The following is a 48,084-nucleotide window of genomic DNA, read 5'->3' on the forward strand; positions in this document are numbered from 1 at the left end:
CGCCGCGGACCGCACCCGGTCCCCACCGCCACACCCAGACCCGCTCTCCCGGGTCTCAGCGGCTCGTGCCCTCCCGCCCGAATCCGCGCCTCTCCTCCATTCGCCCGCCGCGGCCGTCGTTCCCGATCCCGGAACGCCGCCCTGCCGGACAGCCGATCACCCCGTGCTCCGCGCCCGGGGCGATCGTGCTGTCACGCGCCTCGCCCGCGCAGGCCGGCCCGGTTCGTACAGAAAGTCGCCCGACCTCCTCATGACTCGTGACCTGAACTCCTCGAACGGCATCGGCTCCCTGCTCACCGGCAAGGCCCGCACCGTGGCCGCCGTGGCGGCCTTCTCCGGCCTGGCCCTCGCCACCACCGTCTCGGTGCAGGCCGCCCCGGCCCAGGACGCCCCCGCGGACGCCCCGCTGTCGGCCGTCGCCGCCGCCACCCCGGCCGCCACCCCCACCGTGTCCCTCGAGCCGGTCGCCCACGTGACCAAGGCCGAGAAGCCGGAGCCCCGGAAGGCCGAGCCGAAGAAGGCCGAGCCGAAGGCCGAGAGGATTCAGACCCCGGTCGTCGCGGCCCCCGCCGTGGCGGCTCCGCAGCCGGTCGTGCAGGCCGCTCCGGCCCCGGTGGTCGCGGCTCCCGCGGTGGCGGCTCCGCAGCCGGCCGCTCCGGCCCCGGTGGTCGCCGCCCCGGCCGTGGCGGCTCCGCAGCCGGTCGTGCAGGCCGCTCCGGCGCCGAAGCAGGCCGCCCCGGCCCCGAAGCCGGTCGTGCAGGCCGCTCCGGCCGCGGAGCGCAGCGTCACCACCCAGAGCTCCGCCTCCGGAAAGGGCGCGACCATCTCCTCCGCGGCCATGGGGCAGCTCGGCGTCGGCCAGGACTGCACCGCGCTGGTGAGCAACGCCCTGCGCGCCGCCGGCATCAACCACCGCGGCTGGCCGGCCTCCTACCTCGGCCTCGGCACGCAGGTCTCCGCGGGCCAGGCGCAGCCCGGCGACATCGTCTACTACGCCGACGGCGGCATGGGGACGGCCCACATCGGCATCTACATCGGTGGCGGCAAGGCCGTGCACGGCGGCTGGAACGGCGGCACGACCGTCATCGACAGCGTCAACGTGGGCTCCGGGCCCGTCTACGTCCGCGTGCGCTGACCGCACGCGAGAGCACCGTTCCCGGGTGCGTGCTTCCTGGTCGGCCAGACAGGAAGCGCGCACCCGCTGTCGTCCCCCGGCCACCGGCCCGGCACCCCNCCCCGACGGGGTGCCGGGCCGGTGGCCGATAGACTGGGGCCATGTCCGCCGACTTCAGCCGCAACGCCCGCACGAGCCTCGACCGTGAGTACGCCTACATGGCCTACGGCATGATCGCGGGGGCCGTCCCGGGCATCGTGGCCGGGTTCGTGGTGGCGGCGTTCGTGGGCCACGCCGCGATGTGGCTGTCCGTGTTCGGCGGCATCGGGATCGTCCTCGGGCTGGTCACCGGGATCCTGCTCCACCGGAGGCGGCACGCCCCGGGCGTGACCGAGGGACCCCGGGAGCGCGGCGCAGCGCCGGAATGACGTGCTCCCGCAGCAGGGGGGCCAGGTCCGCGGGGAGCGCGGCGGCGGAGGCGTCGTCGAGCGGCTGCCAGCGCAGCTCCTCGATCTCCGCGAGCGGGGCGGGCCGCCCCGCCAGGGGTGCCGTGTAGACCGTGCAGCGCACCCACGTGCCCGACTCGTTGGCGGCCGGCGCCTCGAACTCCCCGAGGAGCCGCAGCTGAGCGGTCTCCAGCCGCAGCCCGACCTCCTCGGCCGCCTCGCGCACGGCGGCGGCCGCGGGCGACTCTCCCGGATCGAGCTTCCCGCCCACCAGCATGAAGCGCTCCGTGCCGCGCTTGCGCACGGTCAGCAGCGCACCGTCGTCGTCCTGCAGGCACACGGCGGTGATGGTCAGCACCTCGACGTCGGCCGGGGGACCGCCGGAGGAGCCGTCGACGGGCGCCGTGCGGGCGGCGCGCAGCCGCCCGATCTCACGGTCCAGGTTCCGGGCGGCCGCGGCACCCCACAGCCGCTGGGCCTCGGGGGTCCGGAACAGCGGCTGCCGGCGCCGCAGGTCCTCCAGCACGCGCAGCCGCGCCCCGGCGAAGACCGGCTCCGGGACGTGGGCGTACTCCTTCCGCACGCCCGCCGCGTAGGTCGCGTAGCCGGCCGGGTCCGCCCCGAGCACCGAGAGGTCGGCATCGAGGAGCACACCTCCGACGGTGTCGTCGTCCGCGACCCGGTGGTCGACGGTGAGCAGGACCAGCCGCTCGACCTCCGCGGCCAGCGGCTCCGGGAGGCCCGCGGCACCCAGCCGCGCGCGGGCGAGGTCCGCCGACTCCCGCTCGTCGGTCCCCGGACGGCCCCGGTAGACCGCGTCGTGGAACCAGACGGCCAGGACCAGCGCCTCGAGCCGGGCCGGGTCGAGCCCGGCCCGCAGCCTGTCGACGGCCTCGAGCACTGCGAGCAGGTGCGCGGGACCGTGGTAGTGCCGGTGCGGCTCGGCCCAGCGGTCCACGAGCTCCCGGCCCAGTGCGGGGTGCGCCGGGAACCGCTCGGCCCACCGCCGCACGAGCACGCGCGCGATCCGTTCCGGCCGGGCCCGCGCCGGAACGCGCAGCCCGCTGCGCACGAGCACGCGCGTGAGCTGCCGCCCGTCGACCGGGACGGCGCCCGCGGCCACCGCCTCCCGGTACAGGCTCTCGCGCACGTCGTAGTGGTCCCGGTCGAACGCGCGCCGGGGAACCCCCAGTCCGTCCGCGAACGCGTGCAGCTCCTCGTAGGACGTGTCGGAGACGAGGTGCGAGAAGCGCGTCCCGTGGGCGGGCCACAGCGGCGGATCGATGTAGACGGGCATGCGACCGATCCTAGTGGGGCCGCGCCGGCCGTCCTCCGACGGGTTAGCGGGGGTCCAGCGGACCCCCTAGACTGTTCGCGTCGCCCTCGTAGCTCAGGGGATAGAGCACGGCTCTCCTAAAGCCGGTGTCGTTGGTTCGAATCCAATCGGGGGCACGCCCGGACGGGCCGGGGCGGCTCAGCCGGGCGGCGGGCCGGCCGCGGTCCTCGCCCGGCGCCGCAGCGCCTCCACCGCCACGGTCACGGTCACGGCGAGCAGGAGCACGAGCAGCACCCACCGCGCGATCACGAGCACGGACGCCGTGGCCACGGCGGTGCCGTCCCCGGGGTCCGCGAGGGCGGCGTCGATGGCCGCGTTGCCCGCCAGGGAGACCGCTGCGAAGCCGAGCACCACGGCCGAGCGCAGCCACCGCCGGGCGCGGGAGGCCGTGTTCACGGCCACGAACAGCAGCCACGCGAGCCCCACGAACAAGGGGGCCAGCAGCCCGGAGGAGCGGTGGACGGCCTCGTACTGCGCCAGCCCCTCCTCGCCCAGGGCCGCGGCGAGGCGCCGGGCGTGCTCCTGGCCGAATCCTCCGACCATCCACTCGGGCAGGGCCAGCCCGCCGGCCGCGGCGGCGCCGAACTGGGGGAGGACCAGGGCGTGCACGTACAGCCACAGGACCGCGGAGACGGACATGGCCACGCCCACCACGAGGCCGGAGCTCGACCTCGCGGGCTGGGGCCGGAGCTCGCCGGGCCCCGCCTCGTAGAGCCGCGTTCCCCTCGCCGGACCCGGGGACGCCGTGCTGCCGCCGTGCTTGCGTGCCTTCTGTGCGCGTGTCAGTCCCATGGCCCCATTATCCGGTCGCGCGGCCTCCGCCGAACGCCAGGGCCCAGGAGTAGGCTGGGGCCACCCGGAGCGGTCCTCGGACCGGACGGGAACGGCCCGGCCGAGGACGACCGGGCGGTCGACGAGGACGACACGGAGGTGCCCGTCATGGAACTGTCCATCGGTCTCCCGGACGGCCTGCTCATGCGGCTGTCCGAGGGCGACGTGCTGACGCTGTTCGAGAAGGACCACGAGACGGTGCGCCGCACGGTGGACTGCTCGGTCCTCGGCGGGGCCCCCGTCGCGGACATGGTGTGGTCGCACAAGCTCTCGGCCGTGATCGTCGCGGTGCCCTCCCTGCACCGGCTGTTCCGCTGGGACCCGTACACCGACGTGCTGTACGAGTTCGCGGGCACGGGGGAGCCCGGTCGCCGGGACGGCAAGGCGGCGCAGGCGAAGTTCGCCGCCACCGTCTCCATCACCGAGGACGGCAACGGCACCCTGTGGCTCATCGACCGGGACTCCTCGTCCCTGCGCTGCATCGAGATCGACACCGACAAGCCCGACGGCGCGCCGCAGGTCTGCACCGTGGTCGGCAGGGCGGGCGCGGGCTTCGCGGACGGCCCCGCGGACGTGGCCCAGCTGGACCACCCCGAGGACCTGCAGATCCTCTACGACGGCTCCGTCGTGATCGCCGACACCGGCAACGACGCCATCCGCCACCTCGACCCCGCCACCCGTGAGCTCGACACCGTGTACGGCGGAGGGGACGCAGGGGCCGTGGACTTCGACGACGACATCGACCTGCAGCGCCCCTACCGGGTCACGGTGGCCGACTCGGAGCTGTGGGTCGAGGACGACAACGGCCGGCACCGGCTCGAGCTGCACTTCGTCTGAGGGCCGCCCCCGTCCCGCCCGGCCGTCCCCGGGCCTCGGTAGACTGGGGCCACGATGGACTACCTCTTCGACAACCCGCTCCTGCCCTCCGCCTCCGTGGCGCGCCCCGACACCACGACCCCGCCGCGGCGTGGCGCCGCCTCCGCGGACGCCCTCGTGGAGGGTCTCAACGACCCGCAGCGGGCCGCGGTCGAGCACGCCGGCTCACCGCTGCTGATCGTGGCCGGCGCCGGGTCGGGCAAGACCCGTGTGCTGACCCACCGGATCGCCCACCTCCTGGCCACCGGACGGGCGCACCAGGGCGAGATCCTGGCGATCACGTTCACCAACAAGGCGGCCGCGGAGATGCGCGAGCGCGTGGTCGAGCTGGTGGGGGACTCCGCGAAGTCGATGTCGATCTCCACCTTCCACTCCTTCTGCGTCCGGGTGCTGCGGCGGGAGGCCGCGAGCGTGGGGCTGAAGCCCACCTTCTCGATCTACGACTCCGCCGACTCCCTGCGGCTCATCACCCTCGTGGCCAAGCAGCACGACCTGGACCCCAAGCGCTTCACGCCGAAGAGCATCCAGCACCGGATCTCCGCGCTGAAGAACGAGCTCGTCGACGACGAGACGCACCTGTCCCGGGTCTCCGAGACGGATCCCTTCGAGAGCGCGGTGGCCCAGGTCTACCGCGGCTACACCGAGCGGCTGCGCGCGGCCAACGCCATGGACTTCGACGACCTCATCGCGCAGACCGTGCACATGCTCCGGGCGTTCCCACAGGTCGCCGGCTACTACCGGCGCCGGTACCGGCACGTGCTCATCGACGAGTACCAGGACACCAACCACGCGCAGTACGCGCTGGTCCGCGAGCTCGTCGGGACCGCCGCGGAGTCCGGGCCCGGGCCGGGGGCGGACCCCGTGCCGCCCGCCGAGCTGACCGTCGTGGGCGACTCCGACCAGTCGATCTACGCGTTCCGCGGGGCCGACATCCGCAACATCGTCGACTTCGAGCAGGACTACCCCCAGGCGCGGACCATCCTGCTGGAGCAGAACTACCGGTCCACGCAGAACATCCTCACCGCGGCCAACGCGGTGATCGCCAAGAACACGGGGCGCCGGGACAAGCGGCTGTGGACGGCCTCCGGCAGCGGCGAGAAGATCACCGGCTACGCCGCCGAGAACGAGCACGAGGAGGCGCGCTTCATCGCCGAGGAGATCGACCGTCTCCAGGACGAGGACGGCTACCGCCCGGGTGACGTCGCCGTGTTCTACCGCACCAACGCGCAGTCGCGCTCCCTCGAGGAGATCCTCATGCGCGTGGGCCTGCCCTACAAGGTGGTGGGCGGCACCCGCTTCTACGAGCGCAAGGAGATCAAGGACGCCCTGTCCTACCTGCGCTCCATCGTGAACCCGGACGACGACATCAACGTGCGCCGGATCGTGAACGAGCCGAAGCGCGGCATCGGCGACCGTGCCGAGGGCGCCGCCGCGGCCCTCGCCGAGCGGGAGCGCATCTCGTTCATGGACGCCCTGCGCCGCGCCGGCGAGGCGCCCGGCATGGCCACCCGGTCGCTGAACGCGGTGAAGGCGTTCGTCCAGCTCATGGACGACCTCGCCTCGGTCGCCGAGGGGTCCGGGGCGGCCACCGTGCTCGAGGCCGTCCTGGAGCAGTCCGGGTACCTCGCGGGACTGCGCAACTCGCAGGACCCCCAGGACGAGTCCCGGGTGGAGAACCTCGCGGAGCTCGTGGCCGTGGTCCGGGAGTTCGAGCGGGACCGTCCGGACGCCGGGCTGCCCGAGTTCCTCGAGCACGTCTCCCTCGTGGCCGATGCGGACCAGATCCCGAACCGGCCGGCGGCCGCTTCCGAGGGCGGACCGAGCGCCGAGCAGATCGCGGCCGAGGTGGCCGAGGCCCGGGCCCAGGGGGTGGTCACCCTGATGACCCTGCACACGGCCAAGGGGCTCGAGTTCCCGGTGGTCTTCCTGACCGGCATGGAGCACGGGCTGTTCCCGCACCAGCGCTCCCTCACGGACGAGAAGGAGATGGAGGAGGAGCGGCGCCTGGCCTACGTGGGACTGACCCGGGCCCGCGAACGCCTCTACCTGACCCGGTCCGAGTTCCGCTCCATGTGGGGGCAGTCGCAGTACAACCCGGCCAGTCCGTTCCTCGACGAGATCCCCTCCGAGCTCCTCGACTGGAAGCGCGAGGGGTCCGCGGCACCGGCGTCCTGGGGTTCCTCGCTGCACTCCGGCGGCCCCGGGCAGCGGGACGCGATGCGCGGTTCGTACTGGGGTGCCGCGGCGTCGTCGAACGCGGCCTTCGAGCGGATGGCGCCGTCCCGGGCGACCACGGCGGGACGGGTCCAGCCGAACAAGGAGATCCCCAGCCTCTCCGTCGGCGACACCGTGGACCACACGGCGTTCGGCCGGGGCACGGTGGTCTCCGTCGAGGGCGCCGGCGACAAGACCGTGGCGAAGGTCCGTTTCGGGGCCGAGGAGAAGCGGCTGCTGCTGCGCTACGCCCCCCTCACCCGCGTGGGGTGATCCGCCGAGGTCCTGGCGGGTCCGGGACCGGGTGCACCGCGCCGACCCCGCACCCCGCGGGACTGCTCCGGCGGGACGGGACAGAGCCTCCGGGTGGGTGCGGTCCGTCGACGGACCACACCCACCCGGAGGCTCTTCCCGTGCCACGGCGTCCCCGCCGGGGCCGTTCTGCTGGCCGTCGGCCGCTCAGGAGTTCGGCGCCTTGATCTGGTAGATCGCCCCGGTGGAGACGTCCTCCTCGAGCGCCTCGAGCGTCCGGCCGCGGGTCTCCGGGACCTGCGTGTAGACGAAGACCAGCGCCAGCACGCCGACCCCGGCGAAGAGGAAGAACGTGCCGGTGATCCCGACCGCGTCGACCAGGGACGGGAAGTAGAGCGAGAGGACGCCGTTGGCCACCCACAGCGCGAAGACGGACACGCCGATCCCGAAGCCGCGCATGTGCAGGGGGAACACCTCGGAGAGGTACACCCACACGGCGACGTTCAGGAAGGTCTGCATGGAGCCGACGAAGGCCACCACGAGGGCCAGGATCACCCAGGGCCGCAGCGGGTTGCCCTCCTCGAGCGTCAGCGCGGAGACCCCGATCAGCAGGTGGAAGGTGGTCGTGAGGCTCAGGCCGATCATGAAGGTCTTCCGCCGGTCGAGCCGGTCCATCAGGTACAGCGCGATGAGGCCGCCGATCACGGCGATCACGCCGGGGGCGATGTTGGCGATCAGGGCCGCACTCGCGCTGAAGCCCGACTCGATGAGCACGATCTGCCCGTAGTACATGATCGAGTTGATGCCGGTGAGCTGCTGGGCCACGCCGAGGCCGATGCCCACGAGCATGATGCGGACCAGGTGCTTGTTGGTGAGGATCGTGCCCAGCCCGATCCGGTTCTCGGCGCGCTCCTCCTCGGTGATGTGCTCGACCTCGCCGAGCTCGGCGATCGCCCGGTCCTCGGAGCGCACCGTCCTGAGCACCGCGAGGGCGTCCTCGTGCCGGCCCTTCTCGACGAGCCAGCGCGGGGACTCCGGCATCCGGAGCATGCCGATGAACAGCGCCACGGCCGGCAGCGCGGAGACCGCGAACATGATCCGCCAGACGCCGGTGACGTCGCTGAAGACGTTGCCGATGATCGCGTTGATCACGAACGCCGAGAGCTGGCCGATCACGATGGCCACCTCGTTGCGGCCCGCGATCGAGCCGCGGATCTCGTAGGGGGCCAGCTCCGCGAGGAAGACGGGCACCACCGCCGAGGCCCCGCCGACGGCCAGGCCCAGGCAGATGCGCCCGACCACGAGGATCTCGACGTTCGGGGTGAACACGACGACCATCGTGCCGACGAAGAACAGGACGGCCAGCAGGAGGATGGTGCTCCGGCGCCCCCACGCGTCGGAGATGCGCCCCCCGCTCAGCGCGCCGACCGCGGCCGCGAAGACGAGCGAGCTGGTGACCACGCCCTCGGTGAGCGGGGTGAGGCCGAGCTCGGCCGACATCGGGCGCAGCGCACCGTTGATGACACCGGTGTCGTAGCCGAAGAGCAGACCGCCGAAGCAGGCGACGATGGAGATCAGGCCGAGCCGCTTGCGGTGCGGTCCGGACGTGAGCGGAGGCAGCGCGGCAGCTGCTTCCCGTGGTGACGATGTGGCCATCGAGGGTTCCTTCGTTCATGCGCAGCCGTGGGGGCGCTCTGCACAGTGCGGGTTCAGCGGATCGACGGACCACGCGGTGCGTGACGCACGTCTCACTGGTCCTGATGTCATGATGTCAGGACATTTAAACGGGGCAGGAAACCCCGCGCGGGAACTTTCCGTGCTCCCCGCACCCTCCGGGCTCCGGTCGGGAGGCGCGGAGGACGGGTGTCGGGGCACGGGAGCGGCGCGCGGACCGGGCGCCGGACGGGTGCGCGTCCACGCGTGCCGCCGTGGTCACGACGACGAGGCCGGCCGGGCACCGCTAGACGAACAGCAGGACCACCACCGCCGCGGGGGCGGTCCAGCGCAGGGACCTGCCGGTGAGGTTGTGCACCACGCCGAGCAAGGTGCAGCAGACCACGGCCGTGGCCACGGAGGCCCACCCGCCGAGGACCAGCCCGGGCAGCGCGAGCAGCAGCCCGAGGGCGAGCCCGCCCACCGGCGCCACGCGCGTCCAGCGGAGCGGCCGGCGCAGCTCCACGGCCCGCTGCACGCACGTCAGGACCAGGGCGAGGAGCAGGGAACGGCCCACGTGGTAGGCCGCGAAGCCCACCATGCCCAGCCACGCGCCTCCGCCGTAGACGGCATAGAGGTCGAGGTAGAGCTGGATCGGCTGGACGCGCCACTCGCCCACGAGGAACACGGGCAGGATCACCCCGAGCAGGACGGCCAGCACGAACAGCACCAGGGCGGTGGTCGTGCGGTGGTGGTCGACCGCCGGGGAGGGGTCGGGGGCCGAGGGCGGCGGGACCCCGGGGTCCGCCGCCCGGTGGCGCAGCCACGACACGAGGCCGCGGTGGATCCCGAACCACGCCGCGCCCAGGCAGAGCCAGGCGACGACCTGCCAGCCCAGCGGGTAGACGCCGGGGATCTCGCCCGTGAAGGTGAGCACCGTGCCGTCGACCACGGCCTCCAGTCCCAGGGCCACGAACGCGAAGGTCGCGATCGAGACGAGGAAGCCGGGATCGGCGGGGGCGAACGCCCGGTTCTCGGGGGGGTCGAGGGAGCTCATGGGGTCAGTCAATCAAGAAACGCCGGGGTGCACGTGCGCGTCCCCGGTTGTGGCCGCCGATTCGGCATGGACTACAGTCTCAGAGAAGGGAGTGCTCCGGTTCGTCCCGCGCCCGGAACGGCTCCGCGGCACGGCCCGGACGCGTCCGCCGGGCCCCGGCCGGGAGGACGCGCAGTGCTCCGTTCACCATCAGGTCGGACGACGACCCGAGTTCTGCCCGGGCCGACGCCGACCCATGACTTCGACGAAGAAGGGCAAAAACCGTGGACCTGTTCGAATACCAGGCACGCGACCTGTTCGAGAAGCACGGCGTCCCCGTGCTCCAGGGCATCGTTGCGACCACCCCCGAGGAAGCAAGGGCCGCCGCCGAGAAGATCGGCGGGGTCACCGTCGTGAAGGCGCAGGTCAAGGTCGGAGGCCGCGGCAAGGCCGGCGGTGTCAAGGTCGCCAAGAACGCCGACGAGGCCTACGAGCACGCGCAGCAGATCCTCGGCATGGACATCAAGGGCCACACCGTCCACCGGGTCATGATCGCCCAGGGCGCGGACATCGCCGAGGAGTACTACTTCTCGATCCTGCTGGACCGCGCCAACCGGTCGTACCTCGCCATGTGCTCCGTCGAGGGCGGCGTGGAGATCGAGCAGCTCGCCGTCGAGCGGCCCGAGGCCCTCGCCCGCGTGGAGGTCGTGCCGACCGAGGGCATCACCGAGGCCAAGGCCCAGGAGATCGTGCGCGAGGCCGAGTTCGACGACGAGACCGCCGCGAAGGTGGTCCCCGCGCTCGTGAAGCTGTGGGACGTGTTCAAGAACGAGGACGCCACCCTCGTCGAGGTCAACCCGCTGGTGAAGACCGGCGACGGCGAGGTCATCGCCCTGGACGGCAAGGTCACCCTCGACGAGAACGCGGAGTTCCGCCAGGCGGAGCACGCCGAGCTCGCCGACAAGTCCAGCGCCGATCCGCTCGAGGAGAAGGCCAAGGAGCACGACCTCAACTACGTCAAGCTCGACGGAGAGGTCGGCATCATCGGCAACGGTGCGGGCCTCGTCATGTCCACCCTGGACGTCGTCGCCTACGCCGGCGAGAAGCACGGCAACGTCAAGCCGGCCAACTTCCTGGACATCGGTGGCGGTGCGTCCGCCGAGGTCATGGCCGCCGGCCTGAACGTGATCCTCAACGACCCCCAGGTGAAGTCCGTGTTCGTCAACGTCTTCGGCGGCATCACCGCGTGCGACGCCGTGGCCAACGGCATCGTGCAGGCCCTCGAGATCCTCGGCGACAAGGAGGACAAGCCGCTCGTGGTCCGCCTGGACGGCAACAACGTCGAGGAGGGCCGCAGCATCCTCGCCGGCGCCAACCACCCCCTGGTCACGCTCGCCGAGACCATGGACGAGGGCGCGGACAAGGCCGCCGAGCTGGCCCAGGCCGCCAAGTAACCCGCCGACCGGACGAACACCACGAAGGAACGAGAGCAATGTCAATCTTTTTGAACAAGGACTCCAAGGTCATCGTTCAGGGCATCACCGGCGGCGAGGGCACCAAGCACACCGGTCGCATGCTCGCGGCGGGCACCCAGGTCATGGGCGGCGTCAACGCCCGCAAGGCCGGCACCACCGTGTCCCACCAGGACAAGGACGGCAACAGCGTCGAGCTGCCCGTCTTCGGGACCGTCGCCGAGGCCGTCGAGAAGACCGGGGCCGACGTGTCGATCGTCTTCGTCCCGCCGGCCTTCACCAAGGACGCCGTGATCGAGGCCGTCGACGCCGAGGTCCCGCTGGTGGTCGTCATCACCGAGGGCATCCCGGTGCAGGACTCCGCGGAGTTCTGGGCCTACGCGAAGTCGAGGACCGGCGCGGACGGCAAGCAGACCACCCGCATCATCGGCCCGAACTGCCCCGGCATCATCACCCCGGGCGAGTCGCTGGTGGGCATCACCCCGGCGAACATCACGGGCAAGGGCAAGATCGGCCTGGTCTCCAAGTCCGGCACCCTGACCTACCAGATGATGTACGAGCTGCGCGACATCGGGTTCACCACCGCGATCGGCATCGGCGGCGACCCGGTCATCGGCACCACCCACATCGACGCGCTCGAGGCGTTCGAGGCGGACCCCGAGACCGAGGCCATCGTGATGATCGGCGAGATCGGCGGCGACGCCGAGGAGCGTGCCGCGGACTTCATCAAGGAGCACGTGACCAAGCCGGTCGTCGGCTACGTCGCGGGCTTCACCGCTCCCGAGGGCAAGACCATGGGCCACGCCGGCGCCATCGTCTCCGGCTCCTCGGGCACGGCGCAGGCCAAGAAGGAGGCCCTCGAGGCCGCGGGCGTCAAGGTCGGCAAGACGCCGTCCGAGACCGCCCAGCTCATGCGGGAGATCTTCGAGGGCAGGTGATCCGGCGGGCTCCGGCCCGCCGATCCGGCACGCGGGAGGCCCCGTCCACGACGTCCGTGGGCGGGGCCTCCGCATGTCCACGCCCCGGCTCGGCCGGCGTCCCCGACCGCGGTGCCGCCGGGTCCGTCCGGTGCGGACGAACGCCGGCTCGCACTTAGACGTTATGTCTTTACAAACTGACCTGATGTCGTATTCTAGTTGTGATCCGGACCACTGATCGGCCGGTCGCACGGCTCACCCACCGTGACACCGGTCCAGCACCAGAAAGCAGGTCACCATGGCGCAGCAGAACGCGACCACCGCGACCGCCGGCGCGGCGGCACAGCAGCAGAACCCCGTGCTCATCGGCACGGCCCCGGACTCGTGGGGCGTGTGGTTCCCCGACGACCCCCGGCAGACGCCGTGGGAGCGCTTCCTCGACGAGGTCGCCGAGGCCGGGTACTCCTGGATCGAGCTCGGGCCCTACGGCTACCTGCCGACCGATCCCGCCCGGCTCGCCCAAGAGCTCGCCCAGCGGAACCTGAAGGTCTCGGCGGGCACCGTCTTCACCGCCTTCCACCGCGGGGCCGACCAGTGGGAGGAGGCGTGGGAGCCCGCGCGCAAGGTCGCGGAGCTGACCGCCGCCATGGGCGGCGAGCACATCGTGGTCATCCCGGCCATGTGGCGCGACGACGTGACGGGCGAGGCGCTCGAGAACGAGCACCTGAGCACCGAGCAGTGGACCGCCCTGTGCGAGGGCCACGACCGGCTGGGGAAGGTGCTGCGCGAGGACTTCGGCCTGCAGCAGCAGTTCCACTCCCACGCGGACTCCCACGTGTGCGGCCAGCCCGACATCGAGACCTTCCTGCACCGCACCGACCCCGAGCTGGTCACCCTGTGCCTGGACACCGGGCACGCCGAGTACGGCGGCGCGTCCTCCGTGGACCTCATCCGCAGGTACCCCGAGCGGATCGGCTACCTGCACCTGAAGCAGATCGACCCCGTGGTCATCGAGCGCGTGCGCCGGGAGAACCTCACCTGGGCCGCGGCCAACCTCGCCGGGGTCATGGTCGAGCCGCCCGCCGGCCTGCCGGACCTCGCGGAGGTCCTCGCGGAGGTCGAGAAGCTGGACCGGCCGATCTTCGGCATCGTCGAGCAGGACATGTACCCGGTCTCCTCCTTCGACGTGCCGCTGCCCATCGCCACCCGCACCCGCTCCTACCTGCTGGGCTGCGGATCGCGCACGAGCGTCCGCTGATCCGCACCGGCCCCACCCACCTGGAGAACCGTCCATGAAGATCGCTCTCGATCCCACCCCGTTCCACCACTCCCACTCCCTGCTCGAGTTCCCCGCCCTCGCCGCCGAGCTCGGCTACGAGTACCTGCAGCTGACGCCCCACGCGGACTTCCTGCCCTTCTTCAACCATCCGAAGGCCGACGACCAGCTCGTCGCGGACCTGCGCCGTGCCTGCCGCGACGCCGGCGTCGGGATCGCCTCCGTGCTGCCGGTGCTGCGCTGGTCGTCCCCGGACCCGGACGCCCGGGAGGCCGCGGTGCGGTACTGGAAGCGCGCCGTCCGGATGACCGTGGACCTCGGCGTGCAGCAGATGAACACCGAGTTCCAGGGCCGCCCCGAGCGGGCCGAGGAGTCGGAGCGGGCGTTCTACCGCTCGATGGAGGAGCTGCTGCCCCTCGTCGAGCGCGAGGGCGTGCACATCGCGATCGACCCGCACCCCGACGACTTCGTGGAGCAGGGCCTGGCCGCCTGGCGGGTGATCCGGGGCGTGAACTCGCAGCACCTCGGCTTCGCCTACGTCGCCCCGCACACCTTCCACTTGGAGGACGCACCGCTGGAGATCATGGCCGCGGTGGGGGACCGGCTGCGCGTGGTCCACGTGGCCGACACCATGGACCACCACCGCTCGCACGGGCTGCGCTACATCACCAACCCGCCGGGCAGCCCCGCCCGGGTGCACCAGCACCTGAGGATCGGCGACGGCGACGTCGACTGGGACGAGTTCTTCGGCGGGCTCGCCGGCAACGGCTTCCTCGACCGCGAGGACACCGTGATGGTCTCCTCGGTGTTCGCCGAGAACGAGAACGCCCTAGAAGTCTCCCGCTACCAGCTGGAGCAGATGCGCGAGCGCTCGGCCGCCGCGCGGAAGGTGGAGGTGCAGGCATGAGCTACGACGTCGTGACCATCGGACGCATCAGCGTCGACATCTATCCCGACGACATCGGCGTGGGCCTGGAGGACGTCACCAGCTTCGGCAAGTACCTCGGCGGCTCGCCCGCCAACGTGGCGGTCGCCGCGGCCCGCCACGGGGAGTCCACCGCGCTGATCACCCGGACCGGCGACGACCCGTTCGGCACCTACCTGCACCGCGAGCTCACCCGCTACGGCGTGGACGACCGGTTCGTGCGCCCCGTGCCGGGGTTGCAGACCCCCGCCACGTTCTGCGCGATCCGGCCGCCGGAGGACTTCCCGCTGTACTTCTACGGACGCTTCCCCACGGCGCCGGACCTGCAGATCCGGCCGGAGGAGATCGACGCGGAGGTCGTGCGCGAGGCGCGGATCCTGTGGTCCACCGTCACGGGCCTGTGCCAGGAGCCGTCTCGCTCCGCCCACCTCGCCGCCCACGAGGCCCGTCCTCGCGAGCAGCTGCGGGCCGACCAGCACACGGTCCTCGACCTCGACTACCGGCCCATGTTCTGGGAGTCCGAGGAGGACGCCCGTGCGCAGGTCCACGAGCTGCTCCGGCACGTGAGCATCGCGATCGGCAACGACAAGGAGTGCGCCGTGGCCGTGGGGGAGGGCACCCCCGACGAGCAGGCCGACCGGCTGCTCGAGGCCGGTGTGCGCATCGCCGTGGTCAAGCTCGGCCCGGAGGGCGTGATGGCGAAGACCCGCGACGAGCGCGTGGTCTCGGCCCCCGTTCCCGTGGAGACCGTCAACGGCCTCGGCGCCGGGGACTCCTTCGGCGGAGCCTTCTGCCACGGCATCAACCAGGGCTGGAGCCTCGAGCAGGTCCTCGACTACGCCAACGCCTCCGGTGCGATCGTGGCCTCGAGGATCTCGTGCTCCGACGCCATGCCCTCGCCCGACGAGGTCTTCCAGCTGCTGCGCGAGCGCGGCCGCGCCGTTCCCGAAGGAGTCACTCCATGACCACGACGTCCCCCCTCGAGATCGACACCGCGGATCCGCGCCGCTACGAGCACCTCACCCGGGTCCGGCTCGAGGACCCCCGCTCGGTCCAGCGCGCCGCCGACTCCCGCCGCCGCCACCCGGGACCGGTGCACGGACGGCAGAACTTCGTCGTCGCCGCGGACCACCCGGCCCGCGGTGCGCTGCGGGTGCGCGGCGAGACCGACGCCATGGCCGACCGGCGCGGCCTGCTCGACCGCCTGCAGATCGCCCTGGCGGACCCCAAGGTCGACGGCGTGCTCGCCTCCCCGGACGTGCTGGACGACCTGCTGCTGCTCGGGGCGCTCGAGGGCAAGCTCGTCTTCGGCTCGATGAACCGCGGCGGCCTGCCCGGCCTCGTCAACGAGATCGACGACCGCTTCACGGGCCACACCGCCCAGGCACTGGACCGGATCGGCGCCGACGGCGGCAAGATGCTCACCCGCATCTGCTTCGAGGACCCGCACACCACCTCCGTGCTGGAGAACACCGCCAAGGCGGTGGACTCCCTGGCCGCCCTGGGTCTCATCGCGATGGTCGAGCCGTTCATCTCCCGGATCGTCGACGGGGGCGTCGTCAACGACCTCTCGGCCGACGCCGTGATCCGCTCCGTGGCCATCGCCCAGGGCCTCGGCGGCAGCTCCGCGCACACGTGGATGAAGCTGCCCGTGGTCGAGGACATGGAGCGCGTCATGGCGGCCACCACGCTGCCCACGGTCCTGCTGGGCGGCGACCCCAGCGGCCGGCCCGACGAGGTCTTCGCGACCTGGGAGGCGGCGCTCGCGCTGCCCGGCGTCCAGGGCCTGACCGTCGGCCGCACCCTGCTCTACCCCGAGGACGGGGACGTCGCCGCCGCTGTGTCCACCGCCGCGTCCCTGCTCAAGGGGCACCCCGTCCAGGAAGGAGCCGCCCGATGAGCACCCGCACCCTCTCCGTCTCCCAGGCGCTCGTGGAGTTCCTGGCCAACCAGTGGACCGTGGACCGGATCGGCGCCGAGGAGTACCGTGAGCGCACGATCCCGGGCATGTTCGGCATCTTCGGCCACGGCAACGTGGCCGGGGTGGGCCAGGCGCTCAAGCAGTACCAGGCCCAGGACCCCGCCCTGATGCCCTACTACCAGGGCCGCAACGAGCAGGCCCAGGTGCACCAGGCCGTCGGCTACGCCCGGCACACCCGGCGCCGGGCCACCTTCGCGGTGAGCACGTCGATCGGTCCCGGGGCCACGAACATGGTCACCGGTGCGGCGCTGGCCACCACGAACCGGCTGCCCGCGCTGCTGTTCCCCTCGGACCAGTTCGCCTCCCGGCGGCCGGACCCGGTGCTCCAGCAGCTCGAGCGCCCCGACGCCAACGACATCACCGTCAACGACGTCTTCCGCCCGGTCAGCCGCTACTTCGACCGGGTCTGGCGGCCCGAGCAGCTCTTCTCGGCGCTGCTCAACGGCATGCGGGTGCTCACGGACCCGGCCGAGACCGGTGCGGTGACCATCGCGCTGCCGCAGGACGTGCAGGCCGAGCCGCTCGAGGTGCCCGAGGAGTTCCTCGCGCCCCGGGAGTGGCGGATCCGCCGCCCGGCTCCCGAGGAGGAGGACGTCCGCGCGGCCGTCGCGGCGATCCGCGCGGCCGAGCGGCCGGTGGTCATCGCCGGCGGTGGGGTGCACTACGCCTTCGCCACCGAGGCGCTGCGCGAGTTCGCGGAGGCCACCGGCATCCCCGTGGCCTACACCCAGGCGGGCGTGGGGGTCATGGACTGGGACCACCCGCTGTGCCTGGGAGCGGTCGGGTCCACCGGCTCCACCGCGTCCAACGCGGTGGTCGCTGATGCCGATCTGGTCATCGGCATCGGCACCCGCTACGAGGACTTCACCACGGCGTCCCAGACCGCGTTCCAGCACCCGGACGTGCGCTTCGTCAACGTCAACGTCGCGGCCTTCGACGCCTACAAGCAGGGCACCGCCGTGCCGGTCGTCGCCGACGCCCGCAAGACCCTCGTCGAGCTGACGAGGGCGCTCGGCGGGTACCGGGTCGGCGCGGACCTCGCCGCGACGGTCGAGGCCGAGAAGCAGCGCTGGGACGCGACCGTGGACGCCGCCTTCGGCGAGCGGCACCTCCCGCTGCCCAGCCAGAACGAGATCATCGGGGCCGTCAACGAGGCCATGGACGACCGCGACGTCGTCGTGTGCGCCGCGGGCTCGCTGCCCGGGGACCTGCACAAGATGTGGCGGGTCAAGGACGCGTACGGCTACCACGTCGAGTACGCCTTCTCCTGCATGGGGTACGAGATCGCCGGCGGGCTCGGGGTCAAGCGGGCCGCCGTGGCCGAGGCGGAGCGCACCGGGACCCCCGGGGACGCGCGCGACGTCGTCGTCATGGTCGGGGACGGCTCGTACCTGATGATGCACACCGAGCTCGTGACGGCCGTGGCCGAGGGGCTCAAGCTCGTGGTGGTGCTCATCCAGAACCACGGCTACGCCTCGATCGGCGCCCTGTCGGAGCAGCTGGGGTCCCAGCGTTTCGGCACGAAGTACCGCTACCTCGACGAGGATCGGCACAGCTTCGACGAGGGCTCGACGCTGCCGATCGATCTCGCCGCCAACGCCGAGTCCCTCGGCGTGCGGGTGCTGCGGGTCGGGCCCGGCGACGGCGTCATCGACCGGCTGAAGGAGGCGGTGGCGCGGGCGAAGGCCGTGCCGGAGGGCTCGGGTCCCGTGCTCGTGCACGTGGAGTCGGACCCGCTGATCGACGCACCCAGCTCCGAGTCCTGGTGGGACGTGCCCGTCACGGGCACCGCCACCCTCGGGTCCACGAACGAGGCCTACGCGGTCTACCAGCAGCACAAGGCCCGGCAGCGTCCGCTGCTCGGGAACTGAAGGAGGAGTTCCATGACACAGCAGACCCAGCAGCAGATCCGGCACGTCGAGCACTTCATCGACGGCGAGCGCACCCGCGGCACCGGGGACCGGACCCAGGAGATCTACAACCCCGCCACCGGCGAGGTGTCCGGCATCCTGCACCTGGCCACCGACGAGGACCTGCAGGCCGTCGTCGCCGCCGCACGGAAGGCCGCGGACTCGTGGGGCGACATGTCCATCGCCCGGCGCACCGCCGTGCTGTTCACGTTCCGGGAGCTCGTGGCCGCCCACACGGACGACCTCGCCGCCCTGATCACCGCCGAGCACGGCAAGGTGCTCTCCGACGCCAAGGGCGAGGTGGGCCGCGGTCTCGAGGTCGTCGAGTTCGCCTGCGGGATCGCCGAGCAGCTCAAGGGGGAGTTCTCCGACCAGTTCTCCACCGGCATCGACGTCTACTCCTTCCGCCAGCCGCTCGGTGTGGTCGCCGGGATCACCCCGTTCAACTTCCCGGTCATGGTGCCGCTGTGGATGGCCCCGGTCGCGATCGCCACCGGCAACGCGTTCATCCTCAAGCCCTCCGAGCGGGACCCCTCACCGTCCCTGCTGATCGCCGAGCTGTGGCAGCGGGCCGGCCTGCCGGACGGGGTGTTCCAGGTCCTGCACGGCGGCAAGGAGGCCGTGGACGGGCTGCTGACCCACCCGGACGTGGACGGCATCTCGTTCGTGGGCTCCACCCCGATCGCGCAGTACGTGCACGAGACCGCGACGAAGCACGGCAAGCGCGTCCAGGCCCTGGGCGGGGCGAAGAACCACGCGATCGTGCTGCCGGACGCGGACATGGACTCGGCCGCGGACAACCTCACGGCGGCCGCCTTCGGCTCCGCCGGGGAGCGCTGCATGGCCGTGTCCGTGGCCGTGGCCGTGGGCGAGGCCGCGGACCTGCTCGTGGACAAGCTGGCCGAACGGGCCCAGGACATCACCGTGGGCAACGGCATGGACGCCTCCTCCGACATGGGCCCGGTCATCACCCCGGCCTCGCGGGACCGTGTGCGCCGGATCGTCACTTCCGCCGAGGAGGCCGGCGCGGCCGTCGTCGTGGACGGGCGGGACCTGATCGTGGCCGACCACGAGGACGGCTTCTTCGTGGGCCCCACGGTCCTCGACAAGGTCCGGAAGGACATGGAGGCCTACGAGGAGGAGATCTTCGGGCCGGTCCTCGTGGTGCTGCGCGTGGACACCCTCGACGAGGGCATCGAGATCATCAACGCCAACCCGTACGGCAACGGCACCGCGATCTTCACCTCCTCGGGCGCCTACGCCCGCCAGTTCAAGCGCCGCGTGACCGTGGGCATGATCGGGGTCAACGTCCCGATCCCCGTGCCCGTCGCCTGGCACTCCTTCGGCGGCTGGAAGGCCTCGCTGTTCGGCGACCACCACATCTACGGACCCGACGGCGTGCGCTTCTACACCCGCGGCAAGGCCGTCACCGAGCGGTGGCCCGAGCCGCACCACGCGTCCGGGGCGTCCTTCGCCTTCCCGTCCTCGTCCGACCACTGAGTCCAGCCCGTCCCGGGCACCGCGGCTCCCAGCCGCTGTGCCCGGACCTCGGGTTCCGTCCCCGCCCGTCCGCGAGGGCGTAGCGGGGACGGAGGCGACGCAGCTTTCACCACCATCCGGACCGACCGGGTCCACACGCCCCCAGCGGGCGGAAGGAGATTCATCATGACCAAGACTCTGCGCGTAGCCGTTGTCGGAGCAGGCCGCATGGGCGCCGACCACATCGAGCGCATCCACCGCCGGATCAACGGCGCCGAGATCGCCGCCGTCGTCGACATCGACGGGGCCCGGGCCGAGGCCGCCGTCGCCCACATCCCCGGCGCGGTCGCCCACACGGACTTCCAGGAGGTGCTGGATCGGGACGACATCGACGCCGCCCTGATCGCCACCCCGGGGTTCCTGCACGAGCAGGTGCTGCTCTCCGCGATCGAGCACGGCCTGCCCACTCTGTGCGAGAAGCCGCTGACCCCGGACGCCCAGTCCTCCTGGCGCGTGGTCGAGGCAGAGGTCGCCGCCGGCCGGCAGCTGATCCAGGTCGGCTTCATGCGCCGCTTCGACGCGGGCTACCTCGCCCTGCGCCGGATGATCGAGGAGAAGGCCTACGGGGAGCTGCTGACCCTGCACCACCAGCACCGCAACCCGACGACCCCGCCCGGGTTCACCAATGAGATGATCATCAACGACTCCGTGGTCCACGAGTTCGACGCCGTGCGATTCTTCACGGGGGAGGAGATCACCTCGGTCCAGGTCCGGATCGGGCGGTCGACCCGCAACGCCCCGGGGGGTCAGCGGGACCCCCAGCTGGTGCTCATGGAGACCGAGTCCGGGGTCCTCGCCCAGGTCGAGGCCTACGTCAACGCGCAGTTCGGTTACCAGGTCGCCACGCAGGCCTCCTTCGAGACGGGCGTCGTGGGCATCGGCGGCGACACCGAGCCCTATGTCCGCACGGCCGGCACGTGGGGCGGCAGCGTCTCCCCGGGCTTCGAGGAGCGCTTCGTCGAGGCCTACGACCGGGAGGTCCAGGCGTGGGTCGACGCCGCGGCCCGCGGACAGATCGGCGGGCCCTCGGCGTGGGACGGCTACGCCACGGCCGCCTGCTGCGAGGCCGGCGTCCAGGCCCAGGCGAGCGGGGAGATCGTGCCCGTGCGGATGCAGTCCAAGCCGGATCTCTACGGCACGGCGCAGGTGTCCGCCCTCGTCTGAGCAGCAGCGGCGGGTCGGCGTCAGGGCGCGGCGGGGCGACGGTCCCGCCGCGCCCTGACGCGTCCTCCCGACGGGGTGACGGGTCGCTCCACGGAGTCCTCCGTCACGCGGTCGAGCGGGGTGCCGCCGTGGACCCGCGGATGACCAGCTCCGGCTCGAGCAGGACCGCAGCCCCCGTGCCCGCGCTCCCGCCGATCCGGGCCACCAGCCGCTCGGCGGCCGCTTCGCCGATCTCGGCGTTGCGGCTGTCGACCGTGGTCAGCCGCAGGAGGTGGGTGGAGGCGATGGGGGAGTCGTCGTAGCCGACCACGGAGAGGTCCTGCGGCACGCGCAGCCCGCGCTCGCCGGCCGCCGCAAGCGCTCCCATGGCCATGGTGTCGTTGGCGGCGAAGACCGCCGTGGTCTCCGGTGCGCTGTCGAGCAGGCGCACCGCGGCGGCGTATCCGTCCTCCTCCGTGGTGGCGCCTCCCCCCGGAACGGCGCGCGGCTGGAGACCGGCCGCGGCCATCGCCTCCGCGAAGCCCTCCGCCCGCAGCCAGGCCGCTCCACCACCGCCCGTGAGATGGCCGATCCCGCGGTGGCCGAGTCCGGTCAGGTGCTCCGTCGCCAGGCGCGCGCCGAGCCGGTCGTCGTTCGCGACGACCTCGGCACCCGGCACCACGCCCTCCCGGTGGCCGGCCACCACGACGGGCAGTCCCTCGGGCACGCGCATGGCCCCGGTCGGCTCGGTGGCGATCACCAGCCCGTCGACGCGCATCGACAGGAAGCCGTCCAGCGGGTGCGCCTCCACGTGCGCGTTGAGCGTGTGGTCCGCGACCGCGATCCGCAGCCCGTGCGGCGCCAGGCCCTCCTGCAGACCGCGCAGCAGCTCCATGAACCACAGGTTCCGCCAGTCGTCGATGACCACCCCGATGGTGCGCGTCGTCGCCCCGGCCAGCGCCGCGGCGGCCTGGCTGGGGCGGTAGCCCAGCCGCTCCACCGCCTTCAGGACGGCGGACCTCCGAGGTCGATCCGGCGGCCGCTTCTCCTTCTCGTCCCATCGCCCCCCGGCCCCTTCCTCGTCCCAGGAGAGAAACATGACCGACAGCATCGGCATCGCCGTCATCGGCGCCGGCATGGCCGGCCAGGCCCATGCGGCGGCCTACCGTGTGGCCCCCAGGCTCTACGACCCCGTCCTGCCGCCGCTGCGCTACGTCGCCATCGGCGACGTCAACGAGACGCTGGGGGCTCACGTGGCCCGCCGCTACGGCTACGAGAAGGCCCTGGGGTCCTGGGAGGAGGTCGCGGAGGACCCGGAGATCGACGTGGTCAGCGTCGTCATCGCGAACCGCTTCCACCGCCGGGCCGTCGAGGGGCTGCTGGAGGCCGGCAAGCACGTCCTGTGCGAGAAGCCGCTCAGCGACACCCTCGAGGACGCCCGCGCCATGGCCCGCGCCGCCGAGGCTGCGGAGTCCATCGCGCGGATCGGCTTCACCTTCCGGCGCACCCCCGGCATCGCCGCGATCCGCGACCTCATCCAGGACGGCACCCTGGGCAGGGTCCTGCACTTCAGCGGCCGGTACTGGACCGACTACGGGTTCAACCCGAAGGCGCCCATGAGCTGGCGGTACCAGGGCGGCCCCGGCTCCGGGGCCCTGGCCGACGTCGGCAGCCACCTGGCCTACGTGGCGGATTTACTCTGCGGGGACATCGCCTCCGGCGCCGGCAGCCTCGAGGTCTCCCGGGTGGCCGCCGGGCACCCGAACACCCTGACCTTCGAGGTGTTCTGCGCGAAGGGCGCGGCGCGGTTCCACCAGCTGCGCCCCGCCGAGATCGAGCTGTTCCTCCACGAGGGAGCGGAGGCCACCAACGGCCACCGCACCGTGAACCTCGGCCCCGGCCACGCCTACCTGTCGCAGGGACTGGCCATGGACGCCCCCGGTGTGGGCTTCGGCCAGAACGACGCCTTCGGCTACCAGGCCCGTGCCTTCCTCGAGGAGGTCGCCGGTCTCGACGAGTCCGTCTCGCTGCCGCGCAACGCGTCCTTCGCGGAGGGTGTGCACAACATGGAGATCCTGGCGGCCGCTGTGGAATCGGCTGCCAGTCACGGACAGAAGGTCGTCCTGTGAAGCTCGGCGTCTACAACGCGATCCTGCACGACCGGTCGCTCCCCGAGGCCCTGAAGGCCGTCGCAGGCCTCGGCCTGACCGGCATCGAGATCAACACCGGAGGATTCCTGCCGGCCCTCCACATGCCCGACATGGACCAGATCCTGGAGAGCGACGCCGCCCGTGACGACTACCTGGCGCTCTTCGAGGGCACCGGCGTCTCGATCGCCGGCCTCAACTGCAACGGCAACCCGCTGCACCCCCAGCGGGAGATCGGCGAGAAGCACGCCGAGGACATCCGCCGCTCCATCCGGCCGGCGCACCGCCTGGGCCAGACACGCGTGGTCACCATGTCCGGGCTGCCCGGCGGGGAGCCCGGGGCCACCGTGCCCAACTGGATCGTCAACGCCTGGAACTCGGCCTCCCTGGACGTGCTCGACTACCAGTGGGGGGTCGTGGCCGACTTCTGGAGGGAGACCGACCGCCTGGCCGCCGATCACGGCGTCAAGGTGGCCCTGGAGCTGCACCCGCAGAACGTGGTGTTCAACACCGCCGACGTCCGGAGGCTCATCGACCTGACCGGCGCCACCCACGTGGGCGTCGAGCTCGACGCGTCGCACCTGTTCTGGCAGCAGATGGACCCGGTCGCCGTGGTGCGCGAGCTCGGTCCGCTCGTCCTCCACGCGGCTGCGAAGGATGTCCGCATCAACCCGGAGAACGCCGCGCTCCACGGTGTCCTGGACAACAGCTTCCGCCGCCTCGCCCCCGAGGAGGAGCGCACCCACCTCGGCGGCGACGAGTGGGCCAACGAGTGGCCGAAGAACTCCGCCTGGGACTTCGTGGCCCTGGGCCGCGGCCACGACACCGCCTACTGGGCCGAGTTCCTCACCGCCCTGCACGAGGTCGACCCGGACATGGCCGTCAACATCGAGCACGAGGACGTCTCCCTGGGCCGGATCGAGGGCCTCGAGATCGCCGCGGGCGTCCTGCTGGACGCGGCCGCGTCCGCCGGCGTCCTGCGCTGATCCGTCCGCCGGTGCCGAAGGGCCCACCCCTCGGAGGCGGACCCTTCTGCACCGGCGGTTCCGAGGGTGCTCAGCGGCCGAAGGGCAGTCGCGGGTCGACCGCCGTCCCGTCCCAGGTCCGGCGGATCCAGCCGTGGTGCGGGTCGTCGCTGATCAGCCACTCGCGCACCCGGCCCGGGCCGGCCATGACGTTGAGGTAGTACAGGTCGTAGCCGGGGGTCGCCATGGCGGGGCCGTGCCAGCCGTAGGGCACCAGGACGACGTCGCCCGAGCGCACCTCCGCGCTGACGTCGATGGGGCGGTCGTCCGAGGCGTAGACCCGCTGGTAGCCCATGGGGTCCGTCCCGCCGGACTCCGTGACGGGCATGCCCTCGGCGAGCTGCGTCTCGAAGTAGTAGATTTCCTCGAGGGCCGTCTCCCCGTCCTTCTCCTCGTCGTGCTTGTGCGGGGGATAGGAGGACCAGTTGCCCGCGGGGGTGAGCACCTCGCACACGATGAACCGGTCGGCCTCCAGGGCCGCGGGCGTGCCGAAGTTGTGCACCTGCCGGGAGCAGTTGCCCGCGCCGCGCAGCTCGACCGGGATCTCGTCACGGGTCACGAGCCGGGTGGGGTGCTCCTCCCGGGCCGGCGCGGAGGCCACGGCCACCCGCCCGCCGGTCCCGGAGGACAGGGTCAGGTCCCGCCGGACCCCGGTGTAGAGGACGTCGGTGGGCCCGGCGAAGACGGACGGGCGGCCGGCGAGGTCGTAGGTCTCACCGCCCGTCCGCGCCGTGAAGCTGCCGGTGAGCGGTACCACGATGCGCTCCTCCTCGGCGGCCTCCAGGGCGATCTGCTCGCCCGGGCCGAGGTCGGCCACGCGGATCCCCGTGTGGGCCCAGCCGGGGACCTGGGCGGCCGAGTCGTGGCCGCCAAGGGAGACGAACCAGCCGTCCTGGGCGGCGGTGTCCTTGGGGTGGACCCACTCGGGGCGGGAGCTGTCGTTGTGCATGGGTCGGGGTGCCTTCCGGTGTCGTCGTCGTGGGTGGTCCGGGACGCGTGCGGGTGGCCCTGCGCTCAGCGCTGGACCAGGGTGAGCTCGAAGGTGTACTTGTCGGCCCGGTACACGTGCCGACCGGTCTCCACCTGCCGGCCGAGGTCGTCCATGGCGGTGCGGTGCATGCTGACGAGCGCGGCGCCGGGGTCGACGCCCAGCTGCTCCGCCTGGAACGCGTCGGCCGAGACGGCGCCGACCCGCTGGTGGGCCAGCTGGAAGTTGACCCCCTGGCCGCGCATCAGGGAGTACAGCCCCTCCTGCTCGAGCTGCTCGCGCGTGAGCTCGCACAGCGCGCACGGGATCCAGTTCTCCATGAGGGCCAGCGGCTCGCCGTCCGTGCTGCGCAGGCGCACGAGGTGGTAGACCTCGTCGCCCGGTGCGATGCCGAGCAGCAGGGCCACGTCGTCCTCGGCCGGGACCCGGGAGAAGTCCAGCACGTCCGTGCCGGGGCTGCCCCCGCTGCGCTGGAGGTCCTCATGGAGGCTGGTCAGCTCGAGCGAGCGGCGGACCTGGCTGCCCACCACCTGGGTGCCCACCCCGCGCTTGCGCACCAGCAGCCCGGCACGCACGAGCTGGTCCATGGCCTTGCGCATCGTGGGACGGGACAGGTTGAGCCGGTTCGCGAGGTCGATCTCGTTGTCCAGCCTGGTCCCCGGGGGGAGCTCGCCGCTGCGGATCGCGTCCTCGAGTCCCTGCGCCACCTGGTGGTAGAGGGGCACGGGGGAACTCTTGTCGACCGTGAGGTGCCGTGGGCCGGACATGGGGGACCTCCAGGGGTCTGGGCCGTGCGTGCGGACGTGCTGCTGTCCTCCAGTGTGGCCGCTGAGATGTGAGTATGTCCAGACATTCTATTGACATTTGTGATGGGAGTCACCCAGGATGAAATCCGGCGGGCGGCCGAGGCGGCGCATCGAAGCGCGAGGCCCAGCCACGACACGAGGAGATTCCCATGACTGCAGGATGCGTTTCCCCCGAGGCCCGGCGGCCGAGAGCGCTGCGGCGTCGAGCGGCCGCCGTCGCGCTGCTCGTTCCGGCCATGGCGCTGGCCGGCTGTTCCTCCGAGGGCGGCCGGCAGACGACGGCCGCGGGTGAGGGCGGCGGCGGCCAGGTGGCCCAGACGGAGCAGATCAAGATCGCCATGATCACGCACGCCGCTCCGGGCGACACCTTCTGGGACGTCATCCGGAAGGGGGCCGAGGAGGCCTCGGCCAAGGACAACGTCGAGTTCCTCTACGCCTCCGATCCCGAGGGCGGACGCCAGGCCCAACTCGTGCAGCAGTACATCGACCAGGGCGTCGACGGCATCGCCGTGACCCTGGCCAAGCCGGATGCGATGCGCGACGTGCTGCAGCGGGCCGAGGAGGCCGGCATCCCGGTGGTGACCCTCAACGCGGGCGAGAACGAGTTCGAGGACCTCGGTGCGTTCGCCCACTTCGGGTCCAACGAACAGCTCGCCGGTGAGACGGCCGGGCAGCGGCTCGAGGAGGAGGGGCTCCAGCACCCGATCTGTGTGATCCAGGAGCAGGGCCACGTGGGACTCGAGGCCCGGTGCGCCGGCGTCAAGGAAGTGCTGCCGGAGACGGAGATCCTCTACGTGCAGGGCACCGACATGACCCAGGTGTCCTCCACGGCCACGGCCAAGCTGCAGACCTCCTCGGAGGCCGACTCCATCATCGGCCTCGGGGCGCCCTACACGATGACCCTGCTCGAGGCCAAGGAGGCGGCGGGCAGCGACGTGACCGTCGCCTCCTTCGACATGAACGGCGACCTCGCCCAGTCCATCGTGGACGGCGACGTGCTGTTCACCATCGACCAGCAACCCTGGCTGCAGGGGTACATGTCCGTGGACTCGCTGTGGCAGAACCACCGCGGGGCCTTCAAGATCGGCGGCGGCCAGCCCACGCTCACCGGTCCCGCCGTCGTGGACTCGTCCAACGCCGAGGACGTCCTCGAGTACGCCAACGAGGGCATCCGCTGAGCGGGCCCAGGAACCAGGAGACGAACATCATGTCATCGACCCGGACCCCGGCCGCCGCACCGGCGCCGGACCGCGGCTCCTCCGGAGCCCCGCCCACGCCCACCGGAACGGCCCCGGCCGACGAACGCATCCAGACCAAGGGCCTGCTCGGCACCTTCCTGGCCCGACCCGAGGTCGGGGCCCTCGTCGGGGCGATCGTGGTCTTCGTGTTCTTCGCGGTGGCCGCCCCGTCCTTCACCCAGCCGCAGTCCATCTCCACCGTCCTCTACGGGGCGTCCACCATCGGGATCATGGTGGTCGGGGTGTCCCTGCTGATGATCGGCGGGGAGTTCGACCTCTCCACCGGTGTCGCCGTCATCACCTCGGCGCTGGCGGCGTCCATGTTCAGCTGGTTCTTCGCCGTCAACGTCTGGGTCGGCGTCCTCGTCGCCCTGGGCGTGTCCCTGTTCATCGGCTTCGTCAACGGCTGGTTGCTGGTGCGCACGAAGCTCCCGTCCTTCATCGTCACCCTGGCGACCTTCCTCATGCTCGCCGGCCTCAACCTCGCGCTGACCCGCCTGATCGGCGGGTCCGTGGCCTCGCCGTCGATCAGCAACATGGACGGCTTCGCCTCCGCCAAGACGATCTTCGCCTCCTCGGTGACCATCCTCGGGGTCGACGTGCGGATCACCGTGTTCTACTGGATCGCCCTCGTGGCGATCGCCTCGTTCATCCTGCTCAAGACGAAGGTCGGCAACTGGATCTTCGCCGTGGGCGGGGACGCCAATGCCGCCCGCGCCGTGGGTGTGCCGGTCGCACGGACCAAGATCGGTCTGTTCATGGGCGTGGGCCTGTGCGGCTGGCTGCTGGGGATGCACAACCTCTTCGCGTTCGACTCCGTGCAGTCCGGTGAGGGCGTGGGCAACGAGTTCCTCTACATCATCGGCGCGGTGATCGGCGGGTGCCTGCTCACCGGCGGCTTCGGCTCCGCGATCGGCGGGGCCCTGGGCGCGCTCATCTTCGGCATGGCCTCGCGCGGCATCGTCTACGCCGAGTGGAACCCGGACTGGTTCAAGTTCTTCCTGGGTCTCATGCTGCTGCTGGCCACCATCGTGAACATGTACGTGCGCAAGCGCATCGAGAGGAAATAGGTGCCCGCCATGACCACGCAACCGCCCATCACCCCCGCCCCCGGCGCCCACCCCGCGGATCCGGCCGGCACGGAGGGTCCTGCTGCCCTCGTGGAGCTGCAGGACATCGGCAAGCGCTACGGCAACATCATCGCCCTGCGCGACGTCACCATGGCCGTGGAGCCGGGGAAGGTGACCTGCGTGCTCGGCGACAACGGCGCCGGCAAGTCCACCCTGATCAAGATCATCGCCGGGCTGCACCAGCACACGGACGGGAGCCTCCGGGTCAACGGCGAGGAGACGACCTTCACCTCCCCGCGGCAGGCCCTCGACGCCGGGATCGCCACCGTCTACCAGGACCTGGCCGTGGTGCCGCTGATGCCGGTGTGGCGCAACTTCTTCCTCGGCTCCGAGCTCACCAGCGGGTTCGGGCCCTTCAAGCGCCTGGACGTGGCGAGGATGAAGGAGATCACCAAGCAGGAGCTCGCCGACATGGGCATCGACCTGCGCGACGTGGACCAGCCCATCGGGACGCTCTCCGGCGGTGAGCGCCAGTGCGTGGCCATCGCCCGCGCGGTGCACTTCGGGGCGAAGGTCCTCATCCTCGACGAGCCCACCGCGGCCCTGGGCGTGAAGCAGTCCGGGGTGGTGCTGCGCTACATCCTGCAGGCCCGCGAACGCGGCCTCGGGGTGGTGTTCATCACGCACAACCCGCACCACGCGTACCCGGTGGGGGACCGGTTCCTGCTGCTCAAGCGCGGCAAGTCCATCGGCTACTACGAGAAGCAGGACATCACCGTGGGCGACCTCACCGCCCAGATGGCCGGCGGCGCGGAGCTGGAGGAGCTGACCCACGAGCTCGAGCAGCTCGGCGGGCACACCTCCCAGATGCAGCAGGTCCAGGCCGACATGGCCGAGTCCCAGGCCCGCCCCCGCACCTGAGCAGACCCCGGCCCCGCGCCCCCCGGGACGACTCGGGGCGCGGGGCCGGTCCCACACCACCGATCCCGCGAGAGGAACTCCCGTCATGACCGTCCGGATCGGTCTGATCGGCGCCGGCCGCATCGGGGCCGTGCACGCCGCCCACCTCGCCGCCCTGCGCACCCCGGAGGGCGGGCCCGCGGTGCGGCTGAGTCTCACGGACGCCGTGCCCGAGCAGGCGTCCGCCGTGGCCGGCCGGACGGGTGCGGCGTCGCGGCCCTCGGTCGGGGCGCTGCTCGACGACGGCGTGGACGGACTCGTCGTGGCGACCGGCACGGCCTCCCACCCCGAGCTCATCCGGGTCGGGCTGCGGGCGGGGCTGCCGGTCTTCTGCGAGAAGCCGGTGGCCCTGTCCGTCGAGGAGGCGCTGCCCCTGCTCGACGAGATCGAGCGCGTGCAGGGCGTGGTGCAGATCGGCCACCAGCGCCGCTTCGACCCCGGCTACGTCCGTGCCCGGGAGGCCTGCGCCGCGGGCGACCTGGGCTGGCTGCACACCGTGCGCGCCGTCACCGGCGACATGACCCCGCCGCCCGTGGAGTTCCTCGCGACGTCGGGCGGGCTGTTCCGGGACTGCTCCGTGCACGACGTCGACGTCCTCCGGTGGATCACCGGCCGCGAGGTCGTCGAGGTGTACGCCCGCGGCTCCAACAACGGCGACCCCCGGATCGGAGAGGTGGGGGACGTGGACACCGCGCTCGCCGTGCTGACCCTCGACGACGGCACGGTGGCCACCATGTCCGCGACCCGCTACAACGGCGCCGGCCACGACGTGCGGCTCGAGCTGCAGGGCTCGAAGGGCTCGGTGGCCGTGGGGATGGACGAGCACATGGCGATGCGCTCGGCCGAGCCCGGGGTCCGGTTCCCGGCCGGGCCGCCGCACACGACGTTCCACGAGCGCTTCGCCGAGGCCTACCGCCGCGAGATGGCGGTCTTCGTCCGGGTGGTGCGCGGAGAGATCCCGAGTCCCTGCACGGCCCGGGACGCAGTGGCCGCCTCGCAGGTGGCCGACGCCGCGCAGCGCTCGCTCGAGACGGGCGCCGTCGTCCGGGTGGAGCCGCTCCGGGCGGCCCGCGGCGCGGGGTGGACGTCCCGCGGCTGACCCCCTGGGGAGGCCCCTCCCGCCGGTCGGGCCGGGGAGCCGGCTCAGACCAGGACGATGGTGCGGTTGCCGGAGAGCACCACGCGGCCCTCGGCGTGCCACCGCACGGCCCGGGACAGCGCCTGCATCTCGGCGTCGCGACCCACGGCCACGAGGTCCGCCGGTGTGTGGGCGTGGTCCACCGGCATGACGCGCTGGGCGATGATCGGGCCCTCGTCGAGGTCCGCCGTCACGTAGTGGGCCGTGGCCCCCACCATCTTCACCCCCCGGGCGTAGGCCTGGTGGTAGGGCTTGGCGCCCTTGAAGGAGGGCAGGAACGAGTGGTGGATGTTGATGCACCGGCCGGAGAGCTCGCGGGTCAGCTCGTCCGAGAGCACCTGCATGTAGCGGGCCAGCACGACCAGCTCGACGTCGTACCGGTCCACCAGGTCGAGCAGCCTCCCCTCGGCCCGGGCCTTGGTCTCCGCCGTCACGGGGATGTGGTGGAAGGGGATGTCGTGCCACTCCACGAGACTCCGGTGGTCGAGGTGGTTGGAGACCACGGCCACGATCTCGATGGGCAGCTCGCCGACCCGGGTGCGGTGCAGCAGGTCCGTGAGGCAGTGGGAGAAGCGGGACACCATGACGAGCACCCGGGTCCGGCGCTGCACGGAGACCAGCCGGAACCGCATGTCGTGCTGCTCCGCCACCGGGGCGAAGCCCTCGGTCAGGGACTCGACCGTGGCGGTGCCGGCCTCGCTGACGGTGTGGCAGCGGATGAAGAACTCGTCGGTGAACCGGTCGGAGAAGTGCTTGACGTCGAAGATGTCGCAGCCCTGCTGCGTCAGGTTGGAGGTGACGGCGCTGACGAGCCCGTGGGCCTCGGGGCAGTGGACGGTCAGGACGTGTTCGACGGTCCCCGGGACGGGCATGGGCGGGCTCCTCGGCTCTGGCGTGGGGTGCACCGCGCGGTCCGGCGTCGGCGACGGCGGGCGCGGCCCTACGATCCTAGCCTCGGCCGGCGTGGGGCCGGGACGCCCTGCCGCGCCGGACGGCAGCGGGAGCGTGGCGGCGGCGTGGACCGATGGCCGCGGGAACGGGCGGTAGGAGTCCGCCCGGCGCGGGGAGAGATGCGCCTCCCATGGAGGACCCGCGGCCATCGGCAGGCGTGAAACGCCTCAACGGAGGAGAGCCGTGGGCTGAGCGGCTTTCAGAACACGGGTGCCGCAGACGGTGCACCCCCCAGTGCGTCCGAATCGGTCCTACCCGTGCAATTTCCCCCATTGCTGTGGTTCTCACCACGATCGCAACTTTATCCGACGCGGTGCCGCGTCCGCACCCGCTTTTCCCAGGAAATTCACGGGACGGCCCGACGGAGCCCGGAAACCGCGGTTCGGCGGGTCCTGCCCCGGGGGGCGCCGGGCGCGAATCCGCCGGAAAACCGGGGCGGACCAGCCCTTTCGCACGGACGGCCGTGCGGTCCCGGCACGGCGGTCCCGGTGGCCTGTCCCCTGAAGTGATGACAGCAGGGTGCGCGATGGCGGCGCCCGGATCAGGCGACGCTCGTGTTGAACAGGAGCCCGAGGGCGTAGGTGGCGAGGGCGGCGCCGTAGCCGATGGCCAGCTGGCGCAGCCCGCGCCTCCACGGGGAGGCTCCGGAGAGCAGCCCGACCAGGCCTCCGGTCACGAGCAGGGCGATCCCGACGAGGACGAGGCCCGCGACCATCGCGGGAATCCCGGTGAGGCCCACGAGATACGGCAGGATCGGGATGACCGCGCCGGAGGCGAAGAAGCAGAAGCTCGACGCCGCGGCCCCCAGGTCCGTGCCGAGCGCCACGTGGGAGCGCTGCTCCGACTGGTCCTCAGCGGGGTCCTGGAAGGACCGGGAGGGATCGCAGTCGCAGTCGAAGAACCCCAGCCGTTCCGCGGCGCGGTGCTCCGCGGCCTCCTCGCTCATGCCGCGGGCCCGGTAGACGAGCACGAGCTCGTTGGCGTCCAGGTCCAGGTTCGGCGCCACGTGCAGCGTCACCTGGGTCGGCTGGGAGGCGTCCAGCAGCTCGCGCTGCGACCGCACGGACACGAACTCCCCGGCGCCCATGGACAGCGCGCCCGCCAGGAGGCCGGCGACCCCGGCGAACAGCACCATCCCGGGGGACGTGCCGGTGGCGCCCACGCCCATGACCAGTGCGAGGTTCGAGACGAGCCCGTCGTTGGCCCCGAAGACCGCCGCCCGGAAGTTGCCCGAGAGCCGGTGCCGGCCCTCGGTGGCGAGGGCGCGGATGATCTCCTCGTGCACCGCCTCGTCGGCGGCCATGGCGTCGGACGCGTCCTGCTCCCGCTCGTAGGGGGAGCGGCTCTCGGCGCGCTGGAGCAGGGCCAGGACGAAGACGGAGCCGAAGTGCGTCGCGAGGAAGATCAGTAGCCGGGAGTAGAGGGACGGGCGGGCCTCGGCCTCGGCATGGGGGCCGAGCAGGCCGACCCAGTGCTCCGCGTGGCGCTGCTCGGCCTCGGCGACCTGGTGCAGGATCTCCTGCTCCCGGCCGGTGCTGCGAGCGGCGAGGAGACGGTAGATCCGGGCCTCGGCTCGCTCGTCCGCGAGGTACTTGCGCCAGCGGCGGATCTGCCCGCGCTGGGGCGGACCCGGGTGGTCCGGTCCGTCCCGGGGAGCAGGGGGGTCGGCGGAGGGTGCGGGTGTCATGGGGGCTGTCTCGGGCCTTCCTCGGATCCGGGGCGGCAGGGGCGCGCAGGGTCCGACCGGGGGTGCGGTGGGTGTGGAAGGTCTCGTTCGCCCGTGGTCACGGGTGGGCTGCCGGGACTCCTCGTCGAGACCGGGATGGCGACAGACCGACGGGTGCGCGTCACCCGGGAACTACTCCCCTTCGCTTCCCGACGAGTGTAGACCCGGGGCGGCGGGGCCGGGTTCCGGTGCGCCGGATCCCCGCGGGACGTTCCGGCGGAGGGGAGCGCCTCCTGCGCGCCCGGCAGGACGGTGTCAGGAGTCGACGGTGTCCGGGGCCGTGGGCGTGCGCCACTGCCGGCGGTCGGGGGCGATGACGGAGCCCTCGTCCCGGGTCTCCGTGGGGAAGGACCCCACTCCCCAGTGGAAGCGGTACGGGTCGGAGCAGCCCCAGCCGAAGCGCAGTCCGTCGACGAGCTTCTGCGCCGCCTCCGGGAAGCCCAGCGGCTCCGTGGTCCAGGGCTGGTCCCAGCCCGTGGGCTCGTTCCACTCGTCCTCGTGGAAGAAGGTGGCGTCCACGGGCCAGGCGGCGTGCGTCAGCTGCCCGCCCGAGATCACGGCGCACTCCACGCCGTGCGGACCCACCCCGGCCCAGGCGACGGGGGCCTCCGAGCGGTCGTCGTCGCGCTCGTACTCGACGACGAGGAAGTCGTTCCAGGGCAGCCGGGCGAGCACGGTGGCGATGAGCCGGCGCAGGTCCTCCCACACGCCCTCGTCGACGACCGGGGTGGCCGCGTGCGGGACGACCACGCCGATGCCGGCGCGCCCCAGCATCTCCTGCGCCTCGGGAGTGGCCAGGTCGGACCAGGTCCTCGTGTCGGCGAAGCCGTCCCCGAGGTGCTCCCCGGCGGGCTGGTGGGCGGAGGCGAAGCGCATGGCCTCCTCCCAGGAGCCGAAGAACCGGCGGACGCCGTCGAAGTAGGGCCGGCGGGTGCTGCCCGCCTCCTGCTCGACGACCCACCGGCCGTAGCGGGCCGTGGTCGGGTGGTGGCCGGTGCTGCGGCACTCGGAGAGGAACGCCGTCACCGCGGTGGCGTACTCCGCCTCCGTGAAGACGTGCTCGAGGGGTGGTTCGTCGCCGGCCCGGAGGCCGATCCGCTCGAGCGCCGCGTCCCACCGTCCCCCGCCGAGGCGCTCGGAGACGCTGCGCTCGGGCACGGGCCAGTAGTGGGCGAGGGTGCACAGGAAGTTGGATTCCGTGCACAGTCCCAGCCGCGCCAGCTCGTAGCCGTGCGGGCTGAGCGGACGCCGGCCGGGGTCCTCGGCGCAGCTCTGCTGGGCCGCCCCGATCAGTCCCAGGGTGCGCCGGGTGATGGTGCCGTCGGCGTCGGACACCGCGAGCAGCCCGGTGACGTCGCGCACCACGGCGGTGCTGAGGTTCAGCGCCGCGTAGTCGGGGGCCGGGGCGAGGCGGAGGTGCTGGGCCATGACGAGCCACACGCCGGCGGCCACCGCGCCGTCGGTGATCTCGGGGGTGGACGCCTCCTGCGGGAAGTGCTGGCCCAGGTGCGTGATCGCGGCGTCCAGCAGGGCGGTCGACTCCTCCGGGAACAGCAGCTGGAACCGCATCCGCACCTGGCCGCGCGTCATGCCGCGGTCGGCCATGGCGTGGATCAGGGAGCCGTAGCGCTGCACGAAGGCTGCGAGGCCCGCCACTGCTTGGGGCACGGAGGGTCCTCCGGTCGGATGGTCGGTTCGGCTCGGTCCGGGAGGACGAGCCGGGGGGCTGCGCCGCCGCACGGGACCGCGCACTGTCGATGCTAGTCCCCGCCCGCACGTCCCCGTGCGGGCGGGGCGAATATGACCGGCTGATGACGTATCCGCGGACCATCTGCGGACGAAACCGCAGGTCAGGGCAGGAGGAGGCCCCGGATGTCCTCGGCCGTCAGGGCGCTGGAGAACATCCGGTCGTCGTCCAGCACGGCGGTGAACAGCTTGGCCTTGCGGTCCTTGAGCTCCATGACCTTCTCCTCGATCGTGTCCCGCGCCACGAGCCGGTACACCATCACCTTCTTCTGCTGGCCGATGCGGTGGGTGCGGTCCACGGCCTGCTCCTCCGTGGCGGGGTTCCACCACGGGTCCAGGAGGAAGCAGTAGTCGGCCTGGGTGAGGTTCAGTCCGAAGCCGCCCGCCTTGAGGCTCACCAGGAACACGGGGACCTCGCCCGAGGTGAACCGCTCGAGCACCCGTGCCCGGTCCTGGGTGGAGCCGTCGAGGTAGGCGTAGGGGATCCGCAGCTCGTCGAGGCGGGCGGCGGCCTTCTTCAGGAAGCTCGTGAACTGGCTGAACACGAGGGGCCGGTGGCCCTCCGCCACGATCTCGGGCAGGTGCTCGAAGAGCAGGTCGAGCTTGCTCGAGGGGACGTCCGCCTCCGGGTCCACGAGGGACGCGTCGAGGCTGAGCAGGCGCAGGGTGGTCAGCGACTGGAAGATCGTGAACCGGTTGCGGTCGAGGTCGCGCAGCAGCCCCAGGACCTTCTGCCGCTCGCGCTGCAGGCGCGTGTCGTAGATCCTGCGGTGCGCGGGCGAGAGCTCCACCTCGATGGTCTGCTCGAGCTTGGGCGGCAGCTCGAGGTCCACGGACTCCTTGGTCCGGCGGAGCATGAGCGGTTTCACGCGGCGGCGCAGCCGGGCGAGCGCCGCGGCGTCCTCCGCGCGCTCGATGGGGCGCTGGTAGGTCTCCGTGAACTTCCGCCGGGAGGGGAAGAGGCCCGGCGCGGTCAGGGACAGCAGCGCCCACAGCTCCACGAGACTGTTCTCGAGCGGGGTGCCCGTGATCGCGAGCTTGAACGGGGAGTCGAGGTCCTTGACGGCCCGGTGCGCCTTGGTCCGGGGGTTCTTCACGAACTGTGCCTCGTCGAGGAGCACGCCCGCCCAGGACAGATCCCGGTAGGCGGGCTCGTCCAGGCGCAGCAGGGTGTAGGAGGTCACCACCACGCGGGCGCCCGCGGCGGAGTCCGCGAGCCGGGTGCCGGCCTTGGCCTGCGTGTCGGTCACGCCCACGACCGGCAGGGACGGGGCGAAGCGGCGGATCTCGGCCGTCCAGTTGGGCACCACGGAGGTCGGCGCGACCACCAGGAACGGCGGGAGGTCCGGGTCGTGCTCGACGGCGCGGCAGATCAGGGCGATGGCCTGCACGGTCTTGCCCAGGCCCATGTCGTCGGCGAGGATCCCGCCGAGGCCGTGGTCCCACAGCACGCTCAGCCACGAGTAGCCGTCGCGCTGGTACGGGCGCAGCTCGGCGTGCAGGGTCGCGGGCACGGGGGGCGCCTCGACGTCCTCGAGCTCGAGCAGGGAGCGCACGCCCTCCCGCCAGGCGTCCGCCTGGTCCGTGTCCGTCGCCACGTCCTCGAAGTCCTGCCACAGCCCCGCCTGGTGCCGGTGGATGCGCAGCGGTCCCTCCGGGGACTCCTGCAGCGAGCGCGCCTCGGCGATGAGCTCGCGCAGGCGGTCGAACTCGGGGCGCTCGAGCGAGAACCAGGACCCGTCCGGGGCGAGCATCACGTCCTGGCCGAGGTCGAGGGCGCGGAAGACCTCGGCGAAGGGGATGTAGAACTCGCCCACCTTGACCGTGACCCCGAGGTCGAACCAGTCCCGGCGCTCCGTGGCGGCGGTGCTGACGGTGACGGTGGGCGGATCCGCGATCTGCTGGTACGCCCGGCGGCCGCCGGTGTGCTCGATCCGCAGGTCGGGGATCTTCTCCAGGGCGGGCAGCCACTCGCGCACGAGCACCAGGGCGTCCTGCGCCACGTAGCTCGACCGGCGCAGGTCCACGCCCGGGGCCCGGTGGCGCACCGCGGCGGTGACGGCCGTCTCCCAGGACGCCTCGCGGTGCACGGGCTCGTCGGCCAGGGGGTCCTCGGGCCGGAAGGGCAGCCGGACCCGGTCCCGGCCCTTCTGGTACTCCCACTCCCACCGGACGCGGATGGTCAGCTCCTGGTGCTCCAGCGTGAGCACCAGCTCGGGGTCCGCGACCTGCGGCAGCTCGATCGAGCCGTCCCCGGTGTCCACGTCCATGCTGCGGTGCAGCCGCGGGAAGAAGCGGTCGAAGAACTCCTCGACCTCGTCCTCGGGGATCCGCAGCCCGCCCGCCGTGTCGAGGAAGCGCCGCTGCTCCCGGGTGAGCCGGGTGGCCAGGGGCACCAGGCGCAGCGGGAACGCGTTGAGGTCTTCGGTGTCCGCGACGTCCTGCGGTTCGCCGTCCGGGGAGAACAGGCCGTGCCCGGGGTCGCCGATGATCCGGGCGGTGCCGAGCGCGATCCGCCGGCCGCCGCTGTCCACCGTGGGCCGCAGCTCGAGGTCCTTCCCGGGCCCGCGCAGCACGTCCACGTGGAAGCGTCCCGGCTCCTCGACCGTCACGGGCAGGCCGTGCTCCCGCCCCACCAGGGAGATCCCGGCGCCCTCCGCGCGGGCGAGGATGCCCCACAGCAGGGGGGAGGCGTAGGAGTCGAGGCGGATCCAGTGCCGGTCGTGCACCGCGTAGGGGGAGCGGGTGGCGCTGAGCGCCCGGAGCTCGTCGAACCAGTCGGCCTGGGCGGGGCTCAGCGACCACCGGCCCGCCTCCGCGGTGACGGTCTCCCAGTCGAGGCCGCCCTTGATCCACCCGCCCCGGCGGCCCCGGCGCACCGGCCGGACGTACAGGTGCCACGGGGAGCCCGTGCGGCCGGTGCCGTGCACGTACCGGTACGGCTCGCGGCGCAGGTCGAACTCCACCGCCACTCCCTCGCCCTCCTCGGGAGGCGGCTCCGCCGGGCCCGTCCCGCCCAGGATCTCGGTCAGGGCGTCCTTCCAGTCGGGTGCCGCGCCCGGTCGCGGGGAGGGTGCGGACCCCCGGGGGAGGCCGGGGGCCGGGGATGACGGCGCCGCGGACCCGCCCTGCCGGTGGGCCCGGACCGCGGTCTCGAAGTTGTGGCGCAGCACGGTGGCCACGGCGTGCTTGCAGAACCCGCCGGCGGGGCAGCTGCACCACGCGGCCCCCGGGGCGCCGCCGGCCCCGACGTGCACGGAGACGGAGTACACGGACCCGGAGCCCTCGACCTCGGCGGAGAGGCTGCCGGCCCCCTCGGCCCCCGGGGACCACCGCACCGCGCGGACGCGCCCGGAGCGGAAGTACTCCTGGCCGCGCCGGAAGACCGCGGGCCCGGAGGCGGCGACGAGCCGCCGTGAGTCCACCAGGGGACCGGGAGGGGAGTGCATCGTCCCACCGTATCGGGCCGCGGCCCCGGCCGCCGCGCGTGCGGCGCCGCCCCGCGGCCTATCTATAATCGAGGCGACCCCTCGAACGACGACAGCGGCCCCACGTGCGGCCGCGGACGGAGGACTCGTGCCCGACACTGCTGGGCTCCGCCTCGGAGACCATGCCATTGCCGACAGTGCCGAGGAGCTCGCCTACCTCCGCTGGAACGACGCCGTCTGCGCGGCGTTCTTCGGCCCGGACCGGGCGGGGGAGCTGACCTACCTCGACCTCGACGACAAGACGCTCGCCGCGATCGGCGAGGAGCAGGGCCTCGACGGTCCCTCGACGCTGCGGGCGCTCGCCGACTCCGTGACCCCGCTGCTCGTGACGGAGGACGGCCGGCGCTCGGTGTTCGACGTGTTCAACCGGCTCAACGGCCAGTGGTACCGCGCGACCCGCCGCAGCCTGGACTCCATCGCCGAGATCCCGCCGCCGCCCGTCGTCGCCCTCCTGGCGCTGTTCGCGCTCGCCGGGCGGCACATGTCCACGCTCGCCGCGCGGACGGGCAACAAGTCCGTCTCCGCGTTCTTCCTCCCGCTGACCGTGCTCCTGCAGGCCGGGCCCGAGAACGCCAAGGCCCTCGAGTCGTCCTTCAAGAAGGACACCGAGGCGTACTGGGACGCGCTGCGGTACTGGCTCGAGCTGCGCAACGGCGAGATCGGCCTGCCCACGGCGTACGCCGTGAACCAGCGGCCCGTCGGCCTGGCGCTGTCCCAGACGATGTTCGGCGAGGCGGAGCGGCGCCAGCTGCACCGCATGTTCGAGGACCTGGGCATGACCACCGCCCAGGGGCTGTCCGCGGCCGAGCTCGGGGTCTACCTCGACTTCTGGCTCGACATGGCCGAGACCAAGGCCTCCAAGGCCATGAAGCAGGTCTGGGCGAACCCCCTGACCCGCGAACCCGGTCTCGAGATCGCCCTGGCGGAGCTCGCGGTCTGGGAGCAGTCCCGCGAGCAGGCCCGGGCCGAGGTCCGCGCGAACGGGCGGGGCCCGGGCCGCAGCGCCGTCAAGTCCTGCTCGCTGTCCCTCACGGACAGCACCGACTACGTGGGCAACCCCGTGTTCGAGCTCGGCTTCGTGCTGCCCAAGCGCTTCCTCTCCGGCCGGGAGGTGGAGCTCGAGACCACGGCGGGGCCCCGGACCGTGTTCCTGTCCTTCATCGGGGACGCCTTCCTGGGCGTGTCCGCGTACGTCGCGCGGATGGATCCGGGGACGCTGCTGGGCGGGACCCTGCAGCTCAGCGCCGGGGACGTGCGCTTCGAGCGCAATCCGCGACCCGTCGTCATCTTCGCCAAGGACGGCTTCTCGGACACCTTCATCTCCGTGGACCACATCCCCGCGGCCTGGCCGTGCCGGCTCATGGTCCGGGACGAGCCCGAGTGGATCGCCCAGATCAAGCGCATCCTCGACGACTCCGCCTCCCCGGACTACCGCTTCGTCGAGGCCGGCACGCACGGCCTCGCCGAGGGCTGGGTGATGTTCGACGACGTGCAGGTGCTGCGCGCCGGCAACCCAGAGCTGACCGCCAACGACAACTTCTCCGGCCTGGTGCCCCGCCTGGTCCCCGCCGTCACGCTCTCCGGGGGTCTGCGGATCCCGGGGGACGTGGTGCGCTGGTCCGCGCTGCGTCCCCCGCAGGTGACCATCACCTCGGACACGGACGCGCCCCTGAGCGTGGAGTGCGAGTGGCGCAACCCGCACTCGTTCAAGCTGGAGAAGGCGAAGCTCGTGGAGGGGCGCGTGCCGCCGTTCCAGATCTCGCTGCACGGCACGCCCATGGCGCGGGCGGACAGGACCCTCAAGCCCAACGACTACACCCTGGTCCTCAAGGCGGGCCGCACGGTCCGGCAGCGCCGCGAGTTCAAGCTCCGGGACTCGTCCTTCCACCTGACCCAGCGCTCCCTCGGCTACGAGGGCGAGATGGTGCACGTCGAGCAGGAGCCCCTGTGGCCCGTCACGGCCGGGACCGTGCCCGAGCTGCCCGACCGGTACGTGCAGGGCGCCTTCGACAACCTGCCCGCGCGGGAGGCGGCCGGGGCGCACGAGGTCCCCGGGACCCCCGGCTGGCACTCCTCCGAGGGACAGCTGCTGCTCGAGCGCACCAACGCGCTGCCCGAGCCGGAGGGGCGCTCCTGCCTGGCCACCGGCCGGCACCGCATCGTGCTCCCCGCCATGGAGCCCAAGGCGAAGGCCCCGTGGATCTTCGGGCAGTGCGCCCAGTGCGGGCTGCAGAAGCGCTATCCCGGCCGGCTCACGAAGCCCTCCGCGCTCACCTCCACCGGGTCCGTGGAGGCGCTGCGCTTCATCGGCCCCGACGAGGGGGACTACCCCACCTCCTGGGCGCCGTTCCGGGACGCCCTGACCTTCCTCGGCGGCGGCAAGCGCTCGAGCCTGTCGATCGTGGCCCGCCAGCTGCAGGACTCCGAGCGGTTCGAGGAGTGGTTCGTGGGCCATCTGCAGGCCCTCGGCTTCCTGGAGGTGGTCCGCGACGAGCACTGGACCGTGCGGCGCTGGCAGGTCTGCGGGCCCTCCCTCACCCAGCTCGTGGACGGCTCCGTGCTGCTCACGGGCGGCTGGACGCCGGAGAAGGAGGCCGTGGTGGGCGAGGCGGCCGCGGCGCAGGAGGCGTCCGTGGTGGTGCTCTCCCCGGAGGACCACGGGACGACCCTGCTGCAGGACGTGGACCTCGGGACGCTGCAGAAGGCGCTGCCGGTGGGGCTGTGCGACGTGGTCTTCGACGCCGGGCCCGCGATGCTGGAGACCCTGCCCCCGCTGTCCGAGGTCGAGGAGCAGCTGCGGCGCGCCGAGATGCAGTACAACGGGGTGGCGGAGCGGTTCGTCCCCGAGGACGCCACGTGGGAGTCCACCGAGGACCGCAACCGCCCGGGGCTGTACCGGATCAACCACCACCACCGGACCCGGTACGCCTTCCGCACCCCGGCGGACGTGGAGTCCGGTCACGCCCGGTTCGTGGCCTCGGGCATCGGCAAGCACTTCGCGGCCCGTCAGGCCGGGGTGCCGATCGTGTCCTACGACCCCGAGCTCGAGCTGCTCTCCGTGCCCATCGGGGCGGAGCTGGCGGGGCTCTACGCCCGCGCCGCCGTCCTGTGCTCCGGGCTGCTGCCGGCCAAGGTGGACGAGGACTTCTCGCTCAACTACGGGGACGTCTCGCCCGAGTTCGCCCAGGCCCTGGTGGACAAGCTCATGAGCTGAGCGCGCCCCGTCCAGCTCCGCGGGGCGGACGCTCAGGCGCCGGCGTCCGCGGCGATCAGCTCCGCGGCCCGCTCGCCGATCATGTAGACGGTGATGTTGGGGTTGACGGTGGTCAGCTCCGGCATCACGGAGGCGTCGGCCACGCGCAGCCCCCGGACGCCCTTGACCCGCAGCTGCGGGTCGAGGGGGGACATCCCGTCGTCGGCCGGGCCCATCCGGCAGGAGCCGGCCGGGTGGTAGACGGTGTTGTGCGTGCGGCGCACGTAGTCGGCGATCTCGTCGTCCGTCTGCACGTCCTTGCCGGGGAACAGCTCCTCCCCGGCCCACTCGTGCAGCGGCGACTCGGCCACGATCTCGCGGGCCCTGCGGATCCCGGCGGTCATGATCCGCATGTCGTAGCCCTCCGGGTCGGTGAAGTAGCGGGGGTCGACCCTGGGCTTGTCGCGGAAGTCCCGCGAGCGCAGCCGCACCGTGCCCCGGGAGCGCGCGTGGGTGACGTTGGGGGTTAGGCAGAAGGCGTTGTCCGAGCTCGGGTAGCCCTGCCGGTAGGTGTGCAGGTCGAAGTTGACCGAGCCGTAGTGCATCATCAGGTCCGGCCGGTCGGTGTCCGGGTCCACCTGGGTGAAGATCCCGGCCTCCCACCACTGGGTGGACTCGGTGACCATGGGCTGCTTCGCCTCCCACTGGAGCACGCCCTCGGGGTGGTCCTGCAGGTGCGCCCCGACCCCCGGTGCGTCCACGAGCACGTCCACGCCGACCTCCCGCAGGTGCTCCGCCGGGCCCACGCCCGAGAGCATCAGCAGCTTGGGGGTGTCGATGGCCCCGGCGGAGACGACCACCTCGCGGCGGGCGCGCACGGTGCGGGCCGTGCCGAAGGCGTTGTCCACGACCTCGACCCCCACGGCCCGGCCGTCCTCGATGACCACGCGCTTGGCCTGCGTGGAGTGCAGGATCGTGAGGTTCTGCCGGTCGGCGACCGGGTGCAGGTAGGACACGGACGACGAGGCGCGGGTGCCGTCGGCGCGGCGGTTGACCTGGAAGAAGTTCGCGCCGTTGACCACGGTCTTGCCGGTGTTGAACGGGGTGCGCGGGATCCCCGCCTGCTCGCAGGCCTCGAGCAGCGCGACGCCGCAGGGGTCGTTGTCGGGGACCTGCATCAGGTGCACGGGCCCGTCGTGGCCGTGGTGGGCGCCCTCGTCGTCGTTGGTCTCGAGCTTCCGGTAGAGCCGGAAGGCGGTCTCGGCGTTCCAGCCCTCGGCACCGAACTTCTCCTCCCACTCGTCGATGTCCTCGGCGGGGGCCCAGAAGGCGATGCACGAGTTGTGCGAGGAGCACCCGCCCAGCACCTTGGCGCGGGCCATGCGCATGAACGAGTTGCCGTTCTCCTGCTCCTCGAGCGGGTAGTCCCAGTCGTAGCCCGACTCCAGCAGCTCCATCCAGCGGCTGAGGGTCAGCACCTCGTCGATGTCCCGGTCGTGCGGGCCGGCCTCGATCAGCCCGACCGTCACGGACGGGTCCTCGGACAGGCGGGCGGCGACGACGGCGCCGGCGGAGCCTCCGCCGACCACCAGGTAGTCGAACTCCTGCGGGGCGTCGGGGGCGGGGGTCGTGCTGGGGACGGTCATCGTCTGTGCTCCTTGCAGAAGTCGTGGCAGAGATCGTGGCGGAAGTTCCTGGGACGGGGGTCCATGGGCCCGCGCCGTCATCGTCCCCGAGGATCCGGGGACGACGACGGCGCCGTGCGGGAGCGGCTCAGCGCCGGGCGAACCAGCCGGTCACGGCCGGGGCGGTGTTCTGGTAGACGTGCTTGAGCTCCTGGTACTCGCCCAGGCCGGTGGGGCCGAGCTCGCGGCCGACGCCCGACTGCTTCATCCCGCCCCACTCGGCCTGCGGCAGGTAGGGGTGGTAGTCGTTGATCCAGATCGTGCCGTGGCGCAGCCGCGCGGCCACGCGCTGGGCCCGCCCGGCGTCCTGGGTCCACACCGCACCGGCGAGGCCGTAGATCGTGTCGTTGCCGATCTCGACGGCCTCGTCCTCGGTGCGGAACGTCTCGACCGTGACGGTGGGGCCGAAGGCCTCGTCGTGCACGCAGTCCATCTCCCGGGTGCACCGGTCGATGACGGTGGGCGGGTAGAAGAAGCCCTGCTCGAGGTCCAGCGTCCCGTCGGCGGAGCGGCCGGTCGAGTATGCGCCGCCGGTGCGGATCCGGGCGCCCTGCTCGCGGGCGCGCTGCACGTAGGCGTGGACCTTCTCGCGCTGGGCGGCCGAGATGATCGCGCCGGTCTCGGCCCGGTCGTCGAAGGGCCCGCCGAGGCGGATCTGCTCGGCGCGCCGGACGAGCTCGTCGACGAAACGCTCGGCGATCGGCTCCTCGACCACCAGGCGGGCCCCGGCCGAGCAGACCTGCCCCGAGTGCACGAACGCGCCGTTGAGGGCGTTGTCCACGGCGGCGTCGAAGTCGGCGTCGGCGAAGACCACGTTGGGGTTCTTCCCGCCCAGCTCCAGGGCGATCTTCTTGACGGTCGGCGCGGCGGCGGCCGCGATCCGCCGGCCGGTCAGCACGCCGCCGGTGAAGGAGACCAGGTCCACGTCCGGGGAGGAGGACAGCGGCGCGCCGGCCTCGGCGCCGGCCCCGAGCACGAGGTTGGCCACGCCGTCGGGCAGGCCGACCTCCTGGAGCACCTGCATCATCAGGATCGCCGTGTGCGGGGTGAGCTCGGCGGGCTTGAGCACGAAGGTGCAGCCGGCGGCCAGCGCCGGGGCGATCTTCCAGGCGGCCTGCAGCAGCGGGTAGTTCCAGGGCGTGATCATCCCGCACACGCCCACCGGCTCGGTGACGACCGTGGAGACCACGGCGGGGTCCCCGGCGTCGACGACGCGGCCGGCCTGCTCGGCGGCGTTCTTGCCGAACCACGTGAAGCACGCGGCGATGTCGTCCATGTCGATCTCGGACTCGACCAGGCGCTTGCCGGTGTCCAGGGACTCGGCGCGGGCGAACTCGTCCTTGCGCTCGCGCAGCCTGGCGGCGACCCGCAGCAGCAGGTCACCGCGCTCGGGGGCGGGCACCGACGACCAGCGGCCGTCGTCGAAGGCGCGACGGGCCGCGGCGATCGCGCGCCCGGTGTCCTCGGCCGTGGCCTCGGCGACCACGCCGACCTCGGTGCCGTCGGCCGGGCAGACGATGGTGCGGGTGCCGCCTCCTGCGGCCGCCTCCCAGCGTCCGTCGATGAACAGGGTCTCGCTCACGGGTGTTCCTCCTTCACCGCGGGGATCTGCCCCGTCGGCACGTCGTGGATGTCGGTGGACCAGTCGGGGCGGCCCTCGGCGCCGTCCTGGATCTTGGACGGGCCGGTGTGGATGCTCAGGAAGGCCAGGTGCGCCTCCCAGCTGTCGAGGACGTCGTTGATGACCTGTTCGCGGTCCCAGTCCATGACGTCGGTGCCCTGCGAACCGGTCTCGCTGAAGACCTCGAGGCGGTAGTACAGGTCGGAGTCCGGGTTGGTGCGGAACCCGCCGAAGGCCGGCACGGGGGTGGCCACCGGATAGATCTGGTAGCAGAAGCCCCGGTCCTCGCCCAGGCGCACGGTCAGCGTGTGCTCGGACAGGCCCTGGTAGCCGACCACGGAGCTGCTGAGCTCGGCGTCGCGGCCATGGGCCCGGAACTCCTCGACGACCTCCGCCAGTGCCGGGGCCAGCACCTGCTCCTCGTAGCGGAGCACGGCCCGCGGGCCCGGGAACGAGCCGGTCCGGGAGAGCCGCCGGCGCCAGTGGCTGTCCGGTCCGGGGATGCGGGAGGCGGCCGCGGAGCGGCGGGTGGAGCTGCGTCCCTCGCGCTGGGAGCGCTCGGTGCGCAGAGCCTTCCAGAAGCCGATCATCACGAGGTACATCACGATCGAGAACGGCAGGCCGATGATGAGCGTGGCGGCCTGCAGGGTGGCCACGCCGCCGACGAGCAGCATCGCCAGGGTCAGCAGGCCGGTGGCGGCGGCCCAGAAGATGCGGAGCCACTTGGGCCCGTCCTGGGTCGGGTCCTGGATGGTCGCGGTGAACGTGGACATCACGAGCGCGCCCGAATCGGCGCTGGTGACGTAGAACAGCAGCCCGGCCAGCGAGGCGAGCGCGATCAGCAGCGGGGCGCCCGGGTACTGCTCGAGCAGGGAGTAGAAGGCCCGTTCGGGGGTGTTCATGGCGACCTGGCCGAAGGCGTCGTCGCCGCCGGTGACGATCGCCAGGGCGCTGTTGCCGAAGATCGAGACCAGGATGAGGATGAACACGAACGGCACGGTCAGGGTCGCGAGCACGAACTCGCGCAGCGTGCGGCCGCGGGAGATGCGTGCCAGGAAGAGCCCGACGAACGGCGCCCAGGCGATCCACCAGGCCCAGAAGAACAGCGTCCACCCGGCCATCCACTCCGCCGCGCCGGTGTAGGCGAAGGTGTCCAGGGTGATCCCGGGCAGCGCGGAGACGTAGTCGCCGAGGTTCTGCACCATGGCGTCGAGCAGGAACGAGGTCCGGCCGGCCACGAGCACCCAGACGATCAGCGCCACGGCCATCAGCACGTTGAGCTCCGAGAGCCGGCGGATGCCCTTGTCCACGCCCGAGACGCACGAGGCGGTGGCCATCACGACGGCGACCACGATGAGCCCGATCTGCGCGGCGACGCCCTCCTCGATCCCGAACAGCAGGAACAGGCCGTAGTTGAGCTGCACCACGCCGATGCCCAGCGAGGTAGCCACGCCGAAGATCGTGCCCAGCAGCGCGGCGATGTCCACGGCGTCCCCGGCCCGGCCGTGCACCCGCCTGCCGATCAGCGGGTAGAGGGCCGAGCGGATGCTGAGCGGCATGTTCCAGCGGTAGGCGAAGTAGCCGAAGGCCATGCCCATCAGGGCGTACATCGCCCAGCCGCTCACGCCGTAGTGGAACAGCGTCCAGACCACGGCCATGCGGGTGGCCTCGGCCGACTCACCGTCCCCGGCGGGCGGGCCGTAGTACTGGGTGACCGGCTCGGCGACGGAGAAGAACAGCAGATCGATGCCGATGCCCGCCGCGAAGAGCATCGCGGTCCAGGTGAAGAGGTTGTACTGGGGCTTGGAGTGGTCCGGGCCCATCTTGATCGTGCCCTCGCGGGAGAACGCGACCACGAGCACGAAGACCGTCACCACGGTGGCGGTCAGCACGTAGAACCAGCCCATGTTGGTGGCGATCCAGCCCACCACGGCGCTGATCACCGCGGAGGCCTGGTCCGGGGCGAGGATCGCCCACAGCGAGAACAGGATGATGCTGACGCCCGAGCCGGCGAAGACGACCCAGTTCACGGTCGGTCGGGCGCGGGGCGCGCCGGCGGTGGCGTCGGTCGTCGACGTGCTGTCGTGCACGGCATTGGTCATGGGACGGATCCTCCTGGAGAGAGTGGTCCAGAGCGTGGTGCGCCCGGTGGCCGGTCCTGCGCGGACCTGGCGGGGCGGGACGTCGTCGTCCTGTGGGCGGCCGCTGCAGTGCTGGGCATCACACCGACCCTGCGTCACATCGTGACACCATCCTTCCGGTTGGTAAAGTCCCACGTATGAACACCTCCTCCCGCGAGCGGATCCTCGGCGGCGCGCTCGAACTCATCCGGAGCGGTGGCACGGTGTCCCTCGCCTCGGCCGCACGCCAGGTGGGCCTGACCAAGCCGGGCGTGATGTACCACTTCCCCACCAAGGAGGCGCTGATGCTCGCCCTGGTGGACCGGGTGATGGACGGCTGGGACGCGCAGATGTCCCGCCGCCTCTGCGCCCCGCCGGAGCAGGTGCCTGCCGAGGACCGGCTGCGCGCCTACCTGGACTGGTGCCTCTCGGGCGAGGTCGACGAGACGGACCTGGTGATGCTCACCGACCAGCGGCTGCGCGCCACGCTCAAGGAACGCTGGGTCGCGCGGGTGGCGCCGTGGGTGGATCTGCCCGAGGACCTCCCCGCCGAGCGCCGGAGCCGGCTGTTGGCCGTGCGGCTGCTCGCCGACGGCGTGTGGTTCGCCGACGCCGCGGGCGTCTTCGCCCCCGACCCCGACGAGCGGGTGCGGGTCCGGGCGGTGGCCGATGCGCTGCTGGGGGACTGAGTCGCGCCGGGAACACCGGGTCGAGACCCCATGGCTGCCGCTGGGCGCCGCGGCGGGCCGGCCGGGCCAGGAGGGCGGCCGGCGCGGGCGGTGCCCGGCGGAGGGCACGGCACCGCCCGCGTGCCGTGGTGCCGGAACTCGTGTAGGCTGGACCGAAGTTGTTGAGGTTCGTTTTTGTCTTTCAAGCAGTTCGGCCCACTCGGGTGCAGCAGTTTTTCTGAGAAGACGTTTTCCATGCATCACAACTGTTGTGTTTCTCGAACGTCGGGAAACGTTCATCTCATGAAGGATTCAGGTCGACTATGACTACCGGTATCGTCAAGTGGTTCAACGCTGACAAGGGCTTCGGCTTCATCACCCCCGAGGACGGCTCCAAGGACGTCTTCGCTCACTTCTCCGCGATCAACTCGAACGGCTTCCGCTCGCTGAACGAGAACGACCGCGTCGAGTTCGAGACCCAGGACGGCCCCAAGGGCCCCCAGGCCGCGAACATCAACGTCATCTCCTAGGGATCCCTGCGGGCCGCGGCCCGTCGATCCTCCAGAACCGCCGCCGGGCCCCGCCCGGCGGCG

The 48,084-nt window shown here is 72.2% G+C and carries 36 protein-coding genes and 1 tRNA gene; 23 read left to right on the top strand and 14 right to left on the bottom strand.

What is annotated here, in order from left to right:
- Positions 1-250: 250 nt before the first annotated feature.
- Together ACH9D3_RS02175 and ACH9D3_RS02180 are read left to right on the top strand one after the other, a co-directional pair.
- Positions 251-1,135: an NlpC/P60 family protein gene (locus ACH9D3_RS02175; protein ID WP_396409682.1), complete on the top strand. Its 885-nt coding sequence runs from the start codon at positions 251-253 to the stop codon at positions 1,133-1,135.
- Between the two features lie 140 nt (positions 1,136-1,275).
- Complete coding sequence (locus ACH9D3_RS02180; protein WP_396400406.1) at positions 1,276-1,542, top strand: hypothetical protein; 267 nt, start codon at positions 1,276-1,278, stop codon at positions 1,540-1,542.
- Here the strand turns inward: ACH9D3_RS02180 and ACH9D3_RS02185 are convergent.
- Positions 1,460-2,857, bottom strand: coding sequence for a DUF4031 domain-containing protein (locus tag ACH9D3_RS02185; RefSeq protein WP_396409683.1), 1,398 nt, complete (start codon positions 2,855-2,857; stop codon positions 1,460-1,462). The two genes, ACH9D3_RS02180 and ACH9D3_RS02185, sit on opposite strands and share 83 nt — an antisense overlap.
- Before the next feature lie 82 nt (positions 2,858-2,939).
- Between ACH9D3_RS02185 and ACH9D3_RS02190 the strand changes: the two genes are divergently transcribed.
- Positions 2,940-3,012: transfer RNA gene (locus ACH9D3_RS02190), tRNA-Arg, on the top strand.
- Between the two features lie 22 nt (positions 3,013-3,034).
- Here the strand turns inward: ACH9D3_RS02190 and ACH9D3_RS02195 are convergent.
- Entirely contained in the window at positions 3,035-3,688 is a 654-nt protein-coding gene (locus tag ACH9D3_RS02195; RefSeq protein WP_396409684.1) for a hypothetical protein, read from the bottom strand.
- A gap of 147 nt (positions 3,689-3,835) precedes the next feature.
- Between ACH9D3_RS02195 and ACH9D3_RS02200 the strand changes: the two genes are divergently transcribed.
- Positions 3,836-4,564 carry an integrase gene (locus ACH9D3_RS02200; RefSeq protein WP_396409685.1) on the top strand — a complete coding sequence of 243 codons (729 nt, stop codon included), beginning with the start codon at positions 3,836-3,838 and terminating at the stop codon, positions 4,562-4,564.
- 54 nt (positions 4,565-4,618) lie between these two features.
- On the top strand, positions 4,619-7,090 hold the full coding sequence (gene pcrA / locus ACH9D3_RS02205) for a DNA helicase PcrA (protein ID WP_396409686.1): 2,472 nt from the start codon (positions 4,619-4,621) through the stop codon (positions 7,088-7,090).
- Between the two features lie 186 nt (positions 7,091-7,276).
- On the opposite strand, the gene ACH9D3_RS02210 is transcribed toward pcrA, so the two are convergent.
- On the bottom strand, positions 7,277-8,725 hold the full coding sequence (locus tag ACH9D3_RS02210) for a sugar porter family MFS transporter (RefSeq protein ID WP_396409687.1): 1,449 nt from the start codon (positions 8,723-8,725) through the stop codon (positions 7,277-7,279).
- A gap of 304 nt (positions 8,726-9,029) precedes the next feature.
- Positions 9,030-9,779 (bottom strand): hypothetical protein, encoded by a 750-nt coding sequence (locus ACH9D3_RS02215; RefSeq protein ID WP_396400400.1) that lies wholly within the window; start codon positions 9,777-9,779, stop codon positions 9,030-9,032.
- A gap of 263 nt (positions 9,780-10,042) precedes the next feature.
- Here ACH9D3_RS02215 and sucC point away from each other — a divergent pair, with 263 nt between their 5' ends.
- The 9 genes from sucC to ACH9D3_RS02260 all read left to right on the top strand — a co-directional run bounded on the left by sucC (position 10,043) and on the right by ACH9D3_RS02260 (position 20,942).
- Positions 10,043-11,212: an ADP-forming succinate--CoA ligase subunit beta gene (gene sucC / locus ACH9D3_RS02220; protein ID WP_396409688.1), complete on the top strand. Its 1,170-nt coding sequence runs from the start codon at positions 10,043-10,045 to the stop codon at positions 11,210-11,212.
- 38 nt (positions 11,213-11,250) lie between these two features.
- A complete protein-coding gene (sucD, locus tag ACH9D3_RS02225) occupies positions 11,251-12,168 on the top strand; it encodes a succinate--CoA ligase subunit alpha (RefSeq protein WP_396400398.1) in 918 nt (305 codons plus the stop codon).
- Positions 12,169-12,445: 277 nt separating this feature from the next.
- The gene (locus ACH9D3_RS02230; RefSeq protein WP_396409689.1) at positions 12,446-13,405 is read left to right on the top strand and encodes a TIM barrel protein; all 960 of its coding nucleotides are present in this window, start codon (positions 12,446-12,448) and stop codon (positions 13,403-13,405) included.
- Positions 13,406-13,439: 34 nt separating this feature from the next.
- Positions 13,440-14,330 carry a TIM barrel protein gene (locus ACH9D3_RS02235; RefSeq protein WP_396409690.1) on the top strand — a complete coding sequence of 297 codons (891 nt, stop codon included), beginning with the start codon at positions 13,440-13,442 and terminating at the stop codon, positions 14,328-14,330.
- Positions 14,327-15,313 (top strand): 5-dehydro-2-deoxygluconokinase, encoded by a 987-nt coding sequence (gene iolC / locus ACH9D3_RS02240; RefSeq protein ID WP_396409691.1) that lies wholly within the window; start codon positions 14,327-14,329, stop codon positions 15,311-15,313. Before ACH9D3_RS02235 ends, iolC begins: the two co-directional genes overlap by 4 nt.
- Positions 15,310-16,248 (top strand): Cgl0159 family (beta/alpha)8-fold protein, encoded by a 939-nt coding sequence (locus tag ACH9D3_RS02245; protein ID WP_396400394.1) that lies wholly within the window; start codon positions 15,310-15,312, stop codon positions 16,246-16,248. The genes iolC and ACH9D3_RS02245 overlap by 4 nt, the downstream gene beginning before the upstream one ends.
- Entirely contained in the window at positions 16,245-18,200 is a 1,956-nt protein-coding gene (iolD, locus tag ACH9D3_RS02250; protein WP_396409692.1) for a 3D-(3,5/4)-trihydroxycyclohexane-1,2-dione acylhydrolase (decyclizing), read from the top strand. Before ACH9D3_RS02245 ends, iolD begins: the two co-directional genes overlap by 4 nt.
- A gap of 12 nt (positions 18,201-18,212) precedes the next feature.
- Complete coding sequence (locus ACH9D3_RS02255; protein ID WP_396409693.1) at positions 18,213-19,739, top strand: CoA-acylating methylmalonate-semialdehyde dehydrogenase; 1,527 nt, start codon at positions 18,213-18,215, stop codon at positions 19,737-19,739.
- Positions 19,740-19,904: 165 nt separating this feature from the next.
- Entirely contained in the window at positions 19,905-20,942 is a 1,038-nt protein-coding gene (locus tag ACH9D3_RS02260; protein WP_396409694.1) for a Gfo/Idh/MocA family oxidoreductase, read from the top strand.
- 103 nt (positions 20,943-21,045) lie between these two features.
- Here the strand turns inward: ACH9D3_RS02260 and ACH9D3_RS02265 are convergent, their stop codons facing one another.
- Positions 21,046-22,020, bottom strand: coding sequence for a substrate-binding domain-containing protein (locus tag ACH9D3_RS02265; RefSeq protein ID WP_396409695.1), 975 nt, complete (start codon positions 22,018-22,020; stop codon positions 21,046-21,048).
- Here ACH9D3_RS02265 and ACH9D3_RS02270 point away from each other — a divergent pair.
- Together ACH9D3_RS02270 and ACH9D3_RS02275 are read left to right on the top strand one after the other, a co-directional pair.
- Positions 22,019-23,050, top strand: a complete 1,032-nt coding sequence (locus tag ACH9D3_RS02270; protein WP_396409696.1) for a Gfo/Idh/MocA family oxidoreductase — start codon at positions 22,019-22,021, stop codon at positions 23,048-23,050. The two genes, ACH9D3_RS02265 and ACH9D3_RS02270, sit on opposite strands and share 2 nt — an antisense overlap.
- Positions 23,047-24,054: a TIM barrel protein gene (locus ACH9D3_RS02275; protein WP_396409697.1), complete on the top strand. Its 1,008-nt coding sequence runs from the start codon at positions 23,047-23,049 to the stop codon at positions 24,052-24,054. Before ACH9D3_RS02270 ends, ACH9D3_RS02275 begins: the two co-directional genes overlap by 4 nt.
- A gap of 70 nt (positions 24,055-24,124) precedes the next feature.
- Here ACH9D3_RS02275 and iolB read toward each other — a convergent pair whose 3' ends face one another.
- Together iolB and ACH9D3_RS02285 are read right to left on the bottom strand one after the other, a co-directional pair.
- A complete protein-coding gene (iolB, locus tag ACH9D3_RS02280) occupies positions 24,125-25,042 on the bottom strand; it encodes a 5-deoxy-glucuronate isomerase (protein ID WP_396409698.1) in 918 nt (305 codons plus the stop codon).
- A 65-nt stretch (positions 25,043-25,107) separates the two neighbouring features.
- Entirely contained in the window at positions 25,108-25,848 is a 741-nt protein-coding gene (locus ACH9D3_RS02285) for a GntR family transcriptional regulator (RefSeq protein ID WP_396400389.1), read from the bottom strand.
- 188 nt (positions 25,849-26,036) lie between these two features.
- Between ACH9D3_RS02285 and ACH9D3_RS02290 the strand changes: the two genes are divergently transcribed.
- The 4 genes from ACH9D3_RS02290 (at position 26,037) to ACH9D3_RS02305 (ending at position 30,254) form a co-directional block, all read left to right on the top strand.
- Positions 26,037-27,065, top strand: coding sequence for a substrate-binding domain-containing protein (locus tag ACH9D3_RS02290; protein ID WP_396409699.1), 1,029 nt, complete (start codon positions 26,037-26,039; stop codon positions 27,063-27,065).
- A 29-nt stretch (positions 27,066-27,094) separates the two neighbouring features.
- Entirely contained in the window at positions 27,095-28,195 is a 1,101-nt protein-coding gene (locus ACH9D3_RS02295) for an ABC transporter permease (protein ID WP_396400387.1), read from the top strand.
- Positions 28,196-28,204: 9 nt separating this feature from the next.
- Positions 28,205-29,116, top strand: coding sequence for an ATP-binding cassette domain-containing protein (locus ACH9D3_RS02300; RefSeq protein WP_396409700.1), 912 nt, complete (start codon positions 28,205-28,207; stop codon positions 29,114-29,116).
- Positions 29,117-29,201: 85 nt separating this feature from the next.
- Positions 29,202-30,254, top strand: coding sequence for a Gfo/Idh/MocA family protein (locus tag ACH9D3_RS02305; protein WP_396409701.1), 1,053 nt, complete (start codon positions 29,202-29,204; stop codon positions 30,252-30,254).
- Between the two features lie 44 nt (positions 30,255-30,298).
- On the opposite strand, the gene purU is transcribed toward ACH9D3_RS02305, so the two are convergent.
- The 4 genes from purU to ACH9D3_RS02325 all read right to left on the bottom strand — a co-directional run bounded on the left by purU (position 30,299) and on the right by ACH9D3_RS02325 (position 38,165).
- Positions 30,299-31,165 carry a formyltetrahydrofolate deformylase gene (purU, locus tag ACH9D3_RS02310; protein WP_396400384.1) on the bottom strand — a complete coding sequence of 289 codons (867 nt, stop codon included), beginning with the start codon at positions 31,163-31,165 and terminating at the stop codon, positions 30,299-30,301.
- Between the two features lie 620 nt (positions 31,166-31,785).
- The gene (locus tag ACH9D3_RS02315) at positions 31,786-32,931 is read right to left on the bottom strand and encodes a VIT1/CCC1 transporter family protein (RefSeq protein ID WP_396409702.1); all 1,146 of its coding nucleotides are present in this window, start codon (positions 32,929-32,931) and stop codon (positions 31,786-31,788) included.
- Positions 32,932-33,225: 294 nt separating this feature from the next.
- Positions 33,226-34,638, bottom strand: a complete 1,413-nt coding sequence (locus tag ACH9D3_RS02320; protein WP_396400382.1) for a TY-Chap domain-containing protein — start codon at positions 34,636-34,638, stop codon at positions 33,226-33,228.
- Between the two features lie 182 nt (positions 34,639-34,820).
- Positions 34,821-38,165 carry a DEAD/DEAH box helicase gene (locus ACH9D3_RS02325; RefSeq protein WP_396400381.1) on the bottom strand — a complete coding sequence of 1,115 codons (3,345 nt, stop codon included), beginning with the start codon at positions 38,163-38,165 and terminating at the stop codon, positions 34,821-34,823.
- 127 nt (positions 38,166-38,292) lie between these two features.
- Here ACH9D3_RS02325 and ACH9D3_RS02330 point away from each other — a divergent pair, with 127 nt between their 5' ends.
- Complete coding sequence (locus ACH9D3_RS02330) at positions 38,293-41,418, top strand: hypothetical protein (protein ID WP_396400380.1); 3,126 nt, start codon at positions 38,293-38,295, stop codon at positions 41,416-41,418.
- A 32-nt stretch (positions 41,419-41,450) separates the two neighbouring features.
- Here ACH9D3_RS02330 and ACH9D3_RS02335 read toward each other — a convergent pair whose 3' ends face one another.
- From ACH9D3_RS02335 to betT, 3 genes are all read right to left on the bottom strand, one after another.
- The gene (locus ACH9D3_RS02335) at positions 41,451-43,043 is read right to left on the bottom strand and encodes a GMC family oxidoreductase N-terminal domain-containing protein (protein WP_396409703.1); all 1,593 of its coding nucleotides are present in this window, start codon (positions 43,041-43,043) and stop codon (positions 41,451-41,453) included.
- A 127-nt stretch (positions 43,044-43,170) separates the two neighbouring features.
- Positions 43,171-44,664: an aldehyde dehydrogenase family protein gene (locus tag ACH9D3_RS02340; RefSeq protein ID WP_396409704.1), complete on the bottom strand. Its 1,494-nt coding sequence runs from the start codon at positions 44,662-44,664 to the stop codon at positions 43,171-43,173.
- Complete coding sequence (betT, locus tag ACH9D3_RS02345) at positions 44,661-46,805, bottom strand: choline BCCT transporter BetT (protein ID WP_396409705.1); 2,145 nt, start codon at positions 46,803-46,805, stop codon at positions 44,661-44,663. The genes ACH9D3_RS02340 and betT overlap by 4 nt, the downstream gene beginning before the upstream one ends.
- A gap of 176 nt (positions 46,806-46,981) precedes the next feature.
- Between betT and ACH9D3_RS02350 the strand changes: the two genes are divergently transcribed.
- Entirely contained in the window at positions 46,982-47,512 is a 531-nt protein-coding gene (locus ACH9D3_RS02350) for a TetR/AcrR family transcriptional regulator (RefSeq protein ID WP_396409706.1), read from the top strand.
- Between the two features lie 302 nt (positions 47,513-47,814).
- The gene (cspE, locus tag ACH9D3_RS02355) at positions 47,815-48,021 is read left to right on the top strand and encodes a transcription antiterminator/RNA stability regulator CspE (protein ID WP_017832155.1); all 207 of its coding nucleotides are present in this window, start codon (positions 47,815-47,817) and stop codon (positions 48,019-48,021) included.
- Positions 48,022-48,084: the final 63 nt, after the last annotated feature.

Source organism: Kocuria kalidii (genome assembly GCF_044462225.1).
In the GTDB taxonomy this organism is placed as follows: domain Bacteria; phylum Actinomycetota; class Actinomycetes; order Actinomycetales; family Micrococcaceae; genus Kocuria; species Kocuria kalidii.

Excerpts from the sequence above, each read along its gene's own strand:
- ACH9D3_RS02175 (WP_396409682.1), top strand. The coding sequence starts at position 251 with ATGACTCGTGACCTGAACTCCTCGAACGGCATCGGCTCCCTGCTCACC.
- ACH9D3_RS02180 (WP_396400406.1), top strand. The coding sequence starts at position 1,276 with ATGTCCGCCGACTTCAGCCGCAACGCCCGCACGAGCCTCGACCGTGAG.
- ACH9D3_RS02185 (WP_396409683.1), bottom strand. The coding sequence starts at position 2,857 with ATGCCCGTCTACATCGATCCGCCGCTGTGGCCCGCCCACGGGACGCGC.
- ACH9D3_RS02195 (WP_396409684.1), bottom strand. The coding sequence starts at position 3,688 with ATGGGACTGACACGCGCACAGAAGGCACGCAAGCACGGCGGCAGCACG.
- ACH9D3_RS02200 (WP_396409685.1), top strand. The coding sequence starts at position 3,836 with ATGGAACTGTCCATCGGTCTCCCGGACGGCCTGCTCATGCGGCTGTCC.
- pcrA (WP_396409686.1), top strand. The coding sequence starts at position 4,619 with ATGGACTACCTCTTCGACAACCCGCTCCTGCCCTCCGCCTCCGTGGCG.
- ACH9D3_RS02210 (WP_396409687.1), bottom strand. The coding sequence starts at position 8,725 with ATGGCCACATCGTCACCACGGGAAGCAGCTGCCGCGCTGCCTCCGCTC.
- ACH9D3_RS02215 (WP_396400400.1), bottom strand. The coding sequence starts at position 9,779 with ATGAGCTCCCTCGACCCCCCCGAGAACCGGGCGTTCGCCCCCGCCGAT.
- sucD (WP_396400398.1), top strand. The coding sequence starts at position 11,251 with ATGTCAATCTTTTTGAACAAGGACTCCAAGGTCATCGTTCAGGGCATC.
- ACH9D3_RS02230 (WP_396409689.1), top strand. The coding sequence starts at position 12,446 with ATGGCGCAGCAGAACGCGACCACCGCGACCGCCGGCGCGGCGGCACAG.
- ACH9D3_RS02235 (WP_396409690.1), top strand. The coding sequence starts at position 13,440 with ATGAAGATCGCTCTCGATCCCACCCCGTTCCACCACTCCCACTCCCTG.
- iolC (WP_396409691.1), top strand. The coding sequence starts at position 14,327 with ATGAGCTACGACGTCGTGACCATCGGACGCATCAGCGTCGACATCTAT.
- ACH9D3_RS02245 (WP_396400394.1), top strand. The coding sequence starts at position 15,310 with ATGACCACGACGTCCCCCCTCGAGATCGACACCGCGGATCCGCGCCGC.
- iolD (WP_396409692.1), top strand. The coding sequence starts at position 16,245 with ATGAGCACCCGCACCCTCTCCGTCTCCCAGGCGCTCGTGGAGTTCCTG.
- ACH9D3_RS02255 (WP_396409693.1), top strand. The coding sequence starts at position 18,213 with ATGACACAGCAGACCCAGCAGCAGATCCGGCACGTCGAGCACTTCATC.
- ACH9D3_RS02260 (WP_396409694.1), top strand. The coding sequence starts at position 19,905 with ATGACCAAGACTCTGCGCGTAGCCGTTGTCGGAGCAGGCCGCATGGGC.
- ACH9D3_RS02270 (WP_396409696.1), top strand. The coding sequence starts at position 22,019 with ATGACCGACAGCATCGGCATCGCCGTCATCGGCGCCGGCATGGCCGGC.
- ACH9D3_RS02265 (WP_396409695.1), bottom strand. The coding sequence starts at position 22,020 with ATGTTTCTCTCCTGGGACGAGGAAGGGGCCGGGGGGCGATGGGACGAG.
- iolB (WP_396409698.1), bottom strand. The coding sequence starts at position 25,042 with ATGCACAACGACAGCTCCCGCCCCGAGTGGGTCCACCCCAAGGACACC.
- ACH9D3_RS02285 (WP_396400389.1), bottom strand. The coding sequence starts at position 25,848 with ATGTCCGGCCCACGGCACCTCACGGTCGACAAGAGTTCCCCCGTGCCC.
- ACH9D3_RS02290 (WP_396409699.1), top strand. The coding sequence starts at position 26,037 with ATGACTGCAGGATGCGTTTCCCCCGAGGCCCGGCGGCCGAGAGCGCTG.
- ACH9D3_RS02295 (WP_396400387.1), top strand. The coding sequence starts at position 27,095 with ATGTCATCGACCCGGACCCCGGCCGCCGCACCGGCGCCGGACCGCGGC.
- ACH9D3_RS02300 (WP_396409700.1), top strand. The coding sequence starts at position 28,205 with ATGACCACGCAACCGCCCATCACCCCCGCCCCCGGCGCCCACCCCGCG.
- ACH9D3_RS02305 (WP_396409701.1), top strand. The coding sequence starts at position 29,202 with ATGACCGTCCGGATCGGTCTGATCGGCGCCGGCCGCATCGGGGCCGTG.
- purU (WP_396400384.1), bottom strand. The coding sequence starts at position 31,165 with ATGCCCGTCCCGGGGACCGTCGAACACGTCCTGACCGTCCACTGCCCC.
- ACH9D3_RS02315 (WP_396409702.1), bottom strand. The coding sequence starts at position 32,931 with ATGACACCCGCACCCTCCGCCGACCCCCCTGCTCCCCGGGACGGACCG.
- ACH9D3_RS02325 (WP_396400381.1), bottom strand. The coding sequence starts at position 38,165 with ATGCACTCCCCTCCCGGTCCCCTGGTGGACTCACGGCGGCTCGTCGCC.
- ACH9D3_RS02335 (WP_396409703.1), bottom strand. The coding sequence starts at position 43,043 with ATGACCGTCCCCAGCACGACCCCCGCCCCCGACGCCCCGCAGGAGTTC.
- betT (WP_396409705.1), bottom strand. The coding sequence starts at position 46,805 with ATGACCAATGCCGTGCACGACAGCACGTCGACGACCGACGCCACCGCC.
- ACH9D3_RS02350 (WP_396409706.1), top strand. The coding sequence starts at position 46,982 with ATGAACACCTCCTCCCGCGAGCGGATCCTCGGCGGCGCGCTCGAACTC.
- cspE (WP_017832155.1), top strand. The coding sequence starts at position 47,815 with ATGACTACCGGTATCGTCAAGTGGTTCAACGCTGACAAGGGCTTCGGC.